This window comes from Amycolatopsis sp. NPDC114504, from assembly GCF_055633595.1.
This window is the reverse complement of the sequence record NZ_JBVKDU010000007.1, coordinates 55711-113381: the sequence shown is the minus strand read 5'-3', so window position 1 is coordinate 113381 and position 57671 is coordinate 55711. Positions and strand designations below refer to the sequence as shown.

The following is a 57671-nucleotide window of genomic DNA, read 5'->3' as shown; positions in this document are numbered from 1 at the left end:
CACGGGGAAACCCGCCCCCTCAGTCGCGGGTCAGCTTGCGGTGGGTGACACGGTGCGGGCGGGCCGCTTCGGCGCCCATCCGCTCCACCTTGTTCTTCTCGTACCCTTCGAAGTTGCCCTCGAACCAGAACCACTGCGAGGGGTTCTCGTCGGTGCCTTCCCAGGCCAGGATGTGCGTCGCGACCCGGTCGAGGAACCACCGGTCGTGGGAGATCACGACGGCGCAGCCGGGGAACTGCTCCAGCGCGTTCTCCAGCGAGCCCAGCGTTTCGACGTCCAGGTCGTTCGTCGGCTCGTCCAGCAGGATCAGGTTCCCGCCCTGCTTGAGCGTCAGCGCCAGGTTGAGCCGGTTGCGCTCACCACCGGAGAGCACGCCCGCCGGCTTCTGCTGGTCCGGGCCCTTGAAGCCGAACGCGCTGACGTACGCGCGCGACGGCATTTCGGTCTGGCCGACGTGGATGTAGTCCAGCTCGTCGGAGACGACCTGCCAGACGGTCTTCTTCGGGTCGATCCCGCCGCGGTTCTGGTCCACATAGGACAGTTTGACCGTCTCGCCGATCTTGACGATGCCGTCGTCCGGCTCCTCGAGCCCGACGATCGTCTTGAACAGCGTGGTCTTGCCGACGCCGTTCGGGCCGATGACGCCGACGATGCCGTTGCGCGGCAGGTCGAACGACAGGCCGTCGATGAGGACGCGCTCGTCGAAGCCCTTCTTGAGCTTCTCGACCTCGACGACGACACTGCCCAGGCGCGGGCCCGGCGGGATCTGGATCTCTTCGAAGTCGAGCTTGCGGTGCTTGTCCGCCTCCGCCGCCATCTCCTCGTAGCGGTCGAGCCGCGAACGGGACTTGGTCTGGCGGGCCTTGGCGTTGGACCGCACCCACTCGAGCTCGCTCTTGAGCCGCTTCGCGAGCTTCGCGTCCTTCTTGCCCTGGACGGCGAGACGTTCCTGCTTCTTCTCCAGGTACGTCGAGTAGTTGCCCTCGTAACCGACGAGGCGGCCGCGGTCGATCTCCATGATCCACTGGGCGACGTTGTCGAGGAAGTACCGGTCGTGGGTGACGGCGAGGACGGCGCCGGCGTAGCGGGAGAGGAACTGCTCCAGCCACAGGACACTCTCGGCGTCCAGGTGGTTGGTGGGCTCGTCGAGCAGCAGCAGGTCCGGCGCCGACAGCAGCAGCTTGCACAGCGCGACCCGGCGGCGCTCACCACCGGAGAGGTGCGAGACACCCTCCTCGGGCGGTGGGCAGCGCAGCGCGTCCATGGCCTGCTCGACGGTCGAGTCGAGCTCCCAGGCGTCGGCGTGGTCCAGCTCCTCCTGGAGCTGGCCCATCTCCTCCATCAGCTCTTCGGTGTACTCGGTCTCCATCAGCTTGAGGACCTCGTTGTACCGGTCGAGCTTGACCTTGATCTCGCCGAGGCCCTCTTCGACGTTCCCCCGGACCGTCTTCTCCTCGTTGAGCTCCGGCTCCTGCATGAGGATGCCGACGGTCGCCCCGGGCTGGATGAACGCCTCGCCGTTGCTGGCCTGCTCGATCCCCGCCATGACCTTGAGAACGGTGGACTTACCGGCACCGTTCGGCCCCACCACGCCGATCTTGGCGCCGGGGTAGAACGCGGTGCTGACGTCGTCGAGGATGACCTTGTCCCCGACGGTCTTGCGCACCTTCTTCATGGTGTAGATGAACTCGGCCATACCCACGATCGTAGAGCGCACGTGATCGCGACCCGACGCCGGTCACCACCGGACTACCGAAAGTCAGCCGGGGATCACCGGAACGACCGTTTTCGCGGTCTCCGGACACCCTCGACCTCAACTGGAACCCGAGGGTCAGTCGGCGCGCTTGCCCTCGGCGAGGTTCTTCAGCATCGCGTTGTAGGCGTTCAGCTCTTCGTCGCCGGTCGCCGCTTCGCGCCGGTCACTCCGCTTCGCCTCGCGCTCGTCCTGACGCGCCCACTGCACCAGCAGCGCGATCAGCACCAGCAGCACCGGGATCTCGCCCGACGCCCACGCGATGCCGCCGCCGAGCCGCTGGTCGGTGAGCAGGTCACCGACCCACGGCAGGTGCAGCTGGCTGTAGAACGCCTGCCCGATCACCGTCTGCTTGCTCATCAGGATCACGCCGAAGAAGGCGTGGAACGGCATCGCGGCGAACATCATGCCGAGCCGCCCGAGGTACGGGATCCGCCGCGGCGCCGGGTCGACGCCGATCACCGGCCAGTAGAAGACGTACCCGGCGAGCAGGAAGTGCGCGTTCATCACCAGGTGCGCCCAGTGGTAGTTCAGCGCGTTGTCGAAGATGCCGGAGAAGTAGAGCGCGTAGAACGAGCCGACGAACAACAGCAGCGCGACCACCGGGTGGGTCAGGAACCGCGACACCGGGGAGTGCACGAACGCGACGATCCACTCGCGGGGCCCCGGCGGGGCGTCCTTGCCCGCGGCCGGCAGGGCGCGCAGCGCGAGCGTCACCGGGCCGCCGAGCACGAACAGCACCGGCGTCACCATCGACAGCAGCATGTGGCTGCCCATGTGGACGCTGAACATGGCGGGCGAGTAGCGGCCGATGCCCGACGACGTCGCGATCAGCAGCACCACGCAGCCGCTGATCCAGGCGATCGTGCGGCCGACCGGCCAGGTGTCGCCGCGGCGCAGCAGCCGCTGGACCCCGGCGAGGTACAGGCCGCCGAGCACCAGCGCGAGGGTGCCGTAGACCAGGTCGAAGCGGGTGTCGAAGAGCAGCCGCCACACCGTCGGCTCGCCGTCGAGGTTGTAGCCGATCAGCAGCTCGGTGGTGGACGGCTGGGTGACCGCGTCCGCCGGCGGCGGTGTCCTGGCCAGCCCGGACGCGATCCCGATGGTGACGAACATGATCAGGATCTCGACCGCGGCCAGCCGCATCAGCTGGCCGCCGCCCTTGCCGTCGACGAGGTCCGCGACGCCCTTCCGGCGTTGCTGGTGGCCGAAGACCCCGAGCAGCAGCAGCGCGACCGTCTTGGCGACGACCAGAAGTCCGTAGTCGGTGGTGAACAGGTCGTTCAGGCCGATCCGGACCAGCGCGTTGACCACGCCGGAGATCGCCATCACGATCCAGCAGACCAGCGCCAGCCGCGAGAACCGCTGCGCGGCCAGGCTGAGGTGGTTCCCGCGCCGGTAGGCCAGCGCCAGCAGCGCGATCAGGCCACCGACCCAGAGGGACGCGGCGACGAGGTGGAACAGCAGGCTGTTGGTGGCGATGTCGTGCGCACCGCCGCTGGCGGAGTGCCCGGTGACCGCGACCGGGACGAGCCCGCCGACGGCCAGGAAGAACAGCACCGCCGTCCAGCCCCAGGAGAGCGCGAGCCGGCAGCCGAGCGCGACGAGGACCGCGATCAGCGCCGTCCACAGCCAGGCCTTCGGCTGCTCGATGGCGCCGACGAGGTCGAGCAGCGTCTGCGGGTCGAGGACCTCGCCGAACGGCTTCCCGGCGGTGTCGGCGGCGGTGAAGGCGACCGAGAGCAGGGCCGCGCCGAACCACACCCAGGCGGCGACCCCGGCCGCGCGCAGGGCGCCGTAGCCCTCCGGGCCGAGCGTGCCGGACTTCTGCGGCGGCACCAGGAACGCGGCCAGCAGCAGCGAGCCGACGCAGATCACCGACGCGGCTTCGGACAGCACGCGCATGACCGTGATGCCGTACTTGGTGACCAGCCCCGGGTCCGGCAGGCCGGCGATGACGTAGCCGGCCCCGCCGGTGAGCGCGATCAGCCCGATGGCGACGACGGCGGCCAGCAGCACGCCGACCGCGAGCAGGGGCAGCACACTCGCCCGGCGCTGCGTCGGGACGTCGGATTTCGTCACGCTCTCGCTGGACACGCCCCAGAGGGTATGCCCAGCCCCGGTCAGACCCGTGTGACGGGCAGGATGGGGACGTGAAGATGATCCTGCTGCGGCACGCCGAGTCGCTCGGCAACGTCGACGAGCTCGCCTACACGCGGATCCCCGACCACGCCCTGCCCCTGACGGAACAGGGCGAGCGGGAAGCGCTTGCGGTCGGCCCGGAGATCGCCCGGCTGCTCGACGGCGAGCGGCCCGCTGTCTACGTCAGCCCGTACCTGCGGACGCGGGAAACGTTGCGGCTGCTGGACATCGAGGCGTCGTGCGAGCGGGTGCTGCAGGAGCCGCGGCTGCGCGAGCAGGACTGGGGCAACCTCCAGGACCCCGCCGACCAGGAGGTCCAGAAAGCGCGGCGCAACGAGTTCGGGCACTTCTTCTACCGGCTGCCCTTCGGCGAGTCGGGCGCGGACGTCGACGACCGCGTCGCCGCGTTCCTCTCGGACCTGCGCCTGCGCGACGAACGTCACCCGGAGACGGTCCTGATCGTGTCGCACGGGCTCACCGTGCGGCTGCTGTGCCGCCGTCTCTTCGGCTGGAGCATCGAGCTGTTCGAGTCGCTGTCCAACCCGGGGACCTGCGAATACCGCGTCCTCGAGGAACAGGACGGCAAGTGGACGCTGGACCGCCCGTTCGCGCAGTGGCGCGACTCACCCGACGGGGAAACGCAGCTCTAGCGGCGCGGTCAGCACGACGCGGGTGCCCTGGCCGGGCGCCGAGTCGATGCGCGCGGTGCCGCCGATCTCGGCCAGCCGGGCGTGGATCGAGTTCTCGATGCCGAACCCGCCGCGGTGCGCGCCGACGTCGAAGCCGGTCCCGTGGTCGCGCACGGACACCGTGACGATGCCGTCGTGCTCTTCGAGGCACATGACGGCTTTGGGCGCCTTCGCGTGCTTCAACGTGTTTCGCAGCGCTTCGCGAGCCGCGTCGTGCAGGGAGTTGACAACGCTTTCGGGGACTTCGTTGGGCTTCGCGAGCGAGACGAGGTCGACGCGCAGGCCTTCCGCCGTCATCTCGACCGCCAGCGCGCCGAGGCGGTGCTCGAGACCACCCGGCTCCGCGAGCGCGTCACCGTCGAGGCTCAGCCGCAGGCGCAGGGCGTGCGCGCGGGCGATGCGGCGGACCTGGTCGAGGCTGCCCACCGGGTCGAGCGCGTCCCGGGGCGCCGGCAGCGCGAGCGACTCCATCACCTGCAGGACCGTGTCGTGGACGTCGCGCCGGTGCCGCTCCCGTTCGGCGGCGCGGCCGCGCTGCTCGCCCAGCCGGTGCGCGAACCGCATCGCCCCGGCGATGAGCATGACGATCGCCAGCGCCGTCGCGGCGGCCGCGACCAGGGCCAGCACGATCCACGTCGCGGGCGCCGACGTGCCGGACACGACGGCCATGCCGTAGCGCAGGAGCACGGCGCCGGTGATCGCGATCGCCCCGGCCGGGGCGCCGCGCAGCAGCGTCCAGACCATGACCGTGCCCATGATGTTCGGCCAGGTCAGGGCGAGCAGGCCGGGCGCGTGCGCGGCGAACACCGCCGCGGCGACGCTCGTGACGAGCGTGTACGCGGTGTCGGCGGCGAGCACCGGCTTGATCCCGGTGCTGCGGTGGAAGACCCAGGCCACCTCGGCCAGGTTCGGCACGAGGTAGAGCACGATGGCGAGGCCGAGCACCGGCGCGCTCAGCGGGCCGCCGGCCCAGATCGCCTGCAGGAACAGGGCGAGCCGGAACGCGACCGGCACGAGCACGAGCCTCGGCACCGCCCCCTGCACGAGCGGGAGCCCGGCTCCGCCGGCGAGCGCCCCCGCGCCGCCGAGCAGCACAACCCTCACGACGTCCTCCCCGGGTCAAGGCCCCTACCCTGACCAGCCCACCTGAACTCGTAACGTCGGTGCATTCATTTCAGCTAACGACGCACTCAGCTTGCCCCGCTTGGTTCCGCACTGTCAACGGGGCTTCGGCGATAGGGGCCGTACTGGGAAGAGACGCGGGCCGGGAGCCTGCGGCTCCCGGCTTTTGGTCACGATTCGGCCGTCAGCGGAGTTCGTCCGTTCGCGCCGCAATCGACAAGACGTGCGGGGTGCCCGCCCGAAGCCATGCTTTTCTCACGAGTTCGGGGTGCGCCTCCCAGGGGAGATCCACCCGGAAGGCACCCGGCTCGCCGGCAGGAACCACCGGAGGGAAGGGGGCACGGTGACGACCACGAATCAACGCCGGGGCCCCCTCGACCTCCCGCCGGTCTTCTGGTGGATCTGGGTCAGCGTCCTGGTCAACTGGGCCGGGGCCTTCACCCGGCCCGTGCTCGCGCTCTCGCTCACCGCGGGACACGGGTACTCGGTGACCTACGCCGGGTTCGTGATCGCGTTGATCGGCCTCGGCGGCCTGCTCGGCACGATCGCCGGCGGAGTGCTCGCCGACCGGCTGGGCCGGCGCCCGACCCTCGTGCTGGCGCACCTCGTCACCGCGGTGGCGATGGTCGCGCTGGGCACGGCGGACGGGCGCTGGCAGATCCAGGTGGCGGCGTTCGCCGTCGGGGCCGGCTCGACGGCCGCCCGGCCGGCGATGAACGCCGCGCTCGCCGACGTCGTGCCGCAAGCCGACCGGCAGCGGGCGTTTTCCTTGAACTACTGGGCGGTCAACATCGGGGTCGCGGTCTCCTCGGCACTCGCCGGGCTGATGGTGACCCAGGGCTACACGCTGGTGTTCGTCGCCGACGCGGCGGCCACGGCGCTGTGCGCGCTGGTGGTGCTGCTGAAGGTGCCGGAAACCCGGCCCGCCTTCGCCCCGCCGGTACGCCGGGAAGCCCGGACGCGCGTGCGGCTCGACCGCCGGTTCGTGGTCTTCCTGCTCGCCACCCTCGCGATCGCGTCGGTGTACGAGCAGAGTGCGACGACCCTGCCGGTCGTCATGGTCGGGTCGGGACTCGGCGCCTGGACGTACGGCGTGGTGCAGGCCTTGAACGGGCTGCTCATCGCGCTCCTGCAGATCCCGCTGACGCGGTGGGCCCGCCGGCACTCGCGCCGGGCGGTCCTGGTGGGCAGCGCCCTGCTCGTCGGGTGGGGCTTCGGGCTCAACGCGTTCGCCGGCGGCCTGCTCGGCTACGCGATCGTCGCCCTCGTCTGGACCGTGGGCGAGATCCTGCAGATGCCCATCGGCAGCGCCGTCGCCGCCGACCGGGCACCCGCCACGCAGCGGGGCCGGTACGCGGCGCTCTACACCGGAGCGTGGTCGGCCGCGGCCCTGCTCGGCCCCATCGGCGGCGGGTGGCTGCTCGACGGCGGTGGCCCGGTTTCCGTCTGGCTCGCCTGCGCCGTGCTCGGCGCGGTGGCCGCCGCCGGTTTCGCGTTCGCGACCGGCACCAAGCTCCCGCGTGAGGCCGGCACCTCCGGCGCGCGGGCCGGGGAGGACTCCCCGGAACCCGTCACCAGGACCGGTGGCGGGCCCCCACGGGAAGGACAGCAAAAATGCAGCAGCAGTTCGTCGTCAACACCTGCGTCGCAGCCCGCCTCGCGGTGAACACCTGTGTCACGGCCCGCCTCGCGGTCAACACGTGCGTCACCGCCCGCCTCGCGGTCAACACGTGCGTCACCGCCCGCCTCGCGGTCAACACCTGCGTCGCGGCCCGCCTCCCGGTCGAGACCGGCCGGTCGGCGTCGATCTCCTGATGACCGCCGTTCGCGAAGGGGTGCCCGGCCGGAGTGGCACGAGCCACTCCGCGCCGGGCCGCGGCCCGATCGTCACGCGGGTGCAGTCCTTCGCCGGCCTGCCCGGCACCCCGGAGTCGCTGCACCTCGCGGTGGCCGACATCCGGGACGTCCGCGCCGAAGTCCCGTGGCAGGGCGACCTTCAGGGCTTCGGCACCTCCTGGGACGACCCCGGCCACGCCCGGCTCGCGGCACGGGGCGAAGCGATCGAGCGCTACTGCGGCGTCTGGCCGCCCGACCCCCGGGAACTCGTCCACGGCACCCACACCGGCCTGGTCTCACGCGGCCTGACCGCGCTCTCCCCCGACCGGCTCACCCGGTACTCGCCCCACCAGTACGCCACGCCGGGTTTCCCCTTCACCCCGTTCACCGCCGATTCCCCCGTGCACTGGGTCCGCGCGACGTCCCTCGGCGACGGCGGCGAGGTCCTCGTTCCGGCCTTCGCGGTCCACACGAACTGGCCGCACATGGCGAAACCGGCCGAGGAACCGCTCCACGCGTTCCCGGTGATCGGCGGCACGGCGGCGGGCGAAACCCTCGAGGACGCGATCCGGTCCGGGCTGCAGGAAATCGTCGAACACGACGCCACGGCGGTCTGGTGGCTCAACGGAGCGCCCCAGCCCACCCTGGCCCCGACCCCGGGCCTGGCCCGGCTCGCCGCCGGGACCGACGAGGTCCACCTCTGGCCGATCGGCAACGACTTCGGCGTGCCCGTGCTGGCCGCGGCCGTCCGGTCGCCCGAAGGCTGGCTGACCGTGGGCACGGCGATGCGGGCCGACCCCGAGCAGGCCGCGCGGAAGGCCCTGGCCGAGGCCTACACGCTGCAGATCACGTGCCGGACCTTGGACGACCGCGAGGCCGTCTCGGCGATGATCGAAGGGTACGGCGGCCACAGCCCGCTGCACCCGTGGCGGGCCGGCCGGGACTACGCCGACCGGTACCGCGAGGACTCCGCCGACATGGTCGAACTGCTGTGCCACCAGCAGCTGCACCTCGACCGGCGCGTGGGTGACGCCGCGCTGGCGTGGGCCGCGGGCGGACCGGCCGGTGACTGGGCGGCGATCCCGCGTCCGGCCGACGACTCCCTCGCGGCGTTGCACGCGTGCGTCGCGGCGGCCGGCCACGATGTCCTCTACGTCGACCTGACCACGCCGGAGGCGGCCGAGGAGGGCGTCACGGTCGTCCAGGTCCTGGTGCCGGGCACGATCGGCACCGCGCCGGCCGCGTACCCGCCGCTCGGGGCGCGCCGCGTCCAGGACCTCGGGGCCCGGCTCGGCTGGTACCCGGAGCCGCTCGGCGAGGAGGAGCTGAACCGGCGTCCGATGCCGCACGGCTGAGGCTCAGCGGACGGCCGCCGCGTCGTCTTCGCGGCGGCGTGACCGGCGCGCGGCGACCGCGGCGGGCAGGATCAGCGCGGCGACGACCGCGACGAACACGAAGGCCACCCCGAAGTCCGTCACCTGGGCGATCCCGCCGACGATCGGCGGGCCGCCGAGGAACCCGGTGTAGGCGATGGCCGTGACGAAGCCGATCTCGCGTTCGCCGCCGGTGCCGTCACCGCGCTTGCCCGCGTCGCCGGCGAGGCCGAGGGCGAGCGGGAAGGACGCGGCGAGCCCGGCGCCGGCGAGCGCGAACCCGGCGTACCCGGCGGCGGCCACCGGGATCGCGGCCGCGGCGAGCAGCCCGGTCGCGGCCAGCGCCGACCCCGCGGCCAGGCACCGGGTCGGGCCGAAGCGGCGCTGCGCCCACGAACCCGCGAGCCGGGTGAGGGCCATGACCAGCTGGAACCCGGCGAACGCCAGCGCGGCCGCGCCCGGGCCGACGCCGCGCTCCGCCGTCATCAGCAGCGCGGACCAGTCCGAGGACGCGCCCTCGGCGATGGCCGAGCACAACGCGACCGCGGCCAGCAGCCACAGCACCGGACGGCGGATCGGCGCCCGGCGCGGCGGGGGTGCTTCCGCGTGCTCGGGACGGCTGCCGGGGACCGCGCGGAGCACGGTCAGCAGCACCGCGACGGCGACGACGGCGGCCACGGTCAGGTGGCGTCCCGGCGGCCAGTCGTGGCCGGCGGCGAGGCCCGCGGCCAGCGAGCCGGCGAGCGCGCCGACGCTGAAGCCCGCGTGGAACTCGGGCATGATCGGGCGGCGGATCCGGCGTTCGACGGCCACCGCGGCGACGTTCATCGCGACGTCGAGCATCCCGACGCTCACGCCGATCGCGAACAGCGCGCCGGCCAGCAGCGGCACCGTCGGCGCGAAGCCGATCAGGACCAGCGAAGCGGCGGCGAGGACGGTGCTCCCGGCGACGACCGCGCGGGCACCGGCCCGTTCGATGATCCGGCCGGACACCGACGCGGCGGCGAGCAGCCCGGCGCTGGCGCCCAGCAGGGCCAGGCCGAAGACGCCGGGGGCGGCGTGCACCTGCGCCGCCAGCGCGGGCGTGCGCGACGCCCAGGAGCCCAGCGCGAGGCCGTTGACCGCGAAGACGACGAACACCGCGATCCGGTCTCTTCCCATGGATCCAGCGTGGCCGAAGTGCTTCGGAAGGTCCATGGCCGAATAGCACTTCCTTCACCCTTCCACAAGACCGTTCGCGGATCTGTGGACAACCGGGTCCCGCCCGGCGACCTGTCCACAGATTCGAAATCGCGGGCTGACAAATCTTCCGCCGCCCGCCAATCTGGAATCACCAGTTCACCGCGGCCCGCGAAGCCGCGATTCCAGAGGGGAAATCCACGATGTCTTCACGCCGTCTCCGCGCCCGCCTTCCGCACTTGCTGATCCTGGCCGCACTGGGTCTGCTGACCAGCGTCGGCACAGCTCAGGCCGCTCCCGCCCAGGACGAACCGGGGTGCCAGAAGGGTGAATTCTGCCTGTGGCCGACCGGCGACTACGGCGGCGCGGTCCAGCGGTTCGACCTGCGCACCGCGAATCCCGGGGAATGCATTCCCCTGCCCGGGGGATTCGCCGGATCGTCATTCGCGAATCTGCTGACGCGCGACGTCACGGTGTACCAGAGCGAGGAATGCTCGACCGAGGGAGATTTCGTCACCTACCCGGGTGGCGGCACTTTCGTCCCGGACGCGCCGTTCCTGGTCCGCGGGATCCAGATCTGGGAGTGACCACCTGACCCGGGCCCGCACCGCCGCCTGCTCCCGAGGGGGGAGAGCCGGCTCGCGGCGGCGGCCGGACCCGACCGGGGCCGCTCCCCCGAAAGCGGCCCCACCCCGTGGGCGCGCCTCAGCGGCGGGGCGCGCCCACGGGCCCCCACGCCTCCCCCGGTGGCCGGCGGGCCCGGCTTCAGGCACACCGCCGGTCCTTCCCCGGCCGGCGGCGTGCCTGATCCGCCCGAGTCCGGTTTGTGCCGTCACAGGAGCGCCGTACGCGGCCGAACGAGCCTTCGAGAGGAGTGGGAGCGAACTTCGGGCCACGGGGGCGGTCACGGGCTTCTCAGCCCGCCGACGGGCCTGACCAAGGCAAACGGGGAGGAGGCAGCGGAGCACCGTGCCGTCCACTGCACCGGGCAAGCAGCGGCGTGCGGACGCTCGCGGCGCTGCCTGCCCGGCCGCGGGACGTGCGGGCGAGCACGGTCTGGCTGGACAGCAAGAGCCTTCTGATCGTCAGGTTACAGGTTCGCGGCGCGGCAGGAAGCCCGCTTCGTCACCCTCAGCACTCCACTCGACACAGGAAGGGGTCCACACCACGCGTCACCCGCACGAGTCACCCGCGGCCGGACGCCGGTCGTGACGGCTCACCGGCCGAACTTCCGAATTCCGTCGAACGAGACCTGAAACGATTCGCCGGTGTCGAACGATCGAGAGGATGGCGACGACTAAGCTGCCAGTGCCGGGTTACCGGCAGCAGCCGTCGGCGCGGGCCCTCGTAGCTCAGCTGGATAGAGCAAGAGCCTTCTAATCTCTAGGTCGCAGGTTCGAGTCCTGCCGGGGGCGCCACCAGGGAAGACGTCGTGCGCGGCAGCGCACGACGCACCCTGGCCTTCCATCGCCTGAGGCCCTTCTTCCGCACCGGCGGCGTACCCCCACTGTGGACGGTCACCGTCCGTGTTCTCCGTGCGAAGAGCCCGGAAGTCGCACCGCGTGAGCGGCCAGGTGGCCCAACGGTCCCGACCGAGCCCATCCCGAGACAACCTTGTTACCTGAGCGGCGGGTGTGCTGTTCCGCACCCGAATCGTCACGCCCAGCGATGACACCCCCGGTACGCCCGACGCCGGACACGACAACCCGATCGAGTGAAGCGACATCGACCGAACGAAGGAGGCGAAACACCACCGTGGCCCACGAAGAACCGGGCGGACGACACCGGCGCCGCCGGGCCAACCGCGTGACGCGCAATGCCCTGGACGAAGCCCGGCGCGCGGGTCTGGTCCGGCGGCACCTGACCAAGCTCCGGTACCTGGCCGAGCGCGCCGCCCGCGCACCGACGCCCGAAGGGACGGCCACCGAGGGGCCGCCCTCCACATCGGACGCCGCCTGACCCACCCCACGGCACGCGGCCGATGCGACGCCGGGCGCGGCCGTGACTCCGGCGATCCGATGTGGACTCCGGCGGCCGACCGTTCGGCGGCCGAGCAGACCTCCGGCGCGGTCCGGACCACCAGCCGGACCTCCAGCGGTCGCCCCGATCGCACTCGGAACGAGCCGCCCGGCTTGGTCCGGACCACCGGCCAGGCCCAACCGGCCACGAACGCACGAAACTCCGCCGCCGCCCGGTCGGCGGACAAGCGGACCTCCGGCGAGCACGTTCGGAACGAGCCGTTCGGTGCGGTCCGGACCACCAGCCGGACCTCCAACGGTCACCCCGATCACGCTCGGAACGAGCCGCCCAGCGCGGTCCGCACCACCGGCCACGCCGAACCGGCCACGAACCCACGAAACTCGGCCACCGCCCAGTCGGCAGACGAGCGGACCTCCGGCGACCACGCTCGGAACGAGCCGTTCGGTGCGGTCCGCACCACCGACCGCCGCGGTCCGGACCACCGACTGGACCCAACCGGCCACGAACCACGAAAGGCGACCTCCGACCGGCCCTCACCAGTCGGAAGCCGCCTCTCGCAAGCGGCCCGGGCTACGCCGTCGTGACCGGCTGGTCGCCCTTCAGGTGCACCGGGAGGGCTCGGTGGCCGTTCATGATGAACGTCGAGAGGGGCTGGAGGTCGGCCGGGTCGACCGCCAGGGCCAGGTTCGGGTACCGCTCGAACAGGGTGGACAGGCCGACCGTTGCCACCAGGCGGGCGATGCCGGCGCCGAGGCAGAAGTGCGGGCCGTGGCCGAACGACAGGTGTTCCTTGTCCGCTCGGGTGATGTCGAACTCGCAGGCCGATTCGCCGTGGACGGCCGGGTCGCGGCCGATGGCGGCGTAGTTGACCAGGATCGCGTCGCCCTTGGGGATCGTCACGCCTTCGCCGAGGTCGAGGTCCTCCATCGCGTAGCGCAGCGGGAGGGAGGCGAGCGGGGACTCGACTCGGAGGGTCTCGTCGATCACGTCGGCCCAGGTGGCGTCGCCGGACTTGACGAGGGCCAGCTGGTCGGGGTGGGTGAGCAGGGCCGTGATCGCGTTGTCGAAGAAGTTGATCGTCGTCTCGGAGCCGGCGCCGAGGATCGCGAAGATCGTGTCGGCCAGCTCCTGCTCGGACAGGCGCGAACCGTCCTCGTCGCGGGCCGCGATCAGGTCACTGGTGATGTCCTCGCCCGGGTTGGCTCGCTTGGTCGCGATCAGCTCGGCCATGGAACCGCGCCAGCCGGCGAGGGTGGCCTGGGCCTGCTCGGGGGTGACCGTCGTGTCCACCATCATGTCGATCACCTTGGCGGTGGCCGCGCGGGCCTGCTCGTCCATCCCGATCAGCTCGGCGACCAGCATCGCCGGCAGGGGGTAGGCGAAGCGCTCGCGGAGGTCGACCACCTCGTCCGGGCCGGCGGCGGCGAGGGCGTCGAGCAGCATGTCGGTCAGCGCCACGATCCGGGGGCGGATGGCCTCGGTTCGCTTGGGGGTGAAGGCCTTTCCGACGAGGCGGCGCAGCCGGACCTGGTCCTTGCCGGTGGCGGTGACCATGTTGTCCATCGCGACCCAGCTGATCATCTCCCAGTCGGGCGGGATCTCGCCGTTGATGAACTTCGGCCAGTAGTTGCGCGCGTTCTTGGTGACGCGCGGGTCGGCGAGCAGCTTCTTGATCACCTCGGCGCGGGTGACCGACCAGGCGACGACCCCGCCGGGCAGCTCGACCTGGGTCGCGGGGCCCAGCGCGCGCAGGCGGGCGGCCTCCCCGTGGATGTCACGTCCCGTGGTGTCGAGGACCGGGCAACGGCTTTCCATGGGCTCGCCTTTCGAAGACGGGAGAGAACGGGAAAAGGAACGGAGGTCTCCGATGAGCAGGTCGGGCTGCTCGAGCGCGGCGAAGTGGCCGCCGCGGTCGAACTCCGTCCAGCGCGTCAGCGTCGGCAGGTCGCGCTCGGCGAAGCTGCGGATCGGCCGGACGAGGTCCTTCGGGAAGACCGCGACCGCGATCGGGACGGTGGGCGCCGGCGGGTTCTGGCCGGCGGCGAGGGCTCGTGCCGCGGCGCCCTCGTAGAAGAAGTCCGCGGACGTCGCCGCCGTCGCGGTCAGCCAGTGGATCGAGACCGCGTCGAGGATCTTGTCGCGGCTGATCGCGTCCTCGGGCACCGATTCGCAGTCGGTCCACTCCTTGAACCGCTCCACCATCCACGCCAGCTGGCCGACCGGCGAGTCGGTGAGCGCGTAGCCCGGCGTCCGCGGCCGGGTCTCCATGAGCCGCACGTAAGGAGACGGGTCCTGGACGAACCGGCCGAACGAGGCGAGGCGCTCCTGGTCGTCCTCGCTGAGCGCGGCCAGTTCGGCCGGGTCGTCGCCCGGGACGGTGATCAGCATGCTGACGTGCGCGCCCGCGCAGTTCCGCGGGTCGACCGTCGCCACGGCCTGGGAAATCACCGACCCGATGCCGCCGCCCTGGGCGAGGTAGCCGCGGTAGCCGAGGCGGTGCATCAACTCGGTCCACGCGGCGGCGATGCGCGACACGTCCCAGCCGGTCGAGTCCAACGGGGAGGAGAACCCGAAGCCGGGCAGCGCGGGGATCACCAGGTGGAAGGCGTCGGCGGGGTCGCCGCCGTGCGCGCGCGGGTCGGTCAGCGGGCCGATCAGGTCGAGGTACTCCGCGACGGAGCTCGGCCAGCCGTGGGTGAGCAGCAGCGGGCGGGCACCGGGCTCCGGCGAGCGCACGTGCAGGAAGTGGACGGGCGCGCCGTCGATCTCGGTGACGAACTGCGGGTGGCTGTTGAGCGCCGCTTCGGTGGCGCGCCAGTCGTAGGAGTCGCGCCAGTGCTCGGCGAGCTCCTTCAGGTAGGCGAGCGGGACGCCTCGGTCCCACCCGGTGTCCGGCGGTTCCGCCGGCCAGCGGGTGTTGTCCAGCCGCGCTCGGAGATCGTCGATGGCTGCCTGCGGGATTTCGACTCGGTACGGCTGCATGCTCGCCTCAAATCGGTGCAATCACGGCTGATGCGGAATCGGCCGGAATGGGGATCCCGAGGTCCGACCCGCACTCATCCTCGCGCTGCGCCGAATGGCGGCGCACCTCCCACGTTGCCCGGTCTCCGGCGCGACGGGAGCCGGGCTGTCGCAGGTGGGCCCGCGATTTCCGGGTCGGACAGTACCGTCGCCCGCGGGTCGCGCGATTCACGTCTCTTGAATTGCCGAATCGCGGAAGGAATCTTCGCAATGCGGAAGGTTGCCCGCCACGGCGCGCCTGCGAAGGTGGTCCGAAGAGACTCTCGAATCCCGAATGGAAGGTGAGCGGCTGATGGCTGTTACCTCGATCCAGGACGTGCGGGACGTGCTGGCCGCCTACCCCGAAATCGCGGACTTCGCGGTCCTGGCGCACGTCCAGGAACCCGTCGGCGAGGTCCTGGTGGCCTATGTCGTGCCCGGTGGCCCTGGTTTCGACCTGGCCGCGCTGCACACGTACCTCCGGGAAAACCTGCCCGGCAGCGCGGTGCCGGCCACCATCGTGGTCGTCGACGCCATCCCGGCGGACTCCTCGGGAACCCCGGAGCCGCAAGCACTCCCCGCGCCCGACCTGCGTGGCCTGCTGCCCTACCGGTCGCCCGACACCCCCCGCCAGGAAGCGCTGTGCACGATCTTCGCCGAAGTGCTCGCCAAGACCCGGTGCGGTGTCGACGACGACTTCTTCATCATGGGGGGCGAGTCGATCGACGCCATGCTGATCGCGAGCCGCGTCGGGCCGGCGTTCGGCCTGGAGATCTCCATGAACGAGCTCTTCGACGCGCCCACGGTCGCGGAGCTCGACCAGCTCCTGGACCAGCTGAGCAGCACCGAGGCGTGACGATGATCAAGGTCGCCACCAGGATGCGGGGCCTGCAGCAGTCCACCCTCGGGGCCATGACGGTGCGCTGCCGGGAGCTCGGCGCCCTCAACCTCGCGCAGGGGCTCAGCCAGGTGCCGCCGCCCGCTTCGCTGCTGGCGGAGGGCGCACGGGACTTCGCGGCCGTCGGGCATTCCTACACCCAGCCCGAAGGCCTCGCCGTCTTCCGGGAAGCCGTCGCCGGCAAGGTGAAACGGTCCAGCGGGCTCAGCGTCGAGCCCACGACCCAGGTGCTGGCCACGGTCGGCGCGACGGGCGCGCTCATGGCGACGCTCACGGCGTTGCTCGACCCGGGCGACGGCATCGTCGTTTTCGAGCCGTTCTACGGCTACTACCTGTCTTCGGCCAAGGTGCTGGGCCTGTCCCCGCAGCCGGTCCGGCTGACCGGGCCGGACTTCCGGATCACCGAGGACGCGCTGCGGGCGGCCATCACCGGCCGGACGCGGGCGATGATCATCTGCACGCCGAACAACCCGAGCGGGCGCCGGCTCACGGCGCCGGAGCTCAAGACCATCGCGGCCGTCGCGGAAGAGCACGACCTGCTCGTCATCAGCGACGAGGTCTACGAAGACATCTTCTTCGACCCGGACCCGCACCTGGCCGCCGCGACGGTCGGGAACCTCGCCGAGCGGACGGTGACGTTGTCGTCCCTGGGGAAGTCGTTCAGCATTCCCGGCTGGCGGCTGGGTTACGTCTGCGGCCCGGAACAGCTGATCGGCGCGATCCGGGTCGCGGCCGACTCCCTCGTCGTCTGCGCACCGGCTCCGCTGCAGGAGCTCGGTGCGCGGGCGCTGAACCTGGGCGACGACTACTACCACGACCTCCGCGCGATGTACGACCGGAAGCGGCGCACCCTGGCGGAGGGCTTCGCCGCCGCCGGGTTGCCGCCCAACGAACCGGAAGGCGCTTACTACCTGTTCGTCGACTGCTCGCCCCTGGGCGTGACGACCGGGGTGGAAGCGGCCGAGATCCTGCTGGAGAACTGTCTCGTCGGGACGATCCCCGGCGAGGCGTTCTACCTGGACTCGCCGGACCGGCCGTACGTGCGCGCCTGCTTCTCCCTTCCGGACGACGTGCTGGCCGACGCGGTCGGCAGATTGGCGAACGGGCTTACCCATGGTTGAGAACGTGAACGGCCGCGCGGTGCTGGTCACCGGGGCGGCACGCGGCATCGGCTGGGCCATCGCGCAACGGTTCGCCGCGGCCGGTGACCGGGTGGCGATCCTGGACCGGGTGCCGGAGGAGGACGCCGGGAAGCTGGTGGCCGGGCTCGAGGGCGACGGGCACGTCGTCGTCGAGGCCGACCTGCTGGACGGCGAAGCCGTGCTGGCGGCGGTGGACTCGGCCGCCGGGCAGCTCGGCGGTCTGGACGTCCTGGTGAACAACGCCGGCATCTTCACCGCGCACCCGATCACGGAGGTGGGCTACGCGGCCTGGCAGGAGTACTGGCGCACCACGCTGGGCGTCAACCTGATCGGCGCGGCCAACGTGACCTGGTGCGCGGTCCGGCACCTGAAGGAGCACGGCGGGCGGATCGTCAACGTCACGTCGCGGGGCGCGTTCCGCGGTGAGCCGGACGTGCCGGCCTACGGGGCCAGCAAGGCGGGCCTGAACTCCTTGACCCAGTCGCTGGCACTGGCCCTCGCGCCGCACCGGATCTCGGTTTCGGCCGTGGCACCCGGGTTCGTCGAGACGGACATGACCACCGAGTACCTGAAGCCGCCGGGCGGCGACGAGATCCGGGCGCAGAGCCCGTTCGGCCGGGTCGCCCGGCCGGAGGAGATCGCCGCGGGCGTGTTCTACCTGGCCTCCGCCGAGGCCCAGTGGGCCAGCGGCACGATCCTCGACCTGAACGGCGCTTCGTACCTGCGTTAAGGCGCAAAGCAAACGGGCCGCCCGGCGACTCCGGTCGCCGGGCGGCCCGCTGCCGTACGGGGTTACCGGTCCGCGGCCTTGCCCGCTTCGATCTCGATGGCGGTGACCGCGAGCAGCTGACCCGTGGTGGAGTCGCGCAGCGCCATGTCGGCGATCTCGGTCTCCGGCCGGGTCGTGTTGCGCCAGTTGCGCACCGTGATGGTGAAGACCGCGCCGGGGTCCGCGTTGCCGAAGTAGCCGACCTTCTGGTCGATCACCCGGCGGCGCAGGAACTGTTCGTCACTCCGGCCGAGAGAGCGCCACAGGCGCAGCAGCGCGGTGTCGAAGATGGAGAAGTAGGACGCGAAGTAGACCAGCCCCGCGCCGTTGATGTCCCGCGTGACGTCCAATGTGTACTCGAAGGTCAGCTCGGGGCCGGCCACGACGAACCCCGTCGGGTCGGGCGCGCAGAAGCCGCCCGCCTCGCGGGCCCGGCCGACGAGCGTGCGCGGCGAGTACTGGTTCGGCAGGCGCGGCAGGTCGGCGAAGGCGAAGTCGGGGGGCGAGGTCCGGGCGAGGCCCCGGTTGCTGTCCGGGCGGCTGCGCGCGATCCACCGGTTGAAGTTCTCGACGTACATGCAGTCCGGGTGCGGGTCCTCGTACACCTCCGCCGGATCCAGGGGCGTGTCCGGCAGGTCGAGGTCGGCGGGCGCGAGCCGGTGCAGCGTGAGCACCGACTGGCTGCCGAACTGGAACACCCGCGAGCTCACCCCGAGCTCGTCCCCGAACGTGAGGCCGTGCGGGTGGATCGTCTTCCCGCCGCGCACCCGGTAGTAGTAGAAGGACAGGTAGGCGGGCTGTCCCTCCGCCGTGCGCGCCGCGTGCACGTTGGTGCGGCAGGCCGCCGCCACCGCCTCCCAGGTCCAGTCCCCGATCCGGCCGAAGACGAGCGACCCGCCGCTGCACATCCCCGGGGAGACGACCACCCGCCGGGACAGGGAGCTTTCGTCCGGCCTGCGCACGGACTCCGTCGTGCTGTCCACTGTCATCAGTTCACCACCGTTGTCAGGCCGCCGCGGCGGGATCGACCGGCTCGGCGAGACGGCGTTGCTCCATCAGCCGGGCGACATCGCCGACCGTCGCGAGCTCCAGCAGCTCGTAGTCCTGGATCTCGATGCCGAGCCTGCTGTTCAGCACGACCGAAAGCTCCACCGCGGTCAGGGAGTCCAGCCCCACCTCGGCGCAGCCCGCCGTCGGTGAGATGTCCTCCGTCCGCAGGAACAGGTCGTCCACCAGGATGCGTTTGAGCACCTCATACATGGCTTGCCCTCCTGTCGGTGGTTCCCGTGCCGGATTCGCGCAGGGCCAGCGCCACGTCCACGATGAGGTCCTCCTGGCCGGCCACCGCCTGGCGGCGGCCGAGCTCGAAGAAGACGTCACGCGGGTCGACGCCCTCGCGCGCGGAGATGTCGAGCACCCGGGCCTTGAACCCGGAGAACACCCCGGCCAGGCCGCTGACGATGGAGATGGAGTCGACCTTGGGCGGCGCGGGCATCAGCTCGCGTTCGGCGATGTCCGCCGCGTCCAGGAGCCGGTACAGGTCGATGCCGGTGCGGTAGCCGACGCGTTCGAGCACCGGCACCAGCACCTCGAGCTGGGTGTTGCCGGCCCCGGCGCCGAAACCCCGGGCGCAGGCGTCCAAAATGGACGCTCCGGCGTCGGCGGCCGCGATCGAGTTCGCGACGGCCATGCCGAGGTTGTTGTGCCCGTGGAACATCACCGGCACGTCGACCGCGGCGCACATGGCCGTGATCCGCTCGGTGACGTCGGCCGGCAGGTAGTGGCCGGCGGAGTCCATGATGCCCACCCCGGTGGCCCCGAACTCCACCAGGTGCGCGCAGTGCTCGGCGAGCTGCGCGGCGCTCGCCATGTGGCTCATCAGGAGCACGGCGTGCGCCTCGACCCCCCGGTCGCGCAGGAAGCCGAGGTGCCGTTCGGCCAGGCTGGACTCGGTGCAGTGGGTGCCGATGCGCACCAGGTCGACCCCGTGGGCGACGGCCTTCTCGAGGTCGGCGATCGAACCCCAGCCGGGCAGCATGAAGACGCCGAGCTTGCTGGTCGTCAGGCAGTCCCGGGTGATCGACAGCATCTCGTCGTCGCTGAGCCGGGCCCGGCCGACCTGGAGCGAGGAGGCGCCCAGCCCGTTGCCGTGCCCGACCTCGACCACCGGGATGCCCGCGGCGTCCGCGGCCAGCGCGTAGGCACGCAGCTGGTCCGCGCCGAGGCTGTGCCGGACGGCGTGGTGGCCGTCGCGCAGGCTCGGGTCGTGGATCAGGATCGGCTTGCCGTCCGCGACGTCCGCGGTCGTTGCCTCGGTCATGAGTTCACCACGCCTGCCATCCGGAGCCGGTCCGCCGCGTAGCTCTCCGCGACCAGGAGCGCGGCGGAATTGATGATGTCGAGGTTGCCGGCGTACCGGGGGATGCGGTCCCCGTGCGAGGTGACCTCGACGGCGACGAACGCCTTGTCGCCCTCGGCGGTGCACGCCTTCACCTCGTAACCCCGGGCGAAGGACCGGACTTCGGCCGCGGCGCGATCGACCGCCGAGCGCACCGTTTCGAGGGTGAGGTCCTCGCCCAGCAGGGACATGGCGACGCGGAAGGTCGCCGGCGGCCGCGCCGGGCTGACGTTGAGGATCGCCTTGACGTCCTGGACGCCGGTGAAGGTGCGGACCGCTTCCGCCGTGGTGTCGATGTACTCGTCGAGGTTCATCCGCGTGCCGCGGCCGATGCTCAGGCTGGCGGCGGTCGTCACCACCTCGATGTAGTCGACCGCGCAGGCCCGCGTGATCGCGTGCAGGATCGGCACCGACGCCTGCCCGCCGCAGCTCACCATGCTGACGTCGCGGTGCGCCGCGATGTCCGCCCGGTTGACGGTCGGGAAGATCATCGGCCCGTTCCGGCTGGGCGTCAGGTCGATGAGCATCGTGCCGAGGGGTGCGAGCTTCTCCACGTGCTCGAGGTGGGCGGAAGCGTTCGTGGCGTCGAACACCACGTCGAACGGGCGTCCGGCGTCCACAAGGGACTGGACGCCGCCGGCCGCCACCGGCACACCGAGCTTGGCCGCCTGCCGCAGTCCCGAGGTGGCTTCGTCCCGGCCCGCGACGAGCTCCAGGTCGAGGTGGTCGGAACGGATGACCTTGGTCATCAGGTCGATGCCGATGAGGCCGGCGCCGAGCACCGCCACGGACAGCCGGCCTGCCGCTGTCCGCGAGCCGTTGTCGGTCATTCGTCACTCCTGACGCGAGACACCTGGTTGCGGGCCGGGCTTCGGCGTCGCATCGGCGACGTGGAAAAGAGCACCCGACCGGCAACCATGGTCGCAGCCGGCGACGGCGGGCGACGTCTTCGAAGCTGCGAAACGGGTACGCACGGTGCGCAACAACGAAGGTGCCGCGCTCCCGCACCGTGAGCATGCTGAAAAAGAAATGCGACGACCGATCCGACGTCGACCGGTAGATGATGGAGCTGCACCGTGGATCAGTATCCGCTGAGTTCTAAGCAACAAGACCCGGCCGGCGAAGCGCGCTCACCTCGGCACGTCGTCGCACTCGCTCTCCGCATCAAGGGAGAGCTGCGCGTCGACGCCCTCCAGGGCGCGCTCGACGAGGTGGTGCGGCGGCAGGAAGCCCTGCGCACGCGGCTCAGCTACGACGAGCACGACGGCGCCGTCGGGTTCCAGGAAGTGCTGCCGCCGCAGCCGGTTCCGCTCACGGTGCACGAAACTCCGCTGCCCGCCGGCCCGGCTCGCGAAGAAAGGGCTTTCGAGGTGCACCGGGCGCTGCACCACGCGGAGCTCTCCTTCACCTTCACGCCGTCCTTGCGCACCGAGCTGTACCGCTTCGACGACGAGGACGCGGTGCTGACCCTGGTGACCCACCACCTCTTCAGCGACGGCTGGTCGTCCGACGTGCTCCGCCGCGAAATCGCGGCGTGCTACCGGGCCCAGGTGACCGGGGTCCCGCACACGCTGCCGGACCCGACCCCGTACCGGGAGTTCGCCGCCTGGCAGCAGGAGTACCTCGGCAGCGAAAAAGCGGCGGAGGACCGCCGGTTCTGGGGGCGCACGCTGGCCGGCGCCGAACTGTTCACGATGCCCGCCGACCGGCCGCACGGTCCCGAGACCCAGGCGCCGCGCAACGAGGTGCAGACCTTCTCGCTCGATCCCGCCGAGTTCGCCGAGGTCACCGCGGGCGCGGCCCGGCTCCGGTGCACCGCCTGGCACGTCTTCCTCGCGGCCTTCATGGTTCTCGCGGAAAGGGTCACCGGCCGGACCGATCTGACCCTGCTCACCATCAACAACGGGCGTCAGGCCGAGGAGTTCTATCACACCATCGGTTTCTTCACCGATCTCGTTCCCCTCCGGCTCGAATTCGGGGAATGCGCGAGTTTCCGCGACCTCATGCTCCTCGCGCGCCGGGCGGGTGCGGACACCCAGCGGCACCGGATGCCGTTCGGCTCGACCCTCGAGATCGCCCCGGACCTGATGAAGAGCGCTCTCGATCCGCTCGCGCTGGTGCCGGGCTTCAACTACGTGCGCTCACCGAAGGCGCGGGAGCACGCCGAGTTCACCACCAGCGTCGAACCGGTCGTGCCGCCGGAAGAGGTGTCGGTCTCCCACCACCGCGGCGCGCTCATCTGGACCTTCCTGGTCCTTCCCTCCGGCGGGTTCCGGTGTGTCATGGAGTACGAGCCCGACGCGGTCGACGCGGCCACGATCCGGCGCTGGGGCACCGAGTTCGTCGAGCTGGTCCAGGCCATCCCCGGCGCACCGGACCAGCACCGGAAAGACCGCTAGGAAACCCCGGCACCGAGTTCGTGGAGGTCGCTCATGCCGACAGACATCGACGTATGGCTCCAGGCGAGCCCGAACAACACGCTTCCCGAGTTCGGCGACCCGGTGGTGCTCGCGGCCGAGTCGTTCAACCGCGCCCACCCGGGGTACCGGGTCCGCATCCACCGCTTCGAGGCCCACCTGCTGCCCGGGAAGGTGGCCGAGGCGGTCGAGCGGGGAAACCCGCCGGACATCGCGGAGTACATGTACTCGTCGATGCAGACGGCGCTGGACACCCGCGCCGGCAACGGAGATCCGCTGTTCGTGCCGGTCGAGCGCGCGATCGACGGCCGGGCCAAGATCCTCGGGGAACCGGTCGTCATCGAGGACCTCGTGCCCGCCGTGCGCGACTACTACACCCTCGGTGGCGAGCTGGTCGCCGTCCCGAGCTTCGTGTCGACCAACATCCTGTTCGCGAACCGGACCATGCTGGCGGCCGCCGGGATCGAGCGGCTCCCGGTGACCTGGCAGGACCTCACGGACGCGTGCGCCGCCATCGCCGAGCTGCCGGACGGCCCCGGGCACGGGGCCAGCTGGCCGAACTACGGCTGGGTGTTCCACCAGGAGCTGGCCGGGCAACGCGGGTTGCTCGTCAACAACGGCAACGGCCGGTCCGGCCGCGCCACCCGTGTCTTCCTCGACTCCCCCGAGCTGCTCGCCTACGCGCGCTGGTGGAAGCGGATGCTCGACGACGGCCACTACCTCCCCACCGAGGAGCTCCACTACTTCACCACGATGCAGGCGTTCGAGCGCCAGGAGATCGCGTTCGTGGTTTCGTCGTCGGCCATCGGCGGGATGATCAAGGAGATGGCCGCCGGGGCGGGCTTCGAGCTCACCGCGGGCCAGCTGCCGCGCCCCGTCGCGGACTGTTCGCCCGGTGGCCCCGTCGCCGGCGAGGCGCTCTTCCTGACCCGGGGCCTGCCGAAGGAGAAGGAGGACGGCGCCCTCGCCTTCCTGCAGCACCAGCTCAACGAGGAGCACGCGGTGGCCCGCCTGCACTCCCCCGGGAGCCCGGTGACGTCGTTGCCGATCACCCTGGCCGCCCACCGGCGCGCGACGGCGGCCGAGTGGGCCGATCCGTTCCCCGGCTACCGGGCGGCGATCGAGCAGGTCACCACGGCGGAGCGCACCTTCGCGGCGGCGGGCCCGGTGGCCGGCAACCTCAACGGCATCAACATCGCCCTCACCGAGGCGATGGCGGACGTGCTGCTCGAGGGGGCCGAGCTCGAGCCCCGGTTCCGCACGGCGACCGAACAGGCCCAGCGGGTGCTCGACCGGTACAACGCGGCGGCCCTGGCCGACCCGCCGAGGACCCCGGACGACCTCGAAGCGGGCTGACGAACCGCGTCTCCAGTGTTGCGGGCTTTGATTTCCCACCGGGCAGGCAAAGAGATGAGCGACGCGGACTGCCCGGGGAGAGTGGAAACCGCCGGAACCGAACCGACCACCGACGTCTTCCCACCGCGCCCCGTCTGCCAGCCGACGAAAGAGAGCAGCACGACGATGTCCCCCTTCAGCAACATGCTCGTCGACCACGTCGCGTTCTCGGTGACCGACATCCAGGCGAAAGCCGACTGGTGGGTCGCCAGCTACGGCTTCGCCGTGAGCGCGACGTCGGACGAGGACGCGCCCGCCCGGTCGATCGGGCTCACCCAGCGCCAGGTCGAGCTGGTGCTCATCGAGGCGAAGGACGCCGACCACGCCGCCGCCGGGTACGTGCGGAAGCACGGTGACGGCGTCTCGGGCATCGGCCTCGGGGTCGCCGATGCCGAAGCGGCGTTCCACGAGGCCGTCCGCCGCGGTGCCCGCCCGGTGGCCGGGCCGGCCACCGTCGACGGGGTCACCACCGCGTCGATCCTCGGCTTCGGCGACGTGGTGCACACCTTCGTCCACCGGGCGGAAGGGGTGTCGCCGCGCGCGCTGCCGGGGCTGCGGCCGGTCGAGTTCTCCGGCGACTTCGACGTCGCGCTCGGCGAGGTCGACCACTTCGCCATCTGCGTGCCCGGCGGCCACCTCGAAGAGCACATCAACTTCTACCGCGACGTGCTGGACTTCGAGATGACGTTCGCGGAGCGGATCGCGGTCGGGAAGCAGGCCATGGTCACGAAGGTGGTCGAGAGCACCTCCCGCGCGGTCACGCTGACGCTCATCGAGCCGGATGTTTCGCTCGAACCCGGCCACATCAGCGAGTTCCTGCGCGACCACGACGGCGCGGGCGTGCAGCACATGGCCTTCGCGACGGCGGACATCCTGACGACGCTCGACGCGCTCAAGGAGCGGGGCATCGCCTTCCTCAACGCGCCGGGCAGCTACTACCAGCTGCTCGCCGAGCGGGTGGACCCGGTCCGCTACCCGATCGAAGAGCTGCGCAAGCGGAACATCCTGATCGACGAGGACCACGACGGGCAGCTCTACCAGATCTTCGCCGAAGCCGTGCACCCGCGGAACACCATCTTCTTCGAACTCATCGAGCGCCTCGGCGCGCAGGGGTTCGGCAGCGGCAACATCACCGCGCTTTACGAAGCCGTGGAACTCCAGCACCGCCAGGACCAGGAGCGCGGCCGGGCCGCCTAGAGCAACAGACCTTGACGAGGAGAATGGCATGGCAGCCCTTTCGATCCCCGCCCGGTTCGCCGAGCAGCTCGCGCGGACCCCGGACGCGACGGCGGTGACCGAGGCCGCGACCGGAGTGAAGCTGAGCTACCGCGAACTGGACGAGCGGGCCAACCAGCTCGCGCGGCACCTCATCGGCCTCGGTGTCGGGCACGAGGACCGGGTCGCGGTGCTGATGGAGCGGTCGATCGGCCTGGTGGTGGCCTTTCTCGGGATCCTCAAGGCCGGCGCGGTCTACACGCCGATCCACGAGTCGTACCCGGCCGAGCGGCAGCAGTGGGTGGTCGACCGGGCGGAGACCGGGGTGCTGCTCACCGACGAGGTGACCCGCGCGGCGGGCGTGCCGTCGGGGGTCACGGTCGTCGTGGTGGACGACCCGGCGCTCGGGCGCGAGCCGGTCGCCGACCCCGGCGTGCCGGTCCATCCCGGTCAGCTGGCCTACGTGATCCACACGTCGGGGTCCACCGGCCTGCCCAAGGGCGTCGCGGTGGTCCAGCAGGACGTCGTGCGGCTGCTGGACGATCCACAGTGGACACCCGAGCGGTACGCGCGGTTGCTGCTGCTGGCGCCGTACGCCTTCGACATCTTCATCTTCGAGGTCTGGCTGCCGTTGCTGCACGGCGGCGAAGTGGTCGTCGCGCCGCCGGGACGGGTGGAGCCCGCGAAGCTGCGCGAGCTGATCACCACGCACGGGATCACCGGGCTGCACCTGACCGCGGGCCTGTTCCGCGTGATCGCGGAGGAAGCGCCGGAGACGTTGCGCGGGCTGCGCGAGGTGCTCACCGGCGGCGACGTGATCGCGCCGACCGCGGTCAGCCGGGTGCTCGAGGTCTGCGACGGCCTCGTGGTCCACGCGACGTACGGCGCGACCGAAGCGACGGTGCTGTCCACCAGCCTGCCGCTGACCGGCGGCACGCCGATCGGCACCACCGTGCCGCTCGGCGGACCGCTGACCGGCGTCACGATCCGGGTCCTGGACGCCCTCCTCGCACCGGTGGCCGACGACGTGGTCGGCGAGATCTGGCTCGCCGACGGCGGTCTCGCGCGCGGCTACCTCGGCCAGCCCGGCCTGACCGCCGAGCGGTTCGTGGCCGACCCGTTCGGCGCGCCGGGGTCTCGCATGTACCGCACCGGCGACCTGGCCCGCCGGCGGGCCGACGGCGGGCTCGAGTTCCTCGGGCGCGTGGACAGCCAGCTGAAGATCCTCGGGTTCCTCGTCGAACCGGCCGAGGTGGAGGCGACGCTGGCCGGCTTCCCGGGCGTGGCCCAGGTCGTCGTCCTGGCCCGCGAGCTCGAGAACGGCGAGAAGCAGCTGGTCGGTTACGTCGTCGCGGAATCCGGCGAGATCGACCTCGCGGCGTTGCGCGCCCACACCAAGACCCGGCTGCCGGACTACATGGTGCCCACGGCGTTCGTCAAGCTGGACAAGCTCCCGCTGACCGCGAACGGCAAGCTGGACCGGGCGGCGCTGCCGGCGCCGGACTTCGACCAGGCCGCGACCTCTCGCGCCCCGGAAACGGACCTGCAGCGGGCCCTCTGCGCGCTCTTCAGCTCCGTGCTCGAGGTGGCCGAGGTCGGGATCGACGACAGCTTCTTCGAGCTCGGCGGGCAGTCGCTGCAGGCGATGCGGCTGCTCAACCGGATCCGGACCGAGCTCGGCGCCGACGTGCTGATCAACGCGCTGTTCGACGCACCGACCGTGGCCGAGCTGGCCGCGTTCGTCGACGCCCAGCAGACCGCGGCCTGAGACGAGGAGAACGCGATGACCGGATCGACCCGGCCGCTGACCGGCGACGAATACCTCGAAAGTCTCCGCGACAACCGCGAAATCTACCTCTACGGCGAACGCGTCAAGGACGTCACCGAACACCCGGCGTTCCGCAACCCGGCGCGGATGACCGCCCGGCTGTACGACGCCCTGCACGACCCGGCGCACCGGGACGTGCTGACGACCGCGACCGACGCCCCCGGCTCCGACGGCTACACGCACCGGTTCTTCACGACGCCGCACAGCGCCGACGACCTGGTCGCCGACCAGCGGGCCATCGCCGCGTGGTCGAGGCTGGGCTACGGCTGGATGGGCCGCGGCCCGGACTACAAGGCGTCGTTCCTCGGCACGCTCGGGGCGAACGCCGACTTCTACAACCCGTTCGCCGTCAACGCGCGGCGCTGGTACCGGGAGTCGCAGGAGAAGGTCCTGTACTGGAACCACGCCTTCGTGCACCCGCCGGTCGACCGGAACCGGCCGCCGGACGAGGTCGCCGACGTGTTCGTGCACGTCGAAAAGGAAACCGACAGCGGCGTGGTGGTCAGCGGCGCGAAGGTCGTCGCGACGAACTCCGCGCTCACGCACTACAACTTCATCGCCCACACCGGGCTGCCGATCAAGGACCGCAAGTTCGCCATCGTGGCCACCGTGCCGATGAGCGCGCCCGGCCAGAAGCTGATCTGCCGCCAGTCCTACGCCGCCTCGGCCGCGCTGACCGGGAGCCCGTTCGACTACCCGCTGTCCTCGCGGCTGGACGAGAACGACAGCATCCTGGTGATGGACAAGGTGCTGATCCCGTGGGAGAACATCTTCATCTACGGCGACGTCGCCAAGGTGGGCATGTTCACCGGGCACTCCGGCTTCAACGAGCGCGCCATGTTCCACGGGTGCACGCGGCTCGCGGTGAAACTCGAGTTCATCGCCGGGCTGCTGGCCAAGGCGCTGGACATCACCGGGGTCTCCGACTTCCGCGGGGTGCAGACGCGGCTGGGCGAGGTGCTCGCCTGGCGCAACCTGTTCTGGGGGCTGTCCGACGCGGCCGCGCGGAACCCCGTGGCGTGGCGCAACGGCGCCGTGCTGCCCAACCGGGACTACGCCATGGCCTACCGCTGGTTCTCCCAGGTCGGCTACGCCCGGATCCGGGAGATCGTGCTGCAGGACGTCGCGAGTGGACTGATCTACCTGAACTCCAGCGCGCAGGACTTCCACAACGACGACATCCGGCCGTACCTCGACAAGTACCTGCGCGGGTCGAACGGGGTCGACGCGGTCGAGCGCGTGAAGGTGATGAAGCTGCTCTGGGACACGGTCGGCACCGAGTTCGGCGGCCGGCACGAGCTCTACGAGCGCAACTACTCCGGGAACCACGAGAACACCCGGACCGAGCTGCTCCGCGGGCAGCTCGGCGACGGCCAGCTCGACGGCTACCGCGACTTCGTCGACCGCTGCCTCGCCGAGTACGACCTGGACGGCTGGCAGGCACCCGACCTCACCTCGTTCACCGACATCGGCGCGGCCGCCCGCGCCATGCTCGGCTGACCTTGTTCCGGTCTCCTCAGACAGTGATAGGACACGTGATGAGCACTACTGACGAGGTGGCGGTCCCCCCTTACCGGCTTCCGCCGGAGCCCGGCCTGACCGAGCAAGAGGTCCTCGCCCGCGCCGAGCGGATCGCCGAGACCCTCGTCGACCGGCAGCAGGAGACCGAGGAACGCGGGTTCTGCGCGCTGGACACGCAGGAAGCGCTGCGGAAGGCCGGCTTCTACCGGCTGCTGGTGCCGAAGCGGTACGGCGGTTACGAGTTCGGGATCGACACCCACATGCAGGTGGTGGCCCGGCTCGCCCGCGGGTGCGCGTCGACGGCGTGGATGTACACCTTCGGCGCGTCCCACGCCCACCTGGCCGCCACGCTGTTCAGCGAAGAGGCGCAGGACGAGCTGTTCGCGGGCGGCGACTTCATCTGCCCGGGCGTCGTCGCGCCGGCCGGCTTCGCGGAGCCCGCCGAAGACGGCGGCTGGATCGTCGACGGGGTGTTCCGCTACGCCTCCGGCTCGCCCTACGCCACCCACTTCGTCGGCCAGACCTTCGTCGCGGGCGAGGAAGGGGAACCGCCCACGCAGCTGATGTTCATCGTGCCGAGGAGCCAGTGGCAGCGGCTGGACGACTGGGGTTCGCAGATCGGCCTGAAGGGCAGCGGCTCGTCCAGCGTCAAGATCGAGCGGGCGCACATCCCGGCGTACTTCGCGCTGCCCGGCACGCACATGGGGCTGATCTCCGTCGTGGGGGGAACGCCGGGACTCCGGTTGCACGGCAACACCTTGTACGGCGGCAGCGTGCTGGCCCCGTTGAACTTCCAGGTCGGCGCGCTCGCCGTGGGCATGGCCAGCGCGGCGCTGGACGTCTACGGCGAGCTGACGCGGGAACGCACGATCGCGTACCCGCCGTTCGGAACGCGGGCCGACGACCCGGACTACCAGCTGCGGTACGGCGAAGCGGCGGGCCGCATCGCGGCGGCCCGCGCGGCGATGACGGACATGCTGCGGCAGTGGCACGAGACGGCCGAGCTGGGCACCGCCACCCGCGAGGTCGAGCTGCGGATGTCGATCATCAGCCGCGAGGTCGTGCGGCTGGCCTGGAGCACGGTGTCGGAGATCCTGATGCCCACCGCCGGGACCAGCGCCATCCGGGCGGGTGAACGGCTCGAGCGGATCTGGCGGGACATGTCGACCCTGCACACGCACGCCGGGGTGAACATCTACCTGGCCAGCATCGCCCCCCGTGAGCTCGCACGGCTGGCGCTCGGCGTCGCGAGCTGAACCCCACCCCCGTATCGCCATGGTCAGGAGGAATCGGTGATCCACAGTTTGGTGCTGGACCAGCAAATCCAGGAATACGTGATGGACGTGTCGCTGCGCGAGGACGACATCGCGCGTGAGCTGCGGGCGGCCACCATGCGGCTGGGCCGCGCCCGCGGCATGCTGACGCCGCCGGAGGAGGCCCAGCTGCTCGCCTTCCTCGTCCGGCTGACGGGCGCCACCACCGTCGTCGAGGTCGGGACGTTCACCGGGTACGGCACGCTGGCGATGGCTCGCGCGGTCCCCGAGCACGGCCGCGTCATCACGTGCGACCTCAGCGCCGAGTGGGCCGAGGTCGGCCGGCCGTTCTGGGAGCGGGCCGGGGTCGCCGACCGCATCCGGTTCGAGATCGGGCCGGCCGTCGAGACCTTGGACGCGCTCTTGGCCGACGGCGCCGCCGGCACCGTCGACTTCGCGTTCATCGACTGCGACAAGGAAAGCTACGGCGACTACTTCGAGCGGTGCCTCGAGCTGCTCCGGCCGGGCGGCCTGCTCGTGGTGGACAACGTCCTCTGGTCGGGCAAGGTGGCGCGCCCCGGCATCAGCGACGAGGAGACGGACTCGCTCCGGGCGCTGAACGCCGCACTGCGCGACGACGACCGGATCGAGCTGAGCCTGCTGCCCGTCTTCGACGGCGTGACCCTGGCGCACAAGCGCGCCTTGCCCGCCGCGGCTTAGCCGGACCGAGTACGGCGATCGGCCCGCGTCCGGAATGGCGCGGGCCGTTCGCCGTGTCCGGATCCGCCGCGGCGGGTCCGTCCACATGGCACACAGAAAGAACGCTTCCGGCGCGCGTGAATGCGACCATCCCTGAAGCCGGCCTCCTCTACGCCGGCACTGGGGAGTAATGAAATGCTGAACAGAAGACGTATTCTCACGCTCGGCGGACTGACCGTGGGTGGAGCGGCCGCCGGATTCCTGTTGCCGAAGGGCACGCCCGCGCACGTGCAGCCACTGGCCGACGCGCACCTGGGCGGGCAGATGGCCGGGATGGACATGGCGGGCATGCACCACGCCGGGCCCCTCGCCGCCATCACCCCGCCGCCGACCATCACCCCGTTCACCACCGCGATGCCCGTGTCGCCGGTGCTGCGCCCGGTCACGCGCAGCTCGACCACGGACTTCTACCGGCTGGCGCTCCAGCCGGCGAACGTGGAGATCTTTCCCGGCAAGACGACTCCGGTGTTGACGTACGGCGGTCTCTTCCCGGGCCCGACCATCCGTGCCCGCACCGGCCGCGCCGTGCAGATCGCCTACACCAACGGCCTGGGCGACCTCTCCAACGTCCACCTCCACGGCGGCCACACGCCTCAGGACAGCGACGGCTACTCGATGGACACCATCGCGCCCGGGGCGTCGCGCACCTACCGGTACCCGAACCTGCAGCAGGGCGCCACGATGTGGTACCACGACCACGCGATGGGCTTCGAAGCCGACCACCTCTACCGCGGCCTGCAAGGCTTCTACGTCCTCGAGGACGACGTCGAGACGCCGCTGCGGCTGCCCACGGGCGAGTTCGACGTGCCGATCATGCTGCGTGACGCGCAGTTCGACGAAAACGCCGCCCTGGTGAGCGACTGGCCGAACCCGCGCGACACCGTGCTGGCGAACGGGAAGGTCCAGCCGTACTTCCGGGTCGCCGCGCGCAAGTACCGGTTCCGTCTGCTGAACGCCGCGAACGAACGGCTCCTGAAGCTGAACCTGAACGGCGCGGAGATGCTCCGGATCGGTTCGGACGGCGGCCTGCTGCCCGCCCCGGTGCCGGAGACCGAGCTCTCCCTCGCTTCGGGCGAGCGCACCGACTTCGTGGTCGACTTCGGCAAGTTCCCGGTCGGCAAGCAGCTGGTGCTGTCCGACGCGAGCGCCGGCGCCGTCCTGCGCTTCGACGTCGTGCGGCCCGCGCCGGACCCCAGCCGCGTCCCCGACGTGCTGCGCCCGCTGCCCGCCCTGCCCCCGGCGACGGTGACGCGCGACATCACCCTGAACTTCGACTTCAGCGGCACCACCCCGCTCGCCCTGATCAACGGGAAGACCTTCGACCCGAACCGGGTGGACTTCCGGATCAAGCGCGGCACCACGGAGATCTGGCGGATCCACAACGCCGACGCCGTGCCGCTCGACCACACCTTCCACATCCACCTGGTCCAGTTCCGCGTCCTCGACCGCGGCGGCGCGCCCCTGCTGCCGGTCGACGCGGGCCGCAAGGACACGGTGTTCGTCAGCGCCGGGAACACGGTCACGGTCCAGGCCACGTTCGGCGAATACCTCGGCAAGTACGTCTTCCACTGCCACTTCATCGAGCATTCGGTGCTGGGCATGATGGGCCAGATCGAGGTCGTGCCCTGATCCCGGCCCGGCACTTGTAGAGATGAGCCCGCCGAACCCGCCACGGCAGACTGGAAAGCGAGCCGCCTGCCGTGGCGTGGGCGGCCGTACCGATCCAGTTCCAGCCTGATCGTCCTAAGTGGAATGAGGTTGCCGTGTCCAATCCGTTCGAGGACGCCGACGCCCTGTACCTGGTCCTTGTCAACGATGAAGGGCAGTACAGCCTGTGGCCCGCCGGCATCGCCGTCCCGGCCGGCTGGAGCACGGCGCACGACGCGGACTCCCGCGCGAACTGCCTCGAGTACGTCGAAGCGCAGTGGACGGACATGCGGCCGAACAGTCTTGTCCGGGCCGAACGGGCGTGACCGGGATGTATCTCCAGCGGCAGCTGGGTGACCCGGGCTGGAACGACTCCGCGCGGGACGTGCCCGTGACGGTCTTGCCGGAGCTGTTCGCGGCGCAGGTGCTGCGGACGCCGGACGCGGTCGCGGTGGAGTGCGCCGGTGTCTCGTGGTCGTACGCGGAGCTGGACGCGCGGTCGAGCCGGCTGGCTCGGTACCTCGTGGAGCTCGGCATCGGGCCGGAGGGCCTCGTCGCGGTGGCACTGCCACGGTCGCTCGGGATGGTGGCGGCGGTGCTGGCGGTGGCCAAGGCCGGCGCCGCCTACCTGCCGATCGACCCGGGCTACCCGGCGGACCGGATCGGGTTCATGCTCGACGACGCCGCCCCCGGCCTGGTGATCACCGACCGGGCGACCTCGGCGCGGCTGCCGGAGGCGGCGGGCGTGGCCGTGCTCGACCTCGACGACGACGCGGTCATCGCGGCGGCGGCCGGGCGGAGCGCCGCCGTCGTCACCGACCGGGACCGGCTCCGGCCGCTGCGGGCCGCGCACCCGGCCTACCTGATCTACACGTCCGGGTCCACCGGGCGCCCCAAGGGCGTGGTGGTCACCCACCGCGGCCTGGCGAGCCTGTCCGCGTACCTGATCTCGGCCTGCGGGATCGGGCCGGAGTCCCGGGTGGGGCAGGTGGCGTCGCTCAGCTTCGACGCGGCCGTCATGGAACTGGTGATGTCGCTGCCCGCCGGCGCGGCGCTGGTGCTGCCCGAACCGCGGCAGCTGGCCGGCGAGGTGCTGGCCGAGGCGCTGCACGAGCTGCGGGTCAGCCACGCCCTGATCGGGCCGGCGTCCCTGGCCGGGGCGTCCCCGGACCAGCTCCCCCTGTTCGAGTGCATGCTCGTCGGCGGCGAAGCGTGCCCCGGCGAGGTCGTCGCCGAGTGGTCGCCGGGCCGGCGGATGCTCAACGCCTACGGCCCGACCGAGGCGACCGTGGCCGTGACGATGAGCGGGCCGCTGTCCGGTTCGGACGCCCCGCCGATCGGGAAACCGATCTGGAACGCCCGGGTGTACGTGCTGAACGAGCGCCTCGAAGCGGTGGCGCCGGGCGTGCCGGGCGAGCTGTACCTGGCCGGTCCGGGGCTGGCGCGCGGGTACCTGAACCAGGCCGCGCTGACCGCGCAGCGGTTCGTCGCCTGCCCCTTCGGGTCCGGGGAACGGATGTACCGGACCGGCGACCTGGCGCAGTGGCGGGAAGACGGCCAGCTGGAGTACCTGGGCCGGGTGGACCAGCAGGTCCAGGTCCGCGGGTTCCGGATCGAGCCGGGTGAGATCGAGGCCGTGCTGGCCGCGCAGCCCGGCGTGGCCCAGGCCGTCGTGATCGCCAGGGAGGACCGGCCGGGCGACCGGCGGCTGGCGGGCTACGTCGTGCCGACGCCGGGGAGCCGGGTGGACCCGGTCGCGATCCGGGCCGCCGCGGCCGCCGCCCTGCCCGTCTACATGGTGCCCGCCGCGGTGGTCGTCCTGGACGCGCTGCCGTTGACGGTCAACGGGAAGCTGGACCGCAAGGGCCTGCCGGCCCCGAAGTACGCCGCCGGGACCGGGCGGGAGCCGTCCACTCCGGCCGAAGAGCTCCTGTGCGAGCTGTTCGCCGGCATCCTGGGCGTGGACCGGGTCGGGGTGGACGACAGCTTCTTCGACCTCGGCGGCCACTCGCTGCTGGTGGCCCAGCTGATCAGCCGCGTGCGGTCGGTGCTGGGCGTGGAGCTGGAGATCCGGACGGTCTTCGACCACCCGACGGTCCAGCTGCTGGCGAAGTCGCTGGACGAGGCCGGGGAGGCGTGGCCGGCGCTGGAGCCCGCCGACCGCCCCGAGCGGCTGCCGCTGTCGTTCGCGCAGCAGCGGCTGTGGTTCCTGGCGCAGCTGGAGGGGGCGAGCACGACCTACAACGTGCCGTTCGCGTGGCGGCTGCGCGGGCCGGTGGACGCGGGCGCGCTGACCGCGGCGCTGGGGGACGTGGTCGCGCGGCACGAGGCGTTGCGGACGGTGTTCCCGGTCGCGGACGGCCAGCCGTACCAGCGGGTGGTGCCGGCCGCGCAGGCGGCGCCGCCGGTCACCGTGGTGCGAGCCGCGGAAGCCGACCTGCCCGAGCTGACCGCGGAAGCGGGCCGGTACGCGTTCGACCTGTCCCGTGAGCTGCCGGTGCGCGCGTCGCTGTTCGAGCTGGGCGCCGACGAGAGCGTGCTGGTGCTGCTGACGCACCACATCGCCAGCGACGGCTGGTCGCTGGGCGTGCTGCTGCGGGAGCTGGGCGAGGCGTACCAGGCGCGGCTGACCGGCGACGCTCCCGAGTGGACGGACCTGCCGGTGCAGTACGCGGACTACACGCTCTGGCAGCGTGGCCTGCTGGGCGGGGACGAAGAGGGCGACAGCGTGCTGGCCGAGCAGCTGGCGTACTGGAAGTCCACTTTGGACGGCCTGCCCGAGCAGCTGGACCTGCCGTTCGACCGGTCCCGCCCGGCGCACCCGACCTTCCGCGGCGGGCACGTCGACTTCGGCGTGGACGCGGACCTGCACCGCGCGCTGGTCGAGCTGGCACGCGAGCACCAGGTGACGGTGTTCATGGTGCTGCAGGCCGGGCTCTCGGTGCTGCTGTCCCGGTCCGGGGCCGGCACCGACATCCCGATCGGCGTGCCGGTGGCCGGCCGCGGCGGGGACGAGAGCCTGCAGCGGCTGATCGGGTTCTTCGTCAACACGCTGGTGCTGCGCACGGACCTGTCGGGCGACCCGAGCTTCGCGGAGCTGCTCCGCCGGGTCCGCGACGGCGACCTCGCCGCCTACGCGCACCAGGACGTCCCGTTCGAGCGTCTGGTGGAAGTGCTGAACCCGGCCCGCTCGGCCTCGCACCACCCGCTGTTCCAGGTGATGCTGGCGTCCGATGAGGACACCGACCGCGAGTGGAATGTCCCGGGCCTGACGGCGCAGGACCTCGCCCTGGCCGGGAGCTCGGCCAAGTTCGACCTGACGCTGACGTTCAAGTCGCGGCACGAGCCGGACGGCACGCCGGGCGGGATCGGCGTCTCGCTCGAGTACGCCGCGGACCTGTTCGACCGCGGCACCGTGCGGGCGCTGGCCGGCCGGCTGGTCGCGCTGCTGGGCCAGGTCACCGCGAACCCCGGGCTGCGGGTCGCCGACGTCGACCTGCTGACGGCGGCCGAGCGCGAGCTGGTCGTCTCGAAGTGGAACGACACGGCGCGGGACGTTCCGGCGACGGTGCTGCCGGAGCTGGTCTCGGCGCAGGCCGCGCGGACGCCGGACGCCGTCGCGGTGGCGGCCGGGGACGTCACGTGGTCGTACGCGGAGCTGGACGCTCGGTCGACCCGGCTGGCGCGGTACCTCGTCGGGCTGGGCGTCGGGCCCGAGCGGCGGGTGGCCGTGGCGCTGCCGCGGTCGCCGGAGATGGTGGCCGCGGTGCTGGCCGTCTCCAAGGCCGGCGCGGCCTACCTGCCGATCGACCCGGGCTACCCGGCCGACCGGATCGCGTACATGCTCGAGGACGCCGACCCGATCGTCCTGCTCACCAACCGGCAGGCCGGGGCCGAGCTGCCCGGCGGGAACCGGGTGGTCTTCGTCGACGACCCGGCGGTGGCCGCGGTGGTGGCGGACCTGCCCGGCGGCACGGTCACCGACGAAGAGCGGCTCGCGCCGCTGCGGGCCGGGCACCCGGCCTGGGTGATCTACACGTCCGGGTCGACCGGGCGGCCCAAGGGCGTGGTGGTCAGCCACCAGGGCGTGGCCAACCTGGCCGCGTTCGCGGTCGCGACCCTGGCCCTCACCCCGGAGTCCCGGGTGGCGCAGCTGCTTTCGCTGAGCTTCGACATGGCCCAGCTGGAGCTGCTGTCGGCGTTGACGTCCGGGGCGGCCCTCGTCCTGCCCCCGCCAGGGCAGCTGTCCGGCGACGCGCTGGCCGGCACGCTGCGCGCGCTAAGGGTCAGCCACGCGGTGGTGGCGCCGGCCGCACTGGCCGGCGCGGACCCCGGGAGCGTGCCCGGGCTGGAGTGCCTGGTCGTCGGCGGCGAAGCGCTGCCGGGCGAGGTCGTCGCCGAGTGGTCGGCCGGCCGGCGGCTGTTCAACGGCTACGGCCCGACCGAAGCGACGGTGTGCGCGACGATCGGCGGGCCGCTGTCCGGGGGCGGCACCCCGCCGATCGGCGGGCCGAACTGGAACGTGCGGACGTACGTGCTGGACGGCAGGCTGTCGCCGGTACCGCCGGGCGTGGCCGGCGAGCTCTACCTGGCCGGCCCGGGCCTGGCCCGGGGCTACCTGAACCAGGCCGGGCTGACCGCGCAGCGGTTCGTGGCCTGCCCCTTCGCGTCCGGCGAACGGATGTACCGGACCGGCGACCTCGTGCGCTGGCGCGAAGACGGCGAACTGGAGTACCTCGGCCGGGCCGACCAGCAGGTCAAGGTCCGCGGGTTCCGCATCGAGCCGGGCGAGATCGAGGCCGTGCTGGCCGGGCAGCCCGGTGTCGACCAGGCCGTCGTCGTGGTCCGGGAGGACCGGCCGGGCGACCGGCGGCTGGTGGGCTACGTGCAGCCCGAGGCCGGGTTCGCGCCGGACCCGGCGGAGCTGCGGGCCGCGGCCGCGCGGGTCCTGCCCGGGCACATGGTGCCCAACGCGGTGGTGGTGCTCGACGCGCTTCCGTTGTCGCTCAACGGGAAGCTCGACCGGAAGGCCCTGCCCGCGCCGACGTTCACCACCGGTGCCGGGCCGGCGGCGGCCACGCCACTGGAGCAGAGCCTGTGCGAGCTGTTCGCCGAAGTGCTCGGCGTGGAGCGGGTCGGGGTCGAGGACAGCTTCTTCGACCTCGGCGGGCACTCGCTGCTCGCCGCCGTCCTCGTCGCCCGCCTGGAAGAGCAGTTCGACATCACGATCAATCTCCGGGACTTCCTGGCCGATCCGTCCGTCCGCGGCGTCACCCAGAGGAGCGAAGAACGATGATGGACCTGGCCGCCGGCGGCGTCACCGTCTACTGGACCGCGCGTTCCAGCATCAGGCGCGATGTGCAGGACCACCTGCGCACGCTCCTCGATGTCGCCGGGTGGGCCGAGGAAGCCGGCTACCGCGGCGCGCTGATCTACAGCGACAACACCTCGGCCGACTCCCTGATGTCGGCCCAGGCGGCGATCGCGAACACCGAGAGCTTCGTGCCGCTCGTCGCCATCCAGCCGATCGACCTGAGCCCGTTCGCGCTGGCCCGGTCGGTGTCGTCCCTGGCCCACCTGTACGGCAGGCGGATCGACATCAACTTCGTCAGCGGCGGGTTCAGCCGCGATCTCACCGTCCAGGGCGACACCGCGTCGCACGACGAACGGTACGACCGGCTCACCGAGTACGCGACGATCGTCAAGAAGCTGCTCACCGGCGGCGTGGTCAACTTCACCGGCCGGTACTACAACTTCAAGCGGGCGCGGCTCACCGCTCCGGTGCCCCACGACCTGCTCCCGACGGCGTACATCTCCGGCTCGTCGCCGGCCTGCCTGCAGGCGAGCGAGGCGCTGGGCCTCACCCAGCTCTCGTTCCCGTTGCTGCCGGACGAGCACGTCGCCCCGGACGTCCGGAAGAGCAAGTTCGGCCGGGGCATCAGCGTGGGCATCATCGCGCGCGACGACTCGGCCGAGGCGTGGCGGATCGCGCACGAGCGGTTCCCGGCCGACGCGGACGGCAAGGAGCGGATGAACCTGCTCCTCTCCGCCGCGGTGTCGTCCTGGCAGCCGCAGCTCGCCGCCGTGCCCATTCCCGACGAAGCGGCGGGACAGGCCTACTGGCTGGTCCCCTTCCGCTACCACCACACGTTCTGCCCCTACCTGGTCGGGAACCACGACGAGGTGGCGCGGGCGTTGACGACCTACCTCAACGGCGGCATCCGCACGTTCGTCCTCGACATCCCCCGAGAGCCGGAAGACCTGTGGAACGCCCGGATCGCGATCGAGCGCGCCGTCGCGGCCGCGGACGGCGCGGGGTCGGCACCACGGGTCGCCTGATCCACGGAAGTTCGCGAGCCACAGAAAGCGAGTTCACGATGAAGCTCAGTCCGGTCGCGTACGCGAGGTCGCACGTCCCCCCGCGAGGACCCCAGCGCGCCTACGTCCTGGGCTACGGCCTCGGCATGATGGCCAACGGCGTCTTCCTGCCGATCTACGTGCTCTACTGCACCCAGATCGTCGGGATTTCGACCTCGCGCACCGGGCTCGCGATCGCGATCGGCGGGTTGCTCGGCCTTCCGCTCAGCACGTTCGCCGGGGATCTGGCCGATCGCCTCGGACCGCGCCGGGTGGTGCTGTTCGGGCTCGCCGGGCAGCTCACCGGAATGGGCTGTTACGTGTTCATCCGGGGATTCTGGTCGTTCCTGATCCTCCTCCTGTGCATGAACATCTTCGCGTTCACCTACATGGCTTCCGAGGGCGCGCTGCTGCGCCGGGTCGGCGGCGACGACACGGTCACCTTCCGCAGCCAGGTGCAGTCGCTCGGCAACGTCGGCCTCACGGTCGGCGCGCTCATCGCCGGCGTCGGCATTTCGATCGGCACGCCCGCGGCCTACTACGGCATGTTCCTGTTCTGCGCGGCGGCCTACCTGGTGGACGTCTTCATCACGCTCAAGATCCCCGACTACAAGCCGCTGCCGAAGCCCGAAAGCACCGAGAAGGTCAAGAACGCCCGCTACATCGTGTTCCGGGACAAGCCGTTCATCGCCTACGTGCTGGTCGCCGGGGCCCTGTCGATGTCGGGTCTCGTGGACGCCCTGCTGCTCCCGGTGTGGATCGTGGCGCACACCGCCGCACCGGGCTGGACCGTCGCTCTCGTCTACGTGCTCAACACCTCGATCGCGATCCTGCTCCAGATGCGCCTGAGCCGGAACATCAAGACCATGCGGCAAGGGGGCTGGGCCCTGCGCCGGGGCGGCGTGACGCTGATCCTCGGGTTCGTGCTCATGGCGCTGATGCCGGGGAACACCGCGGCGGTGGCGACGATCCTGCTCATCGGTGGTGTCGTCCTGGTCGCCATCGCCCAGATCTGGCTGGTCTCCGGCCGGTTCGTCTTCGAGTTCCAGCTGCCGCCGGCGCACGCCCAGGGGCAGTACGACGGGTTCCTGCAGACGATCACCACGCTGAGCTTCACGGTGGCACCGCTGGTGCTGCTCGGGATCGTGGCCGACCAGGGCTTCGCCGGGTGGCTCGGGCTCGGCGTGTTCTTCCTGGTGCTCGGGCTCGTCTCCCCCGCCATGGCGGCCTGGGGAGAGCGCACGCGCGGGGCCGCGGCGATCGCGGACGAGACGCCGGCCGAGCCCGGCGAGGCGGACGGCATCATGGCGACGGCCGGAATGGATGACAGCAAATGACCATCGAACAGCAAGCCGGCGTCAGCCGCCCGCTTTCGGCCAACGAGGAGTTCCTGTACGCCTTCGACCGCGGCGACGACGTCGGCGTGTTCGGGCCGAGGATGATCGTCACGGCCGGCTGGCGCGTCCACGGGCAGCTGGACCTGGCGATCGTGCAGCTCGCGCTGAACGACGTCGTCGCGCGGCACGAGGTGCTCCGCACGTCCATCATCAGGGACCCCGACGCGCCTCACGCCCGGGTCTTCCCGCCGAGCCCGGTGTCCCTCACGGTCGCCGGCCTCCCGTCGGCCACGGGGGAAGGCGAGCGCGAGCGCCTGGCGCACGAGTTCCTCAACGAGGCCGACCGGACCGGCAGGCTCGCCGCCACGGAAACGCCGTTGCTGAAAGCCACCCTCGGCCGGTTCGACGACGAAGACGCGGTGCTGGTGCTGGTCGCCAACCACCTGGTCAGCGACGGCTGGTCGATGCACGTGCTCATGCGCGACTTCGCGATCTGCTACGCGAACCGTCGCGGGCTGCCCGCACCCGAGCTGCCCGCGATGCGCCAGTACGGCGACTACGCCGTCCTCCAGCAGGAAGCCGGCACCACCGAGCGCGCGGCCACCGCGCGCGCGTACTGGCAGACGAAGCTGGCGGGCGGGCACATCCTCACCCTCCCCACCGACCGCCCCCGGCGGCTGGAGGTCCCGCCGGTCTATTCGGTGTACCGGTTCCTGCTCGACCGGGAGCTCGCCGACGCCACCGCGGCGCTGGCCAAGTCACTGCACAGCTCGTCGTTCATGGTGCTGTACGCGTGTTTCACGCTGTTCCTGCACCGCCGGACCGGCGAGTCCGACATCGTTTCGCCGATCATCACGTCGGGGCGCACCGAGCCGGGCTACGACCACACGGTGGGAGCGCTGTTCAACTTCCTGCCGATCCGCACCGACCTGGCCGGCTGCGCGAACTTCGCCACCCTGGTGCACCGCACCCGGGCGGCGTTGCTCGAGGCGTATTCGTACGAGCGGCCGTTCACCGAGATCATCGCCCAGTCCGAGCCGGAGCTGATGCGCGGGCCGACCGCGAACGTGGACAGCGTCGTCACCGGGTTCCAGATTTCCCAGTCCCCACCCCAACCGGGCGCGGACGGCATCGGCGACCTGAAGTACACGGCCCTGCGCCGCCGCTTGATCTCGTCGGTCGACACGGGCGAGATCCCGGACGGCAACCTCTGGGACCTCGACCTCGACCCGGCGGGGGACGTGGTCGGCCTCGTGAAGTTCAACAGCCTCGACTTCGACCAGTCGACGATTGTGACGATGGTCGAGGAGTACCGGGAGCTGCTGCAGGCGTCGCTCAAGTCCCCGGATGCGCCGTTGGCCAGCTGAGGATTCAATACGACGAACGACTTTGCCGGACCCCGTGCGCGGGGTCCGGCAAAGTCGTTTCCGGCGTGGTTCCGTTCGGCCGTAGGGAAGTCTCCGCGCCCCGGCGCTTTTGCCTCCGCGACTCCGGCGAACGAACCGCGGGCGCCAAGCACGGCCCGGCGACCGCGAACCCGTTGGCCTCCCCCCGGGTTACCGCAGCAGGCAAGTCTCCGCACCCGGTAGCCGCGGGGAAGCGCGGCCGATTCCCTCCGCGACTCCGGCGAACGAACCATGAGCGCCCAAGCACGACCCAGCGACCGCGAACCCGTTGCCTCACCAGGGTTCCCCACCCACCCGACAGACCGCCACCAGCCGAACCCGGACAACAGAAAACGGCCGGCCGAGGTGGTCTCCCACCCCGGCCGGCCGTTCGCCAGCTACTACCTACCTACTGGTCACTCGTCACCCGGCGGGGGACCCGCCATGGACACCTTGCGGGGCATCAAGGCGACGACCGGGAGGCTGAGGACCGTCAAGCCCAGCACCACGATCAGCGTGACCTCCATCGCGTGGGCCATACCCGGCACCGCGGCCTGGAAGAAGACCGACGTCACCGCGGCCGAGCCGATCGCCGAAGCGAGCTGCTGGATCGAGCTGAACGAGCCGCTCGCGCTGCCCGCTTCCTCGGGCTTCGCGTCGCCCAGAGCGACCACCGGGATCGTCGCGAAGCTGAGGCCGATGCCGACGCCGATGACCAGGAACGCCGGGGCCAGCGCCCAGAGGCTGATGTCCGTGCCGTAGCCCTCGACGAGGGCCAGGACCCACCCGCAGCCGACGATGTCGATCGCGAGGCCGATGAAGACGAGCCGGCGGCCGAACTTGCCGACCAGGCCGAACATCATGGTGGCGAACCCGGCGCAGAAGAGGCCCGCGGTGAGCGGGATCAGGGCGAGCGAGGTGTACCGCGCGCTGACGTGCAGACCCTCCTGCAGGAACAGGGACAGCACGAAGAGCAGGCCGCTGCCGGCGGCGACCGCCACCAGGCACACGATCAAGCCGGACGTGAAACCGCGGTTCTTCAGCAGCGAGGGCATGATGAGCGGCTGGTCCGCGGTGCGCTGACGGCGGGCGAAAGCGGCGAAGAACAGCAGACCGACGACCAGCGAGACGATCGGGACGACGCCCCAGCCGTTGGTCGAGCCCTCGATCAGGCCGTACAGCAGCCCGAGCATGGTCACCGCGAGCAGGCCGGACGCCACGCCGTCGACGACGGCGGAGCGGTCGGCGTCCTCGTCACGCGGCAGGATCTTGACGGCCGCGATCAGCCCGATGACGCCGAGGACGAGGTTGATCAGGAAGATCGGGCGCCAGGACAGGCCGAACCAGTCGGCGCTGATGATGAACCCGGCCAGGACCGGACCGGCCACACTGGACAGACCGAGCACCGGGGCGAACAGGCTGAACGCCTTGCCGAGGAACTCCTTGTCGAACGCCTTCGTCATGATCGCCATGCCCTGCGGGATCAGCAGCGCCCCGAAGGCACCCTGGACGACCCGGGCGATGATGAGCAGCGTCGGGTCCGGGGAGAACCCGGCGACCGCCGAGGCGAGGGTGAACCCGGCCAGGCCGACCAGGAACATCTTGCGCTGGCCGAACTTGTCGCCCAGCCGTCCGCCGACCACGAGCAGCACGCCCATGGCGAGCATGTACGCCGGTCCCACCCACTTGACCAGGATCTCGCCACCGCCGAGGTCGCCGGCGATCGTGGGAGCGGCGATGTTCGTGATCGTTCCGTCGATCACGTCGAGCGCGTCGGCAAGCAACACCAGCGCCAGGATCGCCCACATCAGGCGGCTGGAGCGGCTTGTGGTGACCGCGCCCGTCTCCGTCGAGGTAGTCATGAAAACGTCCTTCTCGGCTTCGTCGGGGGACGCCCCCTCTGGGCGGCCTCTTGCACCTACTACGAACGCCCCTGCCCCGATCCGACATCGCCCTTCGAGAAATTTCCGGAAAGTCAGTAGTGTCCAGGCAGTTGCTGTCCGCAACCGAATGGTGGCCCACTGACCCCGGGCGGCGCACCTTCCAGGATGCTCCGCTGACCAGCGACGATCGCCTGCCGCCGACAGACCACAGAGGCGCTTCCCGTCTCCGTCCGGAGGAGAAGCGCCTCTGTGACCGGTACCGTCAGTAAGCGTTGATCACGTCGAGCACGTGCTTGGCCAGCTCCGGCGTCACGGCGTCGGGGCGTTCCGCGGGCGGCGGCGGGGTGACCCGGCACCGGTCCGCGGCGGTGCCGGGCACGACGAACCCGGGATCGCCGGACAGCACCGAGATCGCGACCGCGTCGGACGGCACCTTCACCGGCTGGTCGTTGCGGCAGGCCAGCAGGAACGCCAGCCAGGTCCGGTACGACACCTGCAGCTCGGAGAACGCCACCGGCGCCTTGCTGAGGCCGAGCCGCTTCGCCAGCGACGCCAGCCCCTCGACCATGAGCTGTTCCATCCCGGTGATGCACGACCACGCATCGCCGTCCAGGTCGGGACAGGGGTGGCTGCCCAGGCCCAGCTTGCCCTGGAACTCGGCGAACCGTTCGGTGACGTGGTCCGTGCCGGGCCACGTCGGCTGCACCAGGACCGCGGTGACCTCCCGCGGCCCGGCCAGCCGGTCGGCGATCTGCAGCGCCAGTGCGGCGGCGCTGCAGTGGCCGACGACGAACACCGGCCGGCCGGCGGCCGCGGCGGGTTCGCCGGCCCGGAACGTGTCCGCGGCCTCGGCCGCCAGGTCCGGCAGCTCGGCGTAGAGCCGGTCGCCGGACAGCGCGCCGCGCGGATCGACCTGGTGGACCGGGTGGCCCGCGGCCGCTTCGGCGACGAGCTTGCTGAGCCGGGGCGCCGCGGTGAGCGGCTGGAAGTCGGCGACCAGGATGGCCGCTCCGTCCCCGTCGGTGAGCCGGCTGCAAAGTGGTTTGGTACCAACGACGGCCTGCATCGCAGTTTCCTTCCCCTCGGGCGCTTCAGCCCTTCAGCAACAGCGGGACTTCGGCGGGCCCGTTGAAGATGAACGTCGCCGCGGGCTTCAGCTCGGCCGCGGGAACGGCCAGCTTGAGGTCGGGGAACCGCTCGAACAGGGCCGGCAGCGCGACCAGCGCCTCCATGGTGGCCAGTGCCGGGCCGAGGCAGCGGTGCCGGCCGTAGCCGAAGCCGAGGCTGCTCTTGTCCTCGCGGGTGATGTCGAACTCGTCCGCGGTGTCGCCGTACTTCGCGGGGTCGCGACCGGCCGCGAGGTAGTTGATGAGCACCAGGTCGCCCTTGGCGATGGTCACCCCGCCGATCTCGATGTCTTCGAGCGCGCAGCGGAACGGCATCGAGCCGACGGCGCCGTCCTTGCGGACCTCCTCGTCCCACGCGGCTTCCCAGGTCGCTTCCCCGGAAAGGATCGCGGCGAGCTGGTCCGGGTGCGTGAGCAGGTCGACCAGCGTGTGGGACAGGACGTTGGCCGTGGTTTCGGTGCCACCGCCGATGAGCAGGTGCACCGAGCCGACGACCTCTTCGTCGGTGAGGGGCGCCTCGTCGTCTTCCGTCGCCTTGATGATGATGGTCGTGAGGTCGTCGCCCGGCTCGCGGCGCTTGGTCTCGACCAGCCGGCCGAGTGCCTCGTGCCACTGGTGGAGGTTGGCCTCGGACTCCTCGCCGGTGTTGTCGGTCTTCGCGTTCACCTGGGCGCCCCGCAGCATCGCCGCCTGGTCCTCTTCGCGGATGCCGAGCAGGTCGCAGACGAGGATCGTCGACAGCGGGTAGAAGAACTGCCCCTTGATGTCCACCACCTCGTCGGCGGGAACGGCCGCGAGGTCGTCGAGGAGCCGGTTCACGATGCCCTCGATGATCGGCCGGGACTTCGCCACCTGCCGGCTGGTGAACGCCCGCGCGACCAGCTTGCGCAGGCGGTCGTGCTCGGCGCCGTCCCTGGTCTGCATGTTGTCCATCGCGACCCAGGTGAAGAGCTCCCAGTCCTGCGGCACCCGGCCCGCCTGGTACTCGGGCCAGTTGTCCTTGGTGTTCTTCGCGATCCGGGGGTCGACGAGCAGCTGCCTCGCCTCTTCGTAGCCGGTCACGGACCACGCGGTGTATCCGCCGTGCAGCTCCACCTGGGTGACCGGGCCGAGGGCACGCAGGTTCTTGTTCTCCTGGTGGAGGTCACTGCCACTCCGGTCCAGGACGTACGGGCACTTGTCCATTTCTTACTCCACACTGCCGGCGACACCGGAAAAAGCCCTTTCATCATCCGCGCCGCGCGGACCGCGGGCGTCTCGCATGCTGCTCCGAATCAGCGCACCCCCGAAGTTGCCCGGACCCGCTGCGCCGCAACGGAAAACCGGCGACACCCATGGTGCGGGCGCCGCCGGTTTCCGGTCGGGTCACGGCGTGAGGACGCGGCCCTCGTCCGGTGCCTGGGTGCCGTCCGCGAGGCCGCGGAACGCCTCGGCCACGGCGGCGGGCCCCTGCCCGTGCCGGATGGTGAGCCAGGACGCCATGTTCCGCAGGTAGCGGGTCTCCGCCTCGAGGTAGCGGGCCTGGTAGGCGTCCGCGCCCTCTTGGCCGATCGTCGCGTCTTCGACCATCGGCGTGAAGAAGAGCTCCGGCTGCGGGTCGGCCAGCCCGGCCGGCGCCTGCTCGCCCGGGTCCGGGTGGTTGAACCCGATGAGGACGCCCTGGGTCAGCGACGGCGCGAACTGCTGGTACACCGCGTGGAGCACCTTGGCCGAGCCGGTGAAGTCGACGAGGACGGCCGGCGCCGTCACGGTGGCCGACTCGAAGGCGTCGTAGGTGGCGACTTCGCCGTAGACGCCGAGGTTTTCGACGAACTCCTTCTTGCCCGCGGACGTGATGCCGACGGTCGCGATGTCGACCTGCCGCGCCCGCAGCTCGTCGACCAGGCCGATCGCCGTCTTGGCGGACGCGCTGGTGACGATCAGCGACTTCGCGCCCTGGGCGGCCTGTCGTTCGACGAGGTCGGCGAGGGTGAAGGAAGCCGGGAACACCGGGCGCATCAGGGCGCGGTAGTCGTCCAGCTCGTCCGGCTCGCCGACGCTCTGGAAGGTCAGGTACCACGGGTGCAGGAAGCTCCGCTCCGGCGAGGTGTCCAGAAGCCCCTTCGGCGTCACCTCCGCCTGCACGGTGTGGTGGCTCGCCATCGGCACGTAGCCGAAGTAGCGGCTGCCGACCGCGACGCCGTCGTGGCGGGACTCCGTGACGCGCACGAAGGCCCAGACCGGCACCCGGCCGAACTCCGGCGACGCGGGGAAGGCGTTCCAGAACGCGATCATGTTCCCGGCGCCGAACTTCGCGTAGCTGACGTTGTTGGCGGTGAGCCCGAACTTCTCGACCTCGAGCCGGACCTCACCGGGCCGCAGGTCGGCCAGATCCGGGACCCGGATCTCGCTCGCGGCGATGTCGTCCCGCCGGACCAGCACTTCCCATTGTTCTCGCGTGGGCACTGCGCCCCCTTCACGGTGGTAGTTCGACCTTCGCCGGCTGTCGGATCCGCGCGAAGGGGGTGGACCTGAGCAGCTTCGCGGCGGCCCGGCACCGCGGCAACTTCCTCGTTGCGGCTGTCCCGGGGCCGGTGCGGATCCCGTTGCCGGTTGGGCAATGTGGGATACGTGGCCGCGGGGGCGGCGCTGGTTGACTCGGTGGTACCGCTGGTTTCACGAGCCCCGTGAGGAGAGTGCTGAGCCTTGTTCACCACTGACGCTTTTGCCGCACCGGCCGAGGGCGCCCCGCTCGGGGCGGCGTCGATCACCCGGCGCGCGGTCGGGCCGCAGGACGTGCTGATCGACGTGGCGTTCTGCGGGATCTGCCACACCGACATCCACCACGTGCGCGGCGAGTGGGGGCCGCAGCCGTACCCGCTGGTGCCCGGCCACGAGATCGTCGGGACCGTCACCGCCGTCGGCGCCGAGGTGTCGCGGTTCTCGCCGGGAGACCGGGTCGGCGTCGGCTGCATGGTCCGCTCCTGCGGGGACTGCGCGAGCTGCGCGGCCGGCCAGGAGCAGGACTGCGCGGGCATGGTCGGCACCTACGCCGGCACCGACGCCGACGGCACAGTCACCCAGGGCGGCTACTCCGGGAAGATCGTGGTCGGCCAGAACTTCGTCCTGCGCGTCCCGGAGGGACTCGACCCGGCCGGGGCCGCGCCGCTGCTGTGCGCCGGTGTCACCATGTACTCGCCGCTGCGCCGCTACGGCGCCGGCCCCGGCAAGAAGGTCGCCATCCTCGGGCTGGGCGGCCTCGGCCACGTCGGCGTCAAGCTCGCCGTCGCGATGGGCGCCGAGGTCACCGTGCTTTCCCAGACCCTGAAGAAGCTCGAGGACGGCCTGCGGCTCGGCGCGACCGAGTTCCACGCGACCGGCGATGCCGGCGCCCTCGCCGGGCTCACCGGCCGGTTCGACCTCCTGATCAGCACCGTGACCGCGCCCCCGGACGTCCCCACCCTGCTGTCCCTGCTGGCTCCCGGTGGGACCCTGGTCAACGTCGGGCTCCCCGCCGAACCCCTTGTCCTGCCCGCTTTCTCGCTCGTCATGGGGCAGAAGACCCTCGCCGGCTCGCTGTTCGGCGGTGTCGCCGAGACGCAGGAGATGCTCGACTTCTGCGCCGCCCACGACATCACCGCCGACGTCGAGGTCATCACGCCCGACGGGATCAACGACGCCTACGAGCGCGTCCTCGCCTCGGACGTCCGGTACCGCTTCGTCATCGACACCGGTTCCCTTTCCTGAGACCGGTTCCCGGAGAACACGAGGGCCCCCGGGTCCGGTGCGGATGTCGCGATCCACATCGGACCCGGGGGCCCTTTCTCGTGCCGGGATCAGCCGGTCAGGCGGCGCGGTCGGCCTGGTCGCCCGTCGGGACGGCCGTCACCGTGGCCGGCTCGAGCTTGCGGCGCGGCGAGGCGAACCGCTTCATGATGGGCTCTTCGAGGAACTTGAACGTCGCCCACGCCAGCACCAGTGCCACCGCGAACAGCAGGACCTCGACGGCGATCGCGGTCAGCGTGCTCCAGTTCTCGCCCTGGCCCAGCCAGTGGTGGCCGGCGACGATGACCGTGTAGTGCCACAGGTAGAAGGCGAACGAGATGGTGCCCAGCCAGACCATCAGCTTGCTGCCGAGGAACGTGCGCACCCCTTCGCGGTCGGCGACCGCGGCGGCCGCGATGAGCAGGCCGAGCGGGATCGCCATCAGCGCGCCGAACTGGAAGAGCGTCCCGAACAGCGGGGTGATGAAGTAGACGCCGACGGCGAGCGCGACCGCTCCCCCGAGCTTCAGCGGGAGCCGGCGGCCGGCGAGCACGACCTTGGCCAGGAACATGCCGAAGACGAACGTCAGCAGCTGTCCCGCCGGGCAGTGGAAGACGTACCACAGCTGCAGGTCGCTGAAGCCGAACGGAAGGATCGGGCCGGCCGGCAGTACGCCGGCGACGACCGGGAGGGCCAGCACCGAGAGAGCCGAAATGCCCGTCCCGAGCCACAGCCGCTCCGGCCGGACCTTGTTCACCAGCTTGATGATGAACGGGAAGAGGGCGTAGAACAGCAGCTCGCAGGACAGCGACCAGGCGACCGGGTTGATGCTGGTCCGGACCTCCATGTTGGTGCTCCAGCTCTGCACCAGCAGCAGGTTCAGCACGCCGTCCGAGACCTTCGCGCCCTGGCCGGTGATCACCGTCAGCAGGAAGATCGACGCCACGAAGGTCAGCAGGTGGTTGGGGTAGATCTTGAAGAACCTTCGCCGCCAGAACCTCGGGGTGGTGTCCCGCGGCCGCACAGCGCAGGTCAGGACGAAGCCGCTGAGGACGAAGAAGAAGGTCACCCCGGTGAAGCCGCCGATGCCCAGCAGCGTGTTCGTGACGGCCTGGGCGCTTTCCGAGGCGAAGGGGTTCAGCGCGGCCGCGTGAAAGGCGAACACCAGTGCGGCGGCGATGAAACGCAATCCGGTCAGCGACGGCAGACGCGTGTTCGGATTTCGCGCCGGGGCCGGCCCCGAGCGAGATTGGATTGCTTCGTGCGACATTGTCCTACTCCCTGTTCCTGCTTTCGTGTTGGGCAGCTTCAGGAGTTTCGCACGATCGGACGTATGTCCACGCCTTCTAGAAATGCCAACGCTCGGTGCCCGGGCCGACGCCGCGGGTGATACGCCGGAAAGGGGACGCGAATTCGCTCGGGCGGTGACGCAGCGCGAAAAACGGCAAGCCCCGGCTCGCGCGGGTGACGGGGCTCGCCGTTTCGGCGCACCGGAACGGTCAGTCGCTACCCGGCACCGGCATCCCCGCGGCGACCAGCTTCGCGGTGATGGGTTCGAGCTCGGCGATCAGCTCGTCGAGGTCCGCGGAAGAAAGGGTGTCGTACGGCGCGGCGGCGAGCTCGTCGGTGAGGGTTTCGATGCGCCGCCGGGTCTCGCGCCCGGCGTCGGTGAACCGGCCGTCGGCGTCGACGAGCCCGCGCTCGCGCAAGCCCGCCATAACCGCGGCGAGCCGCTTCTTCGGCAGGTGGCCGACGCGTCCGTACGACTCCGGCGGGTGGACGCCCTGGGCCAGCGCGGCGAAGATGTGGGACTCCGTGCCGCCGATGCGCGCGCCGACGAGAGCGGCGACGTGCCCGTCACAACGGTGCTCTCGCAGCATGTTCGCGGAGTGCCACAGCCGGTCGACCGGGTCCGCCGGCACCGGGAGGCTCCGCAGCCCGGCGTACATCACGCGGCCCTCCGTGGGCGCGCTCGTCGCGGCCTCGGTGAGCAGGTCGGCGGCGCGCACCAGGCCCGGGGAGCCGGCCAGCTCGTCGCCGAGGATCCGCCGCAGGGAGGCCGCGCTGCCCCGCGCCCGCGCGGCGACGGACGCCTCGGGCGGGATCGTCTCCCACGCGCTCGGGATGTGCCGCGCGGCTTCCTTCGCGGTGAAGCTGTAGAAGGCCGCGTGCACGACCGGCGCGGGCACCCGCCCCAGCGGCGCGGCCCGGCTGGCGAAATAGCCGTCCCAGTAGGTGGGGTGGCCGAGCGCGGCCAGTTCCTCGTTGCACTCGTCAGCCAAGAAGGTGACCAGGCAGATCGGCTCCAGGAGCTCGAACATGCGACGCGCGATTTTAGTCATGATGTCCATCATTACTCCGATTCCCCGGACCGCGCTTCGCCGCTCGCGCGCGATAGGGAAAAAGGGCACACTGGAAGAACTTCGTCAGGCGTTCGCCGCGACCAGCCGCGCCAGCCGGTGCACGCCTTCCGCGATCTTCTCCGGCTCCAGGTAGCTGCAGGACAGCCGGATCGAGTGGGTGCCGCCGTCGGTGTAGAAGAACCGCATGGGTGTCCAGAGAACGCCGAACTGCTCCGCCGAGAGCTGCAGCAGTTTCTCGTCGGCCTCGAACGGCACGTCGACGACCGCGAAGAACCCGCCGCGCGGCACGTTCCAGCGCACCCCGCCCTCGCCCCGCCCGGCCTCAGGGAAGTGCTCGTCCAGTGCGGTGAGCATCGTGCGCAGGTTGTTCCGGTAGAACGCGACCTTGTCCCGGTTCGCGACGCGCAGGCTGCAGCCCGACTCGATCAGCACCCCGCCGATGACGGCCTGGGAGATCGGCGAGGTGTTCACGGTCAGCATGCTCTTGACCGCCGACATCTCGTCGGCGAGCAGGGTGCGCCTGCCGTCGACGTCGACCACGGTCTGGTCGGCGACGAGGAACCCGACGCGGGCGCCCGGGAAGCAGGACTTCGCGAACGATCCCAGGTAGAGCACGCGCTGCTCGGTGTCCAGCGACTTCAGGGCCGGCCGCGGCTCGTCGTCCAGCCCGAACAGGCCGTACGGGTCGTCTTCCAGCAGCAGCAGGTCCTGCTCCGCCGCGACGTCGAGCAGCCGGCGGCGGGTCGCCACCGGCAGCGAGATGCCCGACGGGTTCGAGAAGTTCGGCACGAGGTAGAGCGCGCGGGGGCGCCTGCCCGCGGCGCGCACCTCGCGCGCCACCGCGGCGACGGTCTCCGGGTCGAGCCCGTCGGGAGACTCCGGCACCGGAACCACGTCCACGCCGAGGATCCGCGCCGCGCCGGTCAGCCCGACGTAGCAGGGCTCCGCCACGAGGACGACGTCGTCCGGGCCCGGGCACAGCGCCCGCAACGCGATGATCATGGCCTCCTGGCAGCCCGCCGTGACCATCACCGAATCCGGCGGCACGACGATGCCCTCGTCGACCTCGAGCATCGTGGCGATCAGCGAGCCGAGCTGGCCGTTGGTCCGTCCGTACTGGAGCAGCCGGCCGCGCACCTGCGGCTCGGACAGGCCACCGGCGCGGAGGTGGTCCACATAGGACCCGAGGTACCGCTGCACGTCCTCGGTCGAGTAGAACCCGTCGTAAGGGCGGCCGGCCGCCAGGGAAATCGCGTCCGGGTACCGGCCGGCGATCTCGTTGAGGAAGTTCATCGACGTCGCGACCGGGTCGGACACCGAGACGTGCAGATCCGCACGGGACAGCTCAACCACGGGTCTGCGCTCCGGTGGCGGCCAGCGTCGCCAGCTCCACGAGCCGGACGCCGACGTCGATGACGGGCAGGTCGCAGGCCGCGGTGATCAGCGGCAGGACGCTGGTGAAGTGCGTGCAGGCGAGGACGACGGCGTCGAGGTCGAGGCGCTGCGCCAGGCGCAGCGTCGTCGGCAGGTGCGAGGAGGTGAAGGCCTTCTCCGGGTCGCCGGCTTCGATCCCGCGCACCAGGCCGGGATCCGACACGCCGAGCATCCGGTGGCCGGGGCTGACCTCCCAGGCGGCCCGCTCGACGCCGACGACGGCCTGCGCGTTCCCGGTGATCACCAGTGACGAACGCAGTTCCGGGAACACCTCGCGGTAGACCGTGACGGGTGAGACCACCGGCACCGCCGCGTCGTCGTGGTACACCACGGCGGACAGCGAGTTGCAGAACAGCATCGCCAGCTCGGTGCCCCGGGCGTGCAGGTCGTGGAGGCGGGCGTGGAACGCCGCCGTCAACGCGCCGGGATCCCGGTACTGCAGCGAATCCTGCTCGTCCGGGGAGCCCGCCATGGCGTACGGGACCGTCGCCAGCCCGTTCGCCCTCAGTAGCTCGGCGCCGAGGCCGGAATCGTAGGGCGTGCCGGCGATGACCGCCACCGCGGGCGTTCCCTCGTCCACCATCATCGCATCTCCGTCCGCGCAGGCGTCCACTCCGCCCATGGTTCCAGCCGGGACGGCGGCTGCCTTCCTCCGGAGTGCCGGTCAGGGAAGCGCGATCACCTTGCCCGGGTTGAAGATCCCGTCCGGGTCGAAAGCGGCCTTCACCGCCCGGTGGACCTTCGTGCCGACCGGGCCGATCTCCCGCGCGAGCCAGTCCCGCTTGAGCAGGCCGACGCCGTGCTCCCCGGTGCAGGTGCCGCCCAGCTCGAGACCCAGCCGCATGATCTCGTCGAACACCAGCCGGCCACGGTCCACACTGGACTGATCGGCCCGGTCCACCACGATGACCGGGTGCAGGTTGCCGTCACCGGCGTGCCCGACGACCCCCACCAGGACGCCGTGGCGGGCCGAGATCTCTTCGACGCCGGCGACGAGGTCGGCGACCCGTGCCCTCGGCACCGCGACGTCGTCCACGATGAGACTGCCCCGGCCGCCGGGAAACGCCTGCACCGCGAGGTGTTCCATCGCCGGGTGCGCCAGCCGTCGCGCGCTCGTCAGCGCTTCGGCCTCGAGCGCGTCCCCGGCGACGTAGAGTTCGCTCGCGCCGGCCGCCCGGCAGCACTCGGCGATCGCGGCGAGGTCGGTCCCGTCACCGGTGTCCGTGGCGGCCAGCAGCATCGCCGCGGCCCCGGTGTCCAGGCCCATCGGCCGGTACGCCTCGATCGCCCGCAGGTGCGTGCGGTCGAGCAGCTCGAGCATGCTCGGCACGTGGCCGGCGGCGACGATCGCGGACACCGCCCGCCCGGCCGCCGCCATCGCCGGGTACACCGCGACCACGGTCCGGGTCTCCGCGGGCGCCGGGCGGAGCCGGACGGTGATCTCGGTGATGATCCCGAGCGTGCCCTCCGACCCGACGAACAGGCCGGTCAGGTCGTACCCGGCGACGCCCTTCACGGTCCGGCGGCCGCAGCGCAGGACCTCGCCGTCGGCGAGCACGACTTCCAGGCCGAGCACGTATTCGCCGGTGACGCCGTACTTGACGCAGCACATGCCGCCCGCGTCGGTCGCGACGTTGCCGCCAACCGTCGAGGACTCCCAGGAGCCGGGGTCCGGCGGGTAGGCGAGCCCTTCCTTCGCCGCGGCGCGGCGCAGCTCCGCGTTGACCACCCCCGGTTGCACGACCGCGAGCCGCTCGCCCGCGTCGAGCTCCAGGATCCGGTTCAGCCCGGTCAGCGAAACGACGAAGGCGCCGTCGACCGCGTTGGCCGCGCCGGTCAGCCCGGTGCGCGCGCCCTGCGGGACGACCGGCACCCGGTGCGCGGCCGCCACCCGCACGGTGGCGGCGACCTCCGCGGTGTTGCGCGGGCGCACCACGGCGAGCGGTGTGCCCGCCTCGCACAGGTCGGCTTCGTCGCGGCTGTGGGCGGCGAGCACGTCGGGATCGGTGAGCACACGGCCGGCGGGCAGCGCCGCCAGCAGGTCGTCGATCGGGAATCCCATGGGGAGCAAGGTAACCCGCGCGCCCGGCTCGGCTCCACCTCTTCCTCGCGAACACCACGTTCGTACGGACATCACCGGAATGTCCCGTTCGATCCACGAAAACGGCGGTGGGCAACCGCAAAGACGTGCGTCGGATGGTTTCCCACCTAGTCTCACCACACCTGTCCCGGTTCACACACGGAGGTGGACAAGGTGAAAAGCCTGATCATCACCACGGTCACCGGCGTGGCCCTCGCGTTCTCGGCGGTGAACGCCCCGCCCGCCACCGCGGCGCCGGCGGGAACGATCGCGTGGGGCGCGTGCCAGGACCCGGCCCTGGTGACGGCGGGCGCCCAGTGCGGAACGCTCTCGGTGCCGCTGGACCACCGCGAGCCGGACGAGAAGCGGATCCGGCTCGCGGTGTCCCGGGTGAAGCACAAGACGCCGGACAGCGCTTTCCAGGGCGTCATGGTGACCAGCGCGGGCGGTCCCGGGCAGTCCGGGCTGGGCATGGCCACGTTCGGCTCGCTGGTCCCCGACCACGCCGGGGACGCCTACGACTGGATCGGCTTCGCCCCGCGCGGAGTCGCGCCGAGCACGCCCTCGCTGTCCTGCGATCCGACCTACATGGACTTCGACCGGCCCGGGTACGTGCCGGTCACGCCGCAGCTCGAGCGGACGTGGCTCAGCCGCGTCCGCGGTTACGCCGACGCCTGCGGCGAGCGCAACGACCCGGACCTGCTGGCGAACATGAAGACCACCGACGCCGTGGCCGACCTGGAGAGCATCCGGGCCGCGCTCGGCGTGCGCGAGCTGAGCTTCTACGGCTACTCGTACGGCACGTACCTCGGTCAGGTGTACGCGACGCTGCACCCGGACCGGGTGCGCCGGATGGTCCTGGACAGCACCGCGGACGTCCGGGCCGTCTACTACCGGCTCAACCTGTCCGAGGACGCCGGGTTCGACCGCAACCTCAACACCTGGTTCGGCTGGGTCGCCGCCCACGACGACACCTACCACCTGGGCAAGACCCAGGCCGCGGTCAAGCGCCTGTTCGACACGCAGCTGGTGAAACTGGCGAAGCACCCGGCCGCCGGGGTGATCGGCCCGGACGAGTGGCTGGACGTCTTCCAGCTGGCGAGCTACTTCCAGTCGAGCTGGACCACGGTCGCCGACGTCTTCGCCGGCTGGGTGAACCGGGGTGACGGCGCGACGCTGAAGAGCTGGTACGAGCAGATCGGCGGGCGAGGCAACGACAACGGCTACGCGGCCTACCTGGCCGTCGAGTGCACCGACACGCAGTCGCCGCAGAACTGGGACCGGTGGCGGTCGGACGCCTGGCGGGCGTTCGCCGACGCGCCCTACTACGCCTGGCAGAACGCCTGGGTCAACGCGCCGTGCGCGTCCTGGCCGGCCAAGGCGGGCCGGCCGGTGGACGTCGGCAGCCGCCGCCTGGACAGCATGCTGCTGATCGACGAGACGCTCGACGCGGCCACGCCGTTCGAGGGCAGCCTCGAGGCCCGCAGCCGGTTCCCGGGCAGCGCGCTGATCGCCGAGCCGGGCGGCACGAGCCACGCGAGCACGCTGATGAGCGGCAACGCGTGCGTCGACGGCAAGATCGCGGCCTACCTGGCAGACGGCACGCAGCCCGCGCGCAAGCCGGGCCGGCAGTCCGATGTGGACTGCGCGCCGGCTCCCCCGCCGGTTCCGCCGGCCGGGTGATCCCGCGGCGCCTCGAGCGGTCCCCAAGCGGCCGTCGAGGTTCCCGCGGCACACCTCCGAACGTGCCGCGGCGGGCCTCGCCGGCAAGTGAGAAGACGCGTTTCCCTTGCCCCGCTGCGAAGCTGGGACGGTCGACAATCTAGGAGGTCAAGGTGTCGAGCACCGATGTTCCGACGCGGGAGGAACTGGTTCGCCGCGTGGCCGAACTGGCGCCCGTACTGAAGAAGCACGCGAACTGGTCCGAGCAGAACCGGCGGGTGCACGACGAGTCGATCGAGGCACTGGCCGAGGCCGGCGTGTTCAAGCTGCGCCGCCCCAAGCGCTACGGCGGTTTCGAAGCCGACACCCGCACGCTCGTCGACGTCGCCACCGAGATCGGCCGCGCCGACGGTTCGACCTCCTGGGTGGCTTCGGTGTACTGGATCCCCACCTGGATGGCCTGCCACTTCCCGGAAGCGGTGCAGGACGAGGTGTTCGCGACCCCGGACGTCCGGGTGTGCGGCACGCTCAGCCCGTCCGCGATGGCCGCGCCGGTCGACGGCGGTGTCGTGGTCAACGGCAAGTGGGGCTTCATCAGCGGGGCGCTGCACGCGCAGTGGCAGGAGATCATCGCGATTCTCGTCCCGCCGGACGGCGAGCCGTACCCGATCATGGCGCTGGTCCCGCTGTCGGACCTGCTCGTCGTGGACGACTGGGACACCGCGGGCCTGCGCGGCACCGGCAGCGTGTCGACGGTGGCGCAGGACGTCTTCATCCCGGCCGAGCGCGTGCTCCCGCTGCCCGCGGTGCTGGAGGGGCAGGGCGGTGCGGCGGGCTCGATCTACCGGTCGCCGCTGCTGCCGGTCGCCTCGGTGTCGTCGGTCGGCACGCTGGTGGGCATGGCGAAGTCGGCGCAGGACAGCTTCCTCAAGCGGCTGCCGGACCGCAAGATCACTTACACCGCCTACGAATCGCAGCGCGAGGCCCCGATCACGCACCACCAGGTGGCCGAGTCGGCGATGAGGCTCGACGAGGCGCAGTTCCACGCGCACCGGCTGTCCACTCTGGTCGACACGAAGACCGCCGACGGCACCCCGTGGAAGCTGGAGGAGCGCGCGATCGCGCGGGCGGACCTCGGCGCGGTCGTCAAGCTGGCCAAGGAGTCCATCGACATCCTGGCCACGGCCTCCGGTGGTTCCTCGATCTACCACGGCATCCCGATCCAGCGCATCGCCCGCGACATCGCCGCGGTCAACCTCCACGCGCTGATGCACCCGAACACCAACACCGAGCTTTACGGCCGTGTGCTCTGCGGACTCGAGCCCAACACGCTCTACATCTAGGGAGACTTCCATGACCACGACCGAAACCGGCACCGCGGCCGACCAGGCCGGGATCGCGGCCCTGACCCAGAAGGTCATCGCCGCGTGGGCCTACGGCGACGCCGACGGCTTCGCCAACGTCTTCACCGAAGACGGCACCATGATCCTGCCCGGCATCTTCAAGAAGGGCCGCGAGGACATCCGCGCGTTCCTGAAGGAGTCGTTCGAGGGCAACTACAAGGGCACCCAGGTCACCGGGAAGCCGATCGAGATCCGCTTCTTCACCGCGGACTCCGGCGTCCTCATCACCCAGGGCGGCGTCCTCGGCCCGGGTGAGACCGAGGTCGTGGACTCCCAGTCGATCCGGGCCTCCTGGACCGTCGTGAAGCGCGACGGTGCCTGGCACCTGGCGTCCTACCAGAACACCCCGGCCAAGCAGCAGCTGCCGAAGCCGGGCACGGCCTGACCCCTCGCCCCACCCCGGAACCCGGGCCGCCCCCTCGCGGCCCGGGTTCTTTTCTTTACACTGGGGTTGCTCAACACAAAGGAGGGCCGGGATGATCCGAGTCCTGCTGGCCGAGGACATGCACCTGGTGCGTGGCGCGCTCGCGGCCCTGCTGAACCTCGAAAGCGACATCGAGGTCGTCGCGGAGGTCTCCTC

At 71.2% G+C, this 57671-nt stretch carries 46 protein-coding genes and 1 tRNA gene (2 of these 47 only partly in view); 28 read left to right on the top strand and 19 right to left on the bottom strand.

From position 1 onward, the window contains the following. The 3 genes from ACZ7PG_RS47325 to ACZ7PG_RS47315 form a co-directional block, all read right to left on the bottom strand. Positions 1-3: the beginning of a DNA polymerase III subunit gamma/tau domain-containing protein gene (locus ACZ7PG_RS47325; RefSeq protein WP_470245800.1), read on the bottom strand. 2763 nt of this gene lie to the left of the window's left edge; 3 of the gene's 2766 nt are visible here — the first part of the coding sequence; its start codon is at positions 1-3; the stop codon falls past the left edge of the window. 16 nt (positions 4-19) lie between these two features. Then, positions 20-1696, bottom strand: coding sequence for an energy-dependent translational throttle protein EttA (gene ettA, locus ACZ7PG_RS47320; RefSeq protein WP_470245799.1), 1677 nt, complete (start codon positions 1694-1696; stop codon positions 20-22). Between the two features lie 135 nt (positions 1697-1831). Then, positions 1832-3850 carry a bifunctional copper resistance protein CopD/cytochrome c oxidase assembly protein gene (locus ACZ7PG_RS47315; protein WP_470245798.1) on the bottom strand — a complete coding sequence of 673 codons (2019 nt, stop codon included), beginning with the start codon at positions 3848-3850 and terminating at the stop codon, positions 1832-1834. Between the two features lie 56 nt (positions 3851-3906). Between ACZ7PG_RS47315 and ACZ7PG_RS47310 the strand changes: the two genes are divergently transcribed. Next, positions 3907-4545, top strand: a complete 639-nt coding sequence (locus ACZ7PG_RS47310; protein ID WP_470245797.1) for a histidine phosphatase family protein — start codon at positions 3907-3909, stop codon at positions 4543-4545. On the opposite strand, the gene ACZ7PG_RS47305 is transcribed toward ACZ7PG_RS47310, so the two are convergent. Continuing rightward, positions 4519-5679 carry a sensor histidine kinase gene (locus ACZ7PG_RS47305; RefSeq protein ID WP_470246476.1) on the bottom strand — a complete coding sequence of 387 codons (1161 nt, stop codon included), beginning with the start codon at positions 5677-5679 and terminating at the stop codon, positions 4519-4521. The two genes, ACZ7PG_RS47310 and ACZ7PG_RS47305, sit on opposite strands and share 27 nt — an antisense overlap. A 370-nt stretch (positions 5680-6049) precedes the next feature. Here ACZ7PG_RS47305 and ACZ7PG_RS47300 point away from each other — a divergent pair, with 370 nt between their 5' ends. Genes ACZ7PG_RS47300 through ACZ7PG_RS47290 form a run of 3 tightly spaced genes read left to right on the top strand, consistent with a single transcriptional unit; the run spans position 6050 to position 8897 of the window. After that, the gene (locus ACZ7PG_RS47300; protein WP_470245796.1) at positions 6050-7372 is read left to right on the top strand and encodes an MDR family MFS transporter; all 1323 of its coding nucleotides are present in this window, start codon (positions 6050-6052) and stop codon (positions 7370-7372) included. After that, positions 7321-7521, top strand: a complete 201-nt coding sequence (locus ACZ7PG_RS47295) for a hypothetical protein (protein ID WP_470245795.1) — start codon at positions 7321-7323, stop codon at positions 7519-7521. Before ACZ7PG_RS47300 ends, ACZ7PG_RS47295 begins: the two co-directional genes overlap by 52 nt. Continuing rightward, positions 7521-8897, top strand: a complete 1377-nt coding sequence (locus ACZ7PG_RS47290) for a YcaO-like family protein (RefSeq protein WP_470245794.1) — start codon at positions 7521-7523, stop codon at positions 8895-8897. The genes ACZ7PG_RS47295 and ACZ7PG_RS47290 overlap by 1 nt, the downstream gene beginning before the upstream one ends. A 3-nt stretch (positions 8898-8900) precedes the next feature. Here ACZ7PG_RS47290 and ACZ7PG_RS47285 read toward each other — a convergent pair whose 3' ends face one another. Then, positions 8901-10076: an MFS transporter gene (locus ACZ7PG_RS47285; protein WP_470245793.1), complete on the bottom strand. Its 1176-nt coding sequence runs from the start codon at positions 10074-10076 to the stop codon at positions 8901-8903. A gap of 221 nt (positions 10077-10297) precedes the next feature. Here ACZ7PG_RS47285 and ACZ7PG_RS47280 point away from each other — a divergent pair, with 221 nt between their 5' ends. The 3 genes from ACZ7PG_RS47280 (at position 10298) to ACZ7PG_RS47270 (ending at position 12053) form a co-directional block, all read left to right on the top strand. Then, a complete protein-coding gene (locus tag ACZ7PG_RS47280; protein WP_470245792.1) occupies positions 10298-10681 on the top strand; it encodes a peptidase inhibitor family I36 protein in 384 nt (127 codons plus the stop codon). Positions 10682-11435: 754 nt separating this feature from the next. Next, positions 11436-11512: transfer RNA gene (locus ACZ7PG_RS47275), tRNA-Arg, on the top strand. 337 nt (positions 11513-11849) lie between these two features. Further along, a complete protein-coding gene (locus tag ACZ7PG_RS47270; RefSeq protein WP_470245791.1) occupies positions 11850-12053 on the top strand; it encodes a hypothetical protein in 204 nt (67 codons plus the stop codon). Positions 12054-12644: 591 nt separating this feature from the next. On the opposite strand, the gene ACZ7PG_RS47265 is transcribed toward ACZ7PG_RS47270, so the two are convergent. Beyond that, positions 12645-15056 (bottom strand): cytochrome P450, encoded by a 2412-nt coding sequence (locus ACZ7PG_RS47265; protein WP_470245790.1) that lies wholly within the window; start codon positions 15054-15056, stop codon positions 12645-12647. Positions 15057-15387: 331 nt separating this feature from the next. Between ACZ7PG_RS47265 and ACZ7PG_RS47260 the strand changes: the two genes are divergently transcribed. Genes ACZ7PG_RS47260 through ACZ7PG_RS47250 form a run of 3 tightly spaced genes read left to right on the top strand, consistent with a single transcriptional unit; the run spans position 15388 to position 17844 of the window. After that, a complete protein-coding gene (locus ACZ7PG_RS47260; protein WP_470245789.1) occupies positions 15388-15930 on the top strand; it encodes a phosphopantetheine-binding protein in 543 nt (180 codons plus the stop codon). A 2-nt stretch (positions 15931-15932) separates the two neighbouring features. Then, positions 15933-17093, top strand: a complete 1161-nt coding sequence (locus ACZ7PG_RS47255) for a pyridoxal phosphate-dependent aminotransferase (protein WP_470246475.1) — start codon at positions 15933-15935, stop codon at positions 17091-17093. Next, a complete protein-coding gene (locus ACZ7PG_RS47250) occupies positions 17086-17844 on the top strand; it encodes an SDR family NAD(P)-dependent oxidoreductase (protein WP_470245788.1) in 759 nt (252 codons plus the stop codon). The genes ACZ7PG_RS47255 and ACZ7PG_RS47250 overlap by 8 nt, the downstream gene beginning before the upstream one ends. A 62-nt stretch (positions 17845-17906) precedes the next feature. On the opposite strand, the gene ACZ7PG_RS47245 is transcribed toward ACZ7PG_RS47250, so the two are convergent. Genes ACZ7PG_RS47245 through ACZ7PG_RS47230 form a run of 4 tightly spaced genes read right to left on the bottom strand, consistent with a single transcriptional unit; the run spans position 17907 to position 21111 of the window. Then, positions 17907-18872 carry an LnmK family bifunctional acyltransferase/decarboxylase gene (locus ACZ7PG_RS47245; protein ID WP_470245787.1) on the bottom strand — a complete coding sequence of 322 codons (966 nt, stop codon included), beginning with the start codon at positions 18870-18872 and terminating at the stop codon, positions 17907-17909. 16 nt (positions 18873-18888) lie between these two features. After that, a complete protein-coding gene (locus ACZ7PG_RS47240) occupies positions 18889-19143 on the bottom strand; it encodes an acyl carrier protein (protein ID WP_470245786.1) in 255 nt (84 codons plus the stop codon). Next, positions 19136-20203 carry a 4-hydroxy-2-oxovalerate aldolase gene (gene dmpG, locus ACZ7PG_RS47235; RefSeq protein ID WP_470245785.1) on the bottom strand — a complete coding sequence of 356 codons (1068 nt, stop codon included), beginning with the start codon at positions 20201-20203 and terminating at the stop codon, positions 19136-19138. The genes ACZ7PG_RS47240 and dmpG overlap by 8 nt, the downstream gene beginning before the upstream one ends. Beyond that, on the bottom strand, positions 20200-21111 hold the full coding sequence (locus ACZ7PG_RS47230) for an acetaldehyde dehydrogenase (acetylating) (protein ID WP_470245784.1): 912 nt from the start codon (positions 21109-21111) through the stop codon (positions 20200-20202). Before ACZ7PG_RS47230 ends, dmpG begins: the two co-directional genes overlap by 4 nt. A 246-nt stretch (positions 21112-21357) precedes the next feature. Here ACZ7PG_RS47230 and ACZ7PG_RS47225 point away from each other — a divergent pair, with 246 nt between their 5' ends. The 13 genes from ACZ7PG_RS47225 to ACZ7PG_RS47165 all read left to right on the top strand — a co-directional run bounded on the left by ACZ7PG_RS47225 (position 21358) and on the right by ACZ7PG_RS47165 (position 41377). Continuing rightward, a complete protein-coding gene (locus ACZ7PG_RS47225; protein ID WP_470245783.1) occupies positions 21358-22680 on the top strand; it encodes a condensation domain-containing protein in 1323 nt (440 codons plus the stop codon). A gap of 33 nt (positions 22681-22713) precedes the next feature. Beyond that, positions 22714-24054, top strand: coding sequence for an extracellular solute-binding protein (locus ACZ7PG_RS47220; RefSeq protein ID WP_470245782.1), 1341 nt, complete (start codon positions 22714-22716; stop codon positions 24052-24054). Positions 24055-24219: 165 nt separating this feature from the next. Beyond that, positions 24220-25290, top strand: coding sequence for a 4-hydroxyphenylpyruvate dioxygenase (gene hppD, locus ACZ7PG_RS47215; RefSeq protein ID WP_470245781.1), 1071 nt, complete (start codon positions 24220-24222; stop codon positions 25288-25290). Between the two features lie 28 nt (positions 25291-25318). Next, on the top strand, positions 25319-27076 hold the full coding sequence (locus ACZ7PG_RS47210) for a non-ribosomal peptide synthetase (protein ID WP_470245780.1): 1758 nt from the start codon (positions 25319-25321) through the stop codon (positions 27074-27076). A 15-nt stretch (positions 27077-27091) separates the two neighbouring features. Then, positions 27092-28636, top strand: a complete 1545-nt coding sequence (locus ACZ7PG_RS47205) for a 4-hydroxyphenylacetate 3-hydroxylase family protein (RefSeq protein ID WP_470245779.1) — start codon at positions 27092-27094, stop codon at positions 28634-28636. Positions 28637-28674: 38 nt separating this feature from the next. Next, a complete protein-coding gene (locus tag ACZ7PG_RS47200; RefSeq protein WP_470245778.1) occupies positions 28675-29913 on the top strand; it encodes an acyl-CoA dehydrogenase family protein in 1239 nt (412 codons plus the stop codon). Between the two features lie 36 nt (positions 29914-29949). Further along, positions 29950-30630, top strand: a complete 681-nt coding sequence (locus ACZ7PG_RS47195; protein ID WP_470245777.1) for an O-methyltransferase — start codon at positions 29950-29952, stop codon at positions 30628-30630. A 174-nt stretch (positions 30631-30804) separates the two neighbouring features. Further along, complete coding sequence (locus tag ACZ7PG_RS47190; RefSeq protein ID WP_470245776.1) at positions 30805-32298, top strand: multicopper oxidase family protein; 1494 nt, start codon at positions 30805-30807, stop codon at positions 32296-32298. Positions 32299-32432: 134 nt separating this feature from the next. Further along, complete coding sequence (locus tag ACZ7PG_RS47185) at positions 32433-32642, top strand: MbtH family protein (RefSeq protein WP_470245775.1); 210 nt, start codon at positions 32433-32435, stop codon at positions 32640-32642. 5 nt (positions 32643-32647) lie between these two features. Then, positions 32648-37612, top strand: coding sequence for an amino acid adenylation domain-containing protein (locus tag ACZ7PG_RS47180; RefSeq protein WP_470245774.1), 4965 nt, complete (start codon positions 32648-32650; stop codon positions 37610-37612). Next, positions 37609-38655, top strand: coding sequence for an LLM class flavin-dependent oxidoreductase (locus ACZ7PG_RS47175; protein ID WP_470245773.1), 1047 nt, complete (start codon positions 37609-37611; stop codon positions 38653-38655). The genes ACZ7PG_RS47180 and ACZ7PG_RS47175 overlap by 4 nt, the downstream gene beginning before the upstream one ends. A 38-nt stretch (positions 38656-38693) precedes the next feature. Next, complete coding sequence (locus tag ACZ7PG_RS47170) at positions 38694-40010, top strand: MFS transporter (protein WP_470245772.1); 1317 nt, start codon at positions 38694-38696, stop codon at positions 40008-40010. After that, positions 40007-41377 (top strand): condensation domain-containing protein, encoded by a 1371-nt coding sequence (locus ACZ7PG_RS47165; RefSeq protein WP_470245771.1) that lies wholly within the window; start codon positions 40007-40009, stop codon positions 41375-41377. The genes ACZ7PG_RS47170 and ACZ7PG_RS47165 overlap by 4 nt, the downstream gene beginning before the upstream one ends. 434 nt (positions 41378-41811) lie before the next feature. Here ACZ7PG_RS47165 and ACZ7PG_RS47160 read toward each other — a convergent pair whose 3' ends face one another. The 4 genes from ACZ7PG_RS47160 to ACZ7PG_RS47145 all read right to left on the bottom strand — a co-directional run bounded on the left by ACZ7PG_RS47160 (position 41812) and on the right by ACZ7PG_RS47145 (position 46850). Continuing rightward, positions 41812-43257 (bottom strand): MFS transporter, encoded by a 1446-nt coding sequence (locus ACZ7PG_RS47160; protein ID WP_470245770.1) that lies wholly within the window; start codon positions 43255-43257, stop codon positions 41812-41814. A gap of 283 nt (positions 43258-43540) precedes the next feature. Beyond that, on the bottom strand, positions 43541-44344 hold the full coding sequence (locus ACZ7PG_RS47155; RefSeq protein ID WP_470245769.1) for an alpha/beta fold hydrolase: 804 nt from the start codon (positions 44342-44344) through the stop codon (positions 43541-43543). Between the two features lie 25 nt (positions 44345-44369). Continuing rightward, positions 44370-45590, bottom strand: coding sequence for a cytochrome P450 family protein (locus ACZ7PG_RS47150; protein ID WP_470245768.1), 1221 nt, complete (start codon positions 45588-45590; stop codon positions 44370-44372). A gap of 180 nt (positions 45591-45770) precedes the next feature. Next, on the bottom strand, positions 45771-46850 hold the full coding sequence (locus ACZ7PG_RS47145) for a DUF2855 family protein (RefSeq protein WP_470245767.1): 1080 nt from the start codon (positions 46848-46850) through the stop codon (positions 45771-45773). A 240-nt stretch (positions 46851-47090) separates the two neighbouring features. Here ACZ7PG_RS47145 and ACZ7PG_RS47140 point away from each other — a divergent pair, with 240 nt between their 5' ends. Then, the gene (locus tag ACZ7PG_RS47140) at positions 47091-48131 is read left to right on the top strand and encodes an NAD(P)-dependent alcohol dehydrogenase (RefSeq protein WP_470245766.1); all 1041 of its coding nucleotides are present in this window, start codon (positions 47091-47093) and stop codon (positions 48129-48131) included. Positions 48132-48228: 97 nt separating this feature from the next. Here ACZ7PG_RS47140 and ACZ7PG_RS47135 read toward each other — a convergent pair whose 3' ends face one another. The 5 genes from ACZ7PG_RS47135 to ACZ7PG_RS47115 form a co-directional block, all read right to left on the bottom strand. Continuing rightward, positions 48229-49338 carry an acyltransferase family protein gene (locus tag ACZ7PG_RS47135; protein ID WP_470245765.1) on the bottom strand — a complete coding sequence of 370 codons (1110 nt, stop codon included), beginning with the start codon at positions 49336-49338 and terminating at the stop codon, positions 48229-48231. 310 nt (positions 49339-49648) lie between these two features. Then, the gene (locus tag ACZ7PG_RS47130; RefSeq protein WP_470245764.1) at positions 49649-50470 is read right to left on the bottom strand and encodes an SCO6745 family protein; all 822 of its coding nucleotides are present in this window, start codon (positions 50468-50470) and stop codon (positions 49649-49651) included. A 105-nt stretch (positions 50471-50575) separates the two neighbouring features. After that, positions 50576-51865: an aminotransferase-like domain-containing protein gene (locus tag ACZ7PG_RS47125; RefSeq protein WP_470245763.1), complete on the bottom strand. Its 1290-nt coding sequence runs from the start codon at positions 51863-51865 to the stop codon at positions 50576-50578. Beyond that, positions 51858-52532, bottom strand: coding sequence for a glutamate racemase (locus tag ACZ7PG_RS47120; protein WP_470245762.1), 675 nt, complete (start codon positions 52530-52532; stop codon positions 51858-51860). The genes ACZ7PG_RS47125 and ACZ7PG_RS47120 overlap by 8 nt, the downstream gene beginning before the upstream one ends. 78 nt (positions 52533-52610) lie before the next feature. After that, entirely contained in the window at positions 52611-54008 is a 1398-nt protein-coding gene (locus ACZ7PG_RS47115) for an FAD-binding oxidoreductase (RefSeq protein ID WP_470245761.1), read from the bottom strand. A gap of 192 nt (positions 54009-54200) precedes the next feature. Between ACZ7PG_RS47115 and ACZ7PG_RS47110 the strand changes: the two genes are divergently transcribed. The 4 genes from ACZ7PG_RS47110 to ACZ7PG_RS47095 form a co-directional block, all read left to right on the top strand. Continuing rightward, the gene (locus ACZ7PG_RS47110; protein WP_470245760.1) at positions 54201-55709 is read left to right on the top strand and encodes an alpha/beta hydrolase; all 1509 of its coding nucleotides are present in this window, start codon (positions 54201-54203) and stop codon (positions 55707-55709) included. A gap of 152 nt (positions 55710-55861) precedes the next feature. Next, a complete protein-coding gene (locus ACZ7PG_RS47105) occupies positions 55862-57031 on the top strand; it encodes an acyl-CoA dehydrogenase family protein (protein WP_470245759.1) in 1170 nt (389 codons plus the stop codon). A gap of 10 nt (positions 57032-57041) precedes the next feature. Continuing rightward, on the top strand, positions 57042-57476 hold the full coding sequence (locus ACZ7PG_RS47100; protein ID WP_470245758.1) for an SgcJ/EcaC family oxidoreductase: 435 nt from the start codon (positions 57042-57044) through the stop codon (positions 57474-57476). Between the two features lie 91 nt (positions 57477-57567). Further along, positions 57568-57671, top strand: partial view of a response regulator transcription factor gene (locus ACZ7PG_RS47095; protein WP_470245757.1) — the 5' end (the start) only. Its footprint extends 502 nt past the window's final position; 104 of the gene's 606 nt are visible here — the first part of the coding sequence; it begins with the start codon at positions 57568-57570; its stop codon lies beyond the right edge, outside the window.

Bases quoted from the DNA above. Each gene is read 5' to 3' on its own strand.
- ACZ7PG_RS47130 (WP_470245764.1), bottom strand. From the start codon at position 50,470: ATGTTCGAGCTCCTGGAGCCGATCTGCCTGGTCACCTTCTTGGCTGAC.
- ACZ7PG_RS47280 (WP_470245792.1), top strand. From the start codon at position 10,298: ATGTCTTCACGCCGTCTCCGCGCCCGCCTTCCGCACTTGCTGATCCTG.
- ACZ7PG_RS47290 (WP_470245794.1), top strand. From the start codon at position 7,521: ATGACCGCCGTTCGCGAAGGGGTGCCCGGCCGGAGTGGCACGAGCCAC.
- ACZ7PG_RS47265 (WP_470245790.1), bottom strand. From the start codon at position 15,056: ATGCAGCCGTACCGAGTCGAAATCCCGCAGGCAGCCATCGACGATCTC.
- ettA (WP_470245799.1), bottom strand. From the start codon at position 1,696: ATGGCCGAGTTCATCTACACCATGAAGAAGGTGCGCAAGACCGTCGGG.
- ACZ7PG_RS47155 (WP_470245769.1), bottom strand. From the start codon at position 44,344: ATGCAGGCCGTCGTTGGTACCAAACCACTTTGCAGCCGGCTCACCGAC.
- ACZ7PG_RS47210 (WP_470245780.1), top strand. From the start codon at position 25,319: ATGGCAGCCCTTTCGATCCCCGCCCGGTTCGCCGAGCAGCTCGCGCGG.
- ACZ7PG_RS47230 (WP_470245784.1), bottom strand. From the start codon at position 21,111: ATGACCGACAACGGCTCGCGGACAGCGGCAGGCCGGCTGTCCGTGGCG.
- ACZ7PG_RS47285 (WP_470245793.1), bottom strand. From the start codon at position 10,076: ATGGGAAGAGACCGGATCGCGGTGTTCGTCGTCTTCGCGGTCAACGGC.
- ACZ7PG_RS47260 (WP_470245789.1), top strand. From the start codon at position 15,388: ATGGCTGTTACCTCGATCCAGGACGTGCGGGACGTGCTGGCCGCCTAC.
- ACZ7PG_RS47205 (WP_470245779.1), top strand. From the start codon at position 27,092: ATGACCGGATCGACCCGGCCGCTGACCGGCGACGAATACCTCGAAAGT.
- ACZ7PG_RS47100 (WP_470245758.1), top strand. From the start codon at position 57,042: ATGACCACGACCGAAACCGGCACCGCGGCCGACCAGGCCGGGATCGCG.
- ACZ7PG_RS47180 (WP_470245774.1), top strand. From the start codon at position 32,648: ATGTATCTCCAGCGGCAGCTGGGTGACCCGGGCTGGAACGACTCCGCG.
- ACZ7PG_RS47200 (WP_470245778.1), top strand. From the start codon at position 28,675: ATGAGCACTACTGACGAGGTGGCGGTCCCCCCTTACCGGCTTCCGCCG.
- ACZ7PG_RS47255 (WP_470246475.1), top strand. From the start codon at position 15,933: ATGATCAAGGTCGCCACCAGGATGCGGGGCCTGCAGCAGTCCACCCTC.
- ACZ7PG_RS47115 (WP_470245761.1), bottom strand. From the start codon at position 54,008: ATGGGATTCCCGATCGACGACCTGCTGGCGGCGCTGCCCGCCGGCCGT.
- ACZ7PG_RS47245 (WP_470245787.1), bottom strand. From the start codon at position 18,872: ATGACAGTGGACAGCACGACGGAGTCCGTGCGCAGGCCGGACGAAAGC.
- ACZ7PG_RS47295 (WP_470245795.1), top strand. From the start codon at position 7,321: ATGCAGCAGCAGTTCGTCGTCAACACCTGCGTCGCAGCCCGCCTCGCG.
- ACZ7PG_RS47220 (WP_470245782.1), top strand. From the start codon at position 22,714: ATGCCGACAGACATCGACGTATGGCTCCAGGCGAGCCCGAACAACACG.
- ACZ7PG_RS47190 (WP_470245776.1), top strand. From the start codon at position 30,805: ATGCTGAACAGAAGACGTATTCTCACGCTCGGCGGACTGACCGTGGGT.
- ACZ7PG_RS47165 (WP_470245771.1), top strand. From the start codon at position 40,007: ATGACCATCGAACAGCAAGCCGGCGTCAGCCGCCCGCTTTCGGCCAAC.
- ACZ7PG_RS47170 (WP_470245772.1), top strand. From the start codon at position 38,694: ATGAAGCTCAGTCCGGTCGCGTACGCGAGGTCGCACGTCCCCCCGCGA.
- ACZ7PG_RS47250 (WP_470245788.1), top strand. From the start codon at position 17,086: ATGGTTGAGAACGTGAACGGCCGCGCGGTGCTGGTCACCGGGGCGGCA.
- ACZ7PG_RS47175 (WP_470245773.1), top strand. From the start codon at position 37,609: ATGATGGACCTGGCCGCCGGCGGCGTCACCGTCTACTGGACCGCGCGT.
- dmpG (WP_470245785.1), bottom strand. From the start codon at position 20,203: ATGACCGAGGCAACGACCGCGGACGTCGCGGACGGCAAGCCGATCCTG.
- hppD (WP_470245781.1), top strand. From the start codon at position 24,220: ATGTCCCCCTTCAGCAACATGCTCGTCGACCACGTCGCGTTCTCGGTG.
- ACZ7PG_RS47240 (WP_470245786.1), bottom strand. From the start codon at position 19,143: ATGTATGAGGTGCTCAAACGCATCCTGGTGGACGACCTGTTCCTGCGG.
- ACZ7PG_RS47160 (WP_470245770.1), bottom strand. From the start codon at position 43,257: ATGACTACCTCGACGGAGACGGGCGCGGTCACCACAAGCCGCTCCAGC.
- ACZ7PG_RS47120 (WP_470245762.1), bottom strand. From the start codon at position 52,532: ATGATGGTGGACGAGGGAACGCCCGCGGTGGCGGTCATCGCCGGCACG.
- ACZ7PG_RS47150 (WP_470245768.1), bottom strand. From the start codon at position 45,590: ATGGACAAGTGCCCGTACGTCCTGGACCGGAGTGGCAGTGACCTCCAC.